The sequence below is a fragment of the Rhizobacter sp. P2_G4 genome, assembly GCF_056403575.1.
Window position 1 is genome coordinate 400,646 of the sequence record NZ_JBFUFG010000002.1, and the last position, 55,682, is coordinate 456,327.

Genomic DNA, 55,682 nt, shown 5'->3' on the forward strand with positions numbered 1-55,682 from the left:
ACGCACCGAATGGATCATGGTCTGCAGGCCGGCAACGAGGCTACCCGCCGGTGCCGCCGGAATGTTCACGGCCAGGTTGCCCTTGGACACTTCGGACATGATGTCCAGCGCTTCAGAGGGCTCGCCGCCGAGCTGCCTGATCACGCTGCGCGAGACCAGGAAACCCACCGCGCCGATGGCCATCAGCACGGCCAGGCACAGGCCCAGCTGCTTGAGCACGGCGCTGCGCACTTGCGCGTCCGCATCGTCCATGTACAAGCCCGAGCCCACGATCCAGTTCCAGCCCGGCACGGTGCGCATGTACTGCAACTTCGGGTAGAGCGTGGCCTTGGGGTCGGTGTCGCCGGCGCGAGCCACCATCGATTCCACATGGGTGATGCCGGTTTTGCTGGCGGCCATCGCGTCGATCAGGATCTTGACGGTGTCGACGCCCTGGGCGTTCTTCTTGCCTGCGAGCTGCGTGTGCTCGGCCCAGGTCTTGATGAACGGGTGCATCACGCCGACACCGTCGGTCGTCACGATGTAGAAGTAATTTGCCTTGCCTTCCGGGCCGCCGTAGCGCGCGTGCTTGACTGCCTCGGAGGCGGCCTTCTGCGCATCCTCGACGCTCATCGTGCCCGCGGCGGCTGCGGCTTGGTAGCCGGCCGCGACGTTGTAGGCCGAGTCCACCGCCGAGCGCAGCTCCACGCGGCGCCCTTCGAGGATGTCGTTGCGCGTCTGGTAGACCGACAGGCTGGTGACGATGGTCAGTCCGGCCACGGCGCTGACCACGAGCAGGCCGATCTTGCGTTTGAAGCTGAGTTGTTGGAGCACGATGTCGATCCCGATCAGGCTGCGTGAAGTTGAAAGGTGGAAACCATCTGAGTCAGCCGTGAGGCCTGCTCCTTGAGGCTTTCTGCGGCGGCGGCCGACTCTTCGACCAGCGCGGCGTTCTGCTGCGTCATCTGGTCGAGCTGGGTGACGGCGGTGTTGATCTGGCCGATGCCGTCGCTCTGTTCCGAGGCGGCGGCGCTGATCTCGCCAATGATGTCGGAGACGCGCTGCACCGAGCCGACGATCTCGGTCATCGTGGTGCCTGCATCGGCCACCAGGCGCGAGCCGGCTTCGACCCGGTCGACGCTCGCGGCGATCAGGCTCTTGATCTCTTTGGCGGCCTGGGCCGAGCGGCCGGCAAGGCTGCGTACCTCGCTGGCCACGACCGCGAAGCCGCGGCCCTGTTCGCCGGCGCGGGCTGCTTCGACCGCAGCATTCAGCGCGAGGATGTTGGTCTGGAACGCGATGCCATCGATCACGCCGATGATGTCGCTGATCTTCTTCGAGCTGGTGGTGATCTCGTTCATCGTGGTCACGACCTGCGAGACCACCTTGCCGCCACGTGTGGCGACTTCGGCGGCCGAGGCGGCGAGCTGGTTGGCCTGGCGGGCGGAGTCAGCGCTCTGCTTCACGGTGCCCGTGAGCTGTTCCATCGACGAGGCGGTCTGCTGCAGGTTGGAGGCAGTCTGCTCCGTGCGCTGGCTCAGGTCGAGGTTGCCGTGCGTGATCTCGGCCGAGGCCACGCCGATGCTGTCTGTTGCGAGGCGGATCTGGCCGACCATGCCGCTCAAGGCTTGGCGCGTCTGATCGATCGTGCGCTGCAAGGCGCCCACTTCGTCGTTGCGATCCACGGTGGCCGCGACAGACAGGTTGCCCTCGGCAATGCGTGCGGCGTCGGCCATGGCCTGGCGCATCGGCTGGGTGACGGAGCGGGTGAGTGCCCAGGCAATCGCCGAGCCCAGCAGCGTGGCCATCGCGCCCATTGCGAGCAGCAGCCAGCGGGTGAAGCGGATCTGCTCGGCAGCCGCAGCGGCATCGGCGTCGGCGGCACCGCTCACGGTGTCCAGCAGGGCAACGATCGCCTGGTCGTACGCCTTGGCCAGGGGGACCAGCTCGCTGTCGACCAGGGTGGCGCCGGAGGTGTCGCCACCTTCCATGCCAGAGAGAATTTCATCGCGCTTGGCAATGAAGGCCTTGGTCTTCTCGGTGACCTTCTCCATCGCGGCGGTTTCGGCGGGCAGCACGAAGCTGGCTGCGATTTCCTGCTGCAGCTTGGCGATGCGTTCGGTTGTCTCGCGGATCTGCGGGTTGAGGTAGCTTCTGAGTGCCTTCGGGCTGCCCGCTTTCGCGAGCGACAGCACACGTGTCACGTTCGACTGCGTGAGGCTGCGCCACTGCTCGACCAGTGCCGCGTGGCGGCTGCTGGACTGCTGCGCCTGGCGGAATCTGTCGAGTTCGCCCAGGCGCTGCTGCGCCAGCGCGACGATCACCAGCGTCAGCGCCAGCACCGCTGAAAAGCCCACACCAAGGCGGTATCCGATCGAGATGTTTTTCATGTTGTAGCCGGGTCGAGTTTGAAAGTGCTGACGAGATGGGCCAGCGTGCGCGCCTGTTCCTTGAGGCTTTCGGAGGCGGCGGCAGACTCTTCGACGAGCGCTGCGTTCTGCTGCGTCATCTGGTCGAGATTGGCCACGGCCGTGTTGACCTGCCCGATGCCATCGCTTTGCTCGGACGACGCGGCGGTGATCTCGCCGATCATGTCCGACACGCGCTGCACCGAATTCACGATCTCGGTCATGGTGGCGCCGGCATCGGCCACCAGACGAGAACCAGCCTGCACGCGCTCCACGCTGGCGCCGATCAGGCTCTTGATCTCTTTGGCCGCTTCGGCCGAACGGCCGGCCAGGCTGCGTACTTCGCTGGCGACGACCGCGAACCCACGGCCCTGTTCACCGGCGCGAGCTGCTTCCACCGCAGCATTCAGCGCGAGGATGTTGGTCTGGAACGCGATGCCATCGATCACGCCGATGATGTCGCTGATCTTCTTCGAGCTGGCGTTGATGTCGTCCATCGTGCTCACGACCTGGGCGACGACATTGCCGCCACGCGCAGCGACTTCAGCGGCGGAGGCGGCGAGCTGGTTGGCCTGGTGCGCCGAGTCGGCGCTCTGGCGCACGGTGGCCGTCAGCTCTTCCATCGACGAGGCGGTCTGCTGCAAATTGGAGGCGGTCTGCTCGGTGCGGGCGCTCAGGTCCTGGGAACCGGTTGCGATCTCGGCGGAGGCGGTGGTGATGCTGTCCGTGGAGTGGCGAACCTGCCCGACCATCTGCTGCAGCGAGCCTTGCATGTCAGACAGCGCGCGAAGCAAGTCACCCAGTTCGTCGCGGCGGGTTGAGTCGAGGCGTTGAGACAGGTCGTTGGATGCGATGACGCGTGCGGCTGCCACGGCTTCGCGAACCGGTGTGGTGACCGAGCGCATGATCACGAAGGCCATGCCCGCGCCGACGCACAGGCTCACGATCGTCAGCGCGATGAGCACGCCCTTGGCCATCGCCATGCTGCTGCGCAGCGCCGCTGTCTGGTTGTCCGCCTGCTTGCGCTCGTAGTTCTGCATGTCCCCCATGGCGCCCAGATAGGCGACCGAAGCGGGCAGCATCTTTTCGTTGAGCAGGGTTTCCGCAGCCGGGACGTCGCCGATCTTCAGGTGTTCATAGAGTTTGCCGCGCAAGCCGACGTAGACATCGCGCTTCTGGGCGATGGCGGCCATCAGCGCACGCCCGGTGTCGGTATCGGTGTGGGCTTCCATGGCCTTCTGCAGCTCGGAGATCTCTTTCGAGGTCTCCTTGATGAGCGGGCTGAAGTAGCCCTCCACATCGGGCTGGCCTGCGGCCTTGGCGATGGCGATGGCGCGGGTAAGGTTGAGCTGGGTCTTGCGCTGCCACTCGTCGACCGTGTTGGCTCGCTTCTCGCTGGCCGACAGCTCTTCCATGGCACGTTCGGTCTTCACCATGTGGACATAAGCCACGCCGACCATCGCGAGCAGCAGGGCCAGCACGGCCCCGAATCCGAGGCTGAGGCGTACCCCAATCTTCAAGTTGTTGAGGCCCATGGTGTGTACTGCTTTGCGTTGAGTGGTTCTGTTGGGTCGGTCAGAGCTTGAAGGCACCGACCACTTGAGCCAGGCGCCCCGCCTGGTCTTTCAGGCTTTCGGCCGCCGCGGCGGACTCTTCGACCAGCGCAGCGTTCTGCTGCGTCATCTGGTCGAGCTGCACCACGGCCGAGTTGACCTGGCCGATGCCGTCGCTCTGCTCCGACGATGCGGCAGTGATCTCGCCGATGATGTCTGACACACGCTGCACCGAGCCGACGATCTCCGTCATCGTCGAACCGGCATCCGCCACGAGGCGGGAACCGGCCTGCACACGCTCGACGCTTGCGCCGATCAGGCTCTTGATTTCTTTCGCCGCTTCGGCAGAGCGGCCGGCCAGGCTGCGCACTTCGCTGGCAACCACCGCGAAGCCGCGGCCCTGTTCGCCGGCACGAGCCGCTTCGACCGCTGCATTCAGCGCGAGGATGTTGGTCTGGAAGGCGATGCCATCGATCACGCCGATGATGTCGCTGATCTTCTTGGAGCTGGCGTTGATCTCGTCCATCGTGGTCACGACCTGCGAGACCACGTTGCCGCCACGGGTCGCCACTTCAGCCGCTGAGGCTGCGAGCTGGTTGGCTTGGCGGGCCGAGTCGGCACTCTGTTTCACGGTGCCGGTGAGCTGCTCCATCGACGAAGCGGCTTGCTGCAGGTTGCTGGCGGTCTGCTCGGTGCGCTGGCTCAGGTCTTGATTCCCCACGGCAATTTCATTCGACGCGGTGCTGATGCTGTCGGTCGAGTTGCGCACCTGGCCCACCATCTGGCTGAGCGACGTGCGCATCTGCGAGAGGGCGCGCAGCAGGCCGGCGGCTTCGTCCTTGCCGGCGGTGTCCACGTGGCGATCGGTCAGGTCACCCTTGGCGATGGCCTCGGCAAGCACCTGTGCGTCGCCCAGCGGCTTGCAGATCGAGTTCATGTTGACCAGCGTCAGCGGCGTGATGATCACCAGCAGCACCGCGATGGCGCCGAAGAGCAGCACCGTCACCATGCTGCCGGCTGCCTGCAGGCGCTTCTGGCCAGCTTGGGCCGAGGCGTCGATGTCGAGCGCCAGCGTGTCGATGGAGGTCAGCGCGCTGTTGTAGTCGTCTTGCACACGCGTGACGAGGATAACGGCGGCGCGCGCGGTGTCGAACGACTGCGCCTCCAGCTGCTTCATCACCGGGATGAAGCGTGTCTTGTACTTGGCCACCGAGGCCAGCACCTCGTTCGCCTTGGCGATCTGTGTCTGGTCGGTCAACGACTCGACGAGCGCCTTGCCCGAAGAGTCGATGTCGGTGAAGGTCTTCGTCCATGCGTCACGGGCCTTGCCGAACTTCTCCGGCGCCTCGTACTGGATCAGCATTTCGTTCTCACGCACCCGCAGCTGGTGCATCGCGGTGCGCAGCGTCGCAATGCGCTGGATGGCGGAGAACTCGGTACTGAAGAAAGACATGCTGACCGAGTTGCTGTAGCGCTGGCCGATCAGGCCCACCGCGCCGACGAGCAGCAGCGACAGGGCGACGACGGCGACTGCGCCGAGCATGCGCGTGCGGATGGTGAAGCTGCGGATCATGTTGTTCAAGCCCATACGACATCTCTCTTCTGGTTGGCTATACAGGTCGGCACACGGCCCGCGCTTGCGGCCGTGTGCCGCCTCGATTCGGTCAGTTCTTTGGTGGCTCAGTGGCGTGAGCGGCGGACCAGGCTGCCCACGTCGAGAATCAGCGCCACGCGGCCGTCACCCATGATGGTGGCGCCCGACACGTCGTTGACCTTGCGGTAGTTGGCTTCGAGGTTCTTCACCACGACTTGCTGCTGGCCGAGCAGCTCGTCCACGAGCAGTGCGATGCGGCCGCCTTCGGCCTCCACCACGACCATGATTCCGCTCACGTGCTCGAAGTCGAAGCGCGGCACGTTGAAGACGTGTTCCATCTCCAGCACCGGCATGTACTCGTCGCGCACCTCGACCACGCGGCCGGAGCCGCCGATGGTCTTGACCATGTCGGGCTGCACCTGGAACGACTCGACGACCGAGCTCAGCGGGAGGATGTAGACCTCTTCGCCCACGCCGATCGACATGCCGTCCATGATGGCCAGCGTCAACGGCAGGCGCACCGAGACGCGCATGCCATAGCCTTCGGCGGAGTCGATGTCGACCGTGCCGCCGAGGGCCGTGATGTTCTTCTTGACCACGTCCATGCCGACACCGCGGCCCGACACGTCGGTGACCACGTCGGCGGTGGAGAAGCCGGGTGCGAAGATCAGGCTCCACACGTCCTGGTCGCTCATCGAGTCAGGGGCGTGGATGCCGCGTTCGCGGGCTTTCTTCAAGAGCTTCTCGCGCGACAGGCCACGGCCGTCGTCGCGCACTTCGATGACGATCGAGCCACCCTGGTGCGAAGCGCTCAGCGTGATGGTGCCGGTCTCGGGCTTGCCCTTGGCCAGGCGGTCCGCCGGTGACTCGATGCCGTGGTCGCAGCTGTTGCGCACCAAGTGGGTCAGCGGGTCGGTGATCTTTTCCACCAGGCCCTTGTCGAGTTCGGTGGCTTCACCGAGCGTCACGAAGTCGACCTTCTTGCCGAGCTTGGCAGCCAGGTCGCGCAGCATGCGCGGGAAGCGGCTGAACACCATCGACATCGGGATCATGCGGATCGACATCACGGACTCTTGCAAGTCGCGGGTGTTGCGGTCCAGATCGGCGAGGCCGGCAGCGAGCTGCTGGTACAGCGCCGGGTCCATGCCCTGGCTGTTCTGCGCCAGCATGGCTTGCGTGATGACGAGTTCGCCGACCAGGTTGATGAGCTGGTCGACCTTCTCGACCGAGACGCGCAGCGTCGACGCTTCCAGCGCGGCGGCGGGCTTCTCGGCCTTGGGTGCTGAAGTCTTTGGAGCGGTCTTCGGTGCTTCGGACGCAGCTGCAACCTCGGTGCTGGAGGGCGTGCTGGCTTGTGCAGGCGAACCCGGCGCGTCCTCGAAAAAGCCGTAGCCGACATCGGCCGCTTCTGCTTCGGGTGCGCCGGGCGCGCCATGGTGGAAGCCGTAGCCGTCACCCAGCGGGAGCAGGGCCACCTGCTCGCGTGACACGTGGAAGGTCAGCAGGTCCAGCAGGTCGCTGTCGGTGCTGGTGGTACAGACCTTGAAGCGGCGCATGCCGTCGGCAGGCATGCCGTTGTCCAGCGGCTCGATGGTGCCGAGGTCGGTGATTTCCTTGAAGAGGTCGACGACGTTGTTGGCCTCTTCGGGCTTGTCCAGCGGGCCGATGCGCAGTTCGAGCACGCGGGCGCCGGGTTTCGCAGGCGCCGGCTCGGCCAGCACGGATGCGGCAGCGGGTGCCTTCGCAGCCGGTGCAGGCGCGGCAGCGGGCGCTGCGATCGCAGGCGCTTCGCCGGCCGACATGGCGCGGATGTTGAACAGCAGTTCGGTGGTGTCGAGTTCGGCGCCTTCGCCACCGTTCTGGTGGCGGGCCAGCTGGCCGCGCAGGGCATCGCCCGACTGCAGCAGCACATCGACCATGCTGCTGGTGGGTTCCAGCTCATGGCGGCGCAGCTTGTCGAGCAGCGTTTCCATCTGGTGCGTCAGTTCGGCGACGTCCTTGAAGCCGAAGGTGGCGGCACCACCCTTGATGGAGTGGGCGCAACGGAAGATGGCGTTCATCTCCTCGTCGTCGGCCGACTCGATGTCGAGGTCGAGCAGCAGCTTCTCCATGCGGTCGAGGTTCTCGCCCGCTTCTTCGAAGAAGACCTGATAGAACTGGCTCAGGTCGATGCCGGCGCTCAGTTGAGAGCCTTCTGAGGACATCTCGCCCATGGCGTGCTCCTGGTATATGTTGTGTGCGTGGAGAGAGGGCGGGACGCTTACTTGACGACCTTCTTGATCACTTCGATCAGCTTGGCCGGATCGAAGGGCTTGACCAGCCAGCCGGTGGCACCCGCGGAGCGGCCTGCCTGCTTCATCTGGTCGCTCGACTCGGTGGTCAGGATCAGGATCGGCGTGGTCTTGAACTTCGGGTTGTCGCGCAGCTTCTTGGTCAGGCTGATGCCATCCATGCGGGGCATGTTCTGGTCGGTCAGCACGAGGTCGAAGTCGCGGCCGTTGGATTTTTCGTAGGCGTCTTGGCCGTCCACGGCCTCGACGACGTTGTAGCCGGCACTCTTCAGTGTGAAGGCGACCATCTGGCGCATGGAGGCTGAGTCGTCGACCGCGAGGATTGATTGCATGGCTTTCTCCGGGATATCTCGAATGATTTCGGTTGAATGGATGTCGTCTTGAGGCGTGTCGTGTCTAGAACAGCTCGATGGATCCGACATCCATCTCGGCCTGCGTCACGGGGTTCGGGCGCAGCGGTACTTCTTCTGCTGCAGCCATGCCGTCTTCGTCGTCGGCAAAGGCTTCGCGTGCCAACCGGTCCACGCAGCTGCGAAGCCGCTTGTGGGTGTGGTTGATCAGCTGCGAGGCCATGTCCTGGAACTGGAGGGCGGTGACGGCACCACCCAGGTTCTGCATCACGTCGTTGAAGACGGCATCGCTGTCGTCCACCGTGTGCGGGTGGGAACGCAGCGTGTTGATGTGCTCCGAGGCGCCATGGAAGCGCTGCATCAGCGTGTCGCAGGCGTCGGACAACAGCGTCTGCAGCCGATCCAGGTCATTGCTGGCGGTCATCAGGTGGTCTTGCAAGTCAGCGGCGGCCATCAAGGGCATTGCGCCGGCGGCAGACGATTCTTGAGCGTCGTTCGCGTCTTCCATCAGCTTCAAGTCTCCACTCAGGTGAGAGGGGCAGGGTGCGAGCAGAGGCGCGCACTCAACGAGGTCATATGCAGTGGATTTTCGGCAGCCGTCGCCGATACATAAGCTCAATCACGGGCAATAAGTCGTGGCAATTCGGCAGACCACCGTGTTGATGGGCCTTGGGGCGAGGACTTGTTCACTGCTTTGCGGCTGCAAGGCATCCCTTGGCATACTGCAAGCCATGCCTTCTCACCTGCCAGAAAAGCGGTTGCGCATCCTGCATCTCGAGGATTCGGAGCTCGACCACCAACTGATGCTGGCCCATCTGCGGCGCGGCGGCTTGCAGGTGGACGTGGTTCGAATCGACTCCGAGGCCGAGTTCCTGCAGGCCATCGAGCCCGAGCAGAACTGGGACGCCGTGATTTCCGACTACAACCTGCCCGGCTTCTCGGGCCTGGTCGCGCTGGACCTGCTCAAGGCCAGCGCGCAGATGCTGCCCTTCATCCTGGTCTCGGGCGAGATCGGCGAAGACACCGCCGTCGAAGCGATGCGAAACGGCGCCAGCGACTACCTGCTCAAGAACAACCTCGTGCGGCTGGCCCCGGCCCTGCTGCACGCGGTCGAGACCCACGAGCTGCTGCTGGCCCGCCAGCGCGCCGACCGCGAGCTGGGCGAATCCAAGCAGCGCGTGCACGAGCTGGCTCAGCATTTGCAAACCAGCGTCGAAGCCGAACGTGCCGCCATCGCCCGGGAGATCCATGACGACGTTGGCGGCTCGCTCACCGCGCTCAAGTTCGACCTGGCCTGGATCGCCCGCCATTCCGATTCGCCCGAGGTGCTGGCCCGGGTCACCTCGGCGCTCGAGACCGTGTCGCACGCCATCGAGGCCAGCCAGCGGGTCATGCACAACCTGCGGCCCGCCATCCTGGAGCAGGGGCTGATCGCCGCCCTGCAGTGGATGGCCAGCCGGTTCGAGAAGCGCACCGGCATCACCTGCGAGTTCCGTTCGCGGCACGAGCACCTGACCCTCCCCGCCGGCGTGCCGCTGGTGGCCTACCGGGCCGCCCAGGAGGCGTTGACCAACGTCTCCAAGCACGCCCAGGCCACCCAGGTGCACATCGATCTGTCCCTCGCTGGGGGTGTGCTGTCCCTGGAGATCAGCGACAACGGGCGTGGCCTCAACCAGGAAGACCTTGCCAAGGTGCGGTCTTTCGGGATTCGCGGCCTGCATGAACGCGCCGGAACTGTCGGCGGCTGGGTTGATCTGAGCAGTGGCCCCGCGGGAACCACCCTGATCCTGTCGGTGCCGCTGGGCCCCGAGCCCGACACCGGCGTCGACCTGGAGCTGTCAGAGGCGTCGGACGACGAGCCCGCCGAAGGGGCCAAGCCCTATGACCCTACGGTATGGGGGGCCCTATGATGACTTTTCACCTCCTCACCACCTGCCATCAATGATCAAAGTCCTGCTCTGCGACGACCACGCGCTGATCCGGCGCGGCATACGAGACACCCTGTCTGATGCGCCGGACATCGAAGTCGTGGGCGAAGCCGGCGACTACGGTGAACTGCGCACCCTGATGCGCACCGTCGGCGATGCCGACGTGCTCGTGCTCGACATCAACCTGCCCGGCCGCAGCGGCCTGGACGTGCTCCACGTGCTGAAGGACGAAGGCACGACGATGCGCGTGCTTGTGGTGTCGATGTACCCCGAAGACCAGTACGCCATCCGCGCCCTGCGGGCGGGTGCCTACGGCTACGTCAACAAGGGCGGCGACCCACAGCTCATCGTGGCCGCGGTGCGCACGGTGGGGCAGGGCCGTAAGTACGTGACGCCCGAGATTGCGCAGATGCTGGTCGAGAGCTTGACCACGCCCGGTACCGAGGCGGCGCACGAGAAGCTGTCCGATCGGGAGCTGCAGACGCTGGTGATGATTGCCTCTGGGAAGAGGCTGTCGGACATTGCGGAGGAGCTGACGCTTTCTCCGAAGACAGTGAGTGTGTATCGGGCGCGGGTGCTGGAGAAGCTTGGGTTGTCGAACAACTCCGAGATGACGGTTTACGCCATTCGCAACGGGCTTGTTGGCAGCGAGTGATGGGCTTGCTCGCTGCTTGAGTTCTCGCTGAGCGCTTTGCCGGCTTCTGGCATCAACGGTTCGGCCTGAGGTATCGAAGGTTCGCTCCGCTATTCGCGTGAGGCTTCTGTTCACTGCGTGAGGCTGCTGCCGGGTATTCGGCCCGGCGGCCGAGTAACTTTCATTTGTCGCGCCAAATGAAAGTCACCAAAGCAAAGGCGCTGAACACCAGCCGACTTGTCACAGCTGCGTGGCTACAGGACGCGACTTGTCGCCAGCGGACAGACCCGGACCACGGCACACCTGTTCAACGTACCCCACCCCTCGGCTTGCTCCGCATCGCCTAGGACGATGCCGAGGCGAAGCGAGGCGTGGACAGGGAATGTTTGCGCAGCAAACGACCGTATTGCTCTTCGGGCCCCGTGGGGGGCGTCGAGGAGCGCAGGGGTTTGGGGCCGCGTGCGCAGCACGCTTCGTCAACTGACTTCGCGCGGCTGTCCGAGCGCAGTGAACGAAGTGAACGCAGCGAGTTCGGCGCGAGGCCCCATACACCGAGCACCGCAGAGCAGTCCGGCCCTAGCCGGACCGCCTCCGTCGGGGTCGCCTTTCTTTGCCTTCTTTCTTTGGCGAAGCAAAGAAAGAAGGTCGCCCGCCGGGGCGACATCCCGGCAACGGCCTCACGCAGTGAAAAGAAGCCTCACGCGAACAGCGGCACGGAGCTTCGATTCCCCCGCCCGAGCAGTGAAGGGCAACCAGGTAAGACAGGAAGCAAAAACGAAAACGGCGACCCGCGGGCCGCCGTCATCAAAGCAGAAAGATCAGAACCCGAGACTGGCCAACAGGTCGTCGACCTCGCCCTGGTTCGACACCACGTCAGTCCGACCCTCCGGATTCACCACCGGCCCATTCAGCACCGACGAGGCATGCTCCACCACCTTCTGTGCTTCCGGCGGAGCGGCCTGCACCAGCAGCTTCACCAGGCTGTCTTCCAGGTCGCTGGCCAGGGCCACCACCTTGGCGACGACCTGGCCGGTGAGGTCATGGAAGTCCTGAGCCATCATGATGTCGGTCAGGTGCCGGTCGATGCGCTCGGTGGCGCTTTCGACGTCGCCTACGAAGTTCATCACCATGCCTGTGGCCACGGCCTTCACCGGGTCGGCCACGATGGCGGCCGCGATGCGGCGTGTTTCCGAGGCGATGGTGTTGTGCTCGGCCTTGGCCTGGTCGACCGAGTTCAGCACCTTGTTGGCTGCAGCGCCGGTCTTCTCGGCGATGTAGTTCAGGCGGCTGCGCGCGTCGGGCAGGTTGTTGGCGGCGTCCTGCAGCTTGGGGATCACGCCCAGCTGGTGCAGGGTGTCGTGCAACTGGCGGGTGATGAGCCCGAGCTGCTGAAACACTTCGGGGGAGGCGGCAGCCTGCGCTTGAGCATGGGCTTGCGCTTGGGTCTGGGCCGCAGTCTGTGACGGGTCGGCCAGTACGGCCACGTTGTCCATCTTCATGTGGATTCTCCGTTCAGGCCGTGGCGGCCAGTTTTTGCATGATCTTCTGGACCTTTTCTTCCAAGGTGGCCTTGGTGAAAGGTTTGACGATGTAGCCGGCCGCGCCGTCTTGGGCTGCGCGCACGATGTCTTCCTTGCGGGCCTCGGCGGTGACCATCAGCACGGGGATGTGCTTGAGGCTGGCCTCGGCCTTGATGGCCGACAGCAGCTCGAAGCCGTTCATGTTGGGCATGTTGATGTCGCTCACGACGAAATCGAACTTGGCGCCCTTCAGCAGCGCCAGGGCGGCCACACCGTCTTCGGCCTCCTCGGCGTTGTTGTAGCCCAGCTCTTTGAGCAGGCCACGCACGATGCGGCGCATCGTGGAGAAGTCGTCGACGATCAGAAATTTCATGTCAGGGTTGCTCATGGCAGTCCTCGCTTCAATGCACTGGGGCTGTTATCGGGCGTTTGGGTTGGATATTGAGGGCACAGTTGACGTCTCCGCCTCCGGCGCGCTCGCGGGGGCTTCGGCGGCAGCCGCCGTTTCCTCTAAGGGAGTCTTTCCGAAGAAGCGGTCTTCGGCGTCGCGGTTCATCACGATGATGCTGATGCGCCGGTTGCTGGGGCTGAGCGGCTCTTCGGGCACGAAGGGCACGCTGGACGCCAGGCCCTGCACCCGAAGAATCGCCTCGGCGGGCAATCCGCCGGCAATGAGTTCGCGCCGCGAAGCGTTGGCCCGGTCGGACGACAGTTCCCAGTTGCCATAACCAAGCCCGTCGCGGTCGCCGGAGAAGGCCTGCGCGTCGGTGTGGCCCTCGAGGGTGAGGCGGTTGGGCAGTTCGGCGAGCACCGCGCCGATCTCGCGCAGCAGCTCGCGCATGTAGGGTTTGACGACCGGGCTGCCGCTGTCGAACATCGGGCGGTTCTGGTCGTCGACGATCTGGATGCGCAGGCCGTCGGGCGTCATGTCCATCTTGATCTGGTTCTTGATGGCGCCGAACTTCGGGCTGTCGGCCAGCTTCGCTTCCATCTGCTTCTTGATCTGCTCGAGCTTGGCTGCTTCGGCGGCACGCTGCTCGGCGCGCATCGCGGCGAGGTTGATCGTGCTCTTGGTGGTGGCGATGTCGCCCTTCTTCACTTGGCCGCCAGAACGGGTGATGTCGGTGCCGCCGCCCTTGATGACATGCGAAGAATCGCCGGAGCCGCTGCCGCCGCTCAACAGCGCCACCTTCAGCGGCGCCGAGAAGTAGTCGGCGATGCCCTTCTTGTCGCCCTCGGTGGTGGAACCGAGCAGCCACATGAGCAGGAAGAACGCCATCATGGCCGTCACGAAGTCGGCGTAAGCGATCTTCCAGGCACCGCCATGGGCAGCATGGCCGCCTTTCTTCACCCTTTTGATGATGATCGGCTGCAGCTTTTTCGAATCGCCGGCCATTACAAGGCCCCCCAGTCGCTACGCTCCTGCCCCCGAGGGGCGCCTCGCCGCAGGCCCGGCAAAGCCGGTTCCTGGGCGAGTTGCTTGAGGTGAGCTTCGCTCCGCTTGCTCATTTCTTGCCTTTGACGTGGGCTTCGAGTTCAGCGAAATTGGGGCGCTCGGTCGAATAAAGGACCTTGCGGCCGAACTCGACGGCGACTTGCGGGGCGTAGCCCTGCATGCTCGCGAGCAGCGTGGTCTTGATGCACTGCAGTTCCTTGCCGCTCTCGTCGTTCTTCTGTTCCAGCAGGCCGGCCAGCGGCTCGGCCACGGCGTAGGCCAGCAAGATGCCGAGGAAGGTGCCGACCAGGGCCGAGCCGATCATGCCGCCAAGGATCGCGGGCGGCTGGCCCACCGAGCCCATGGTGTTCACCACGCCCAGCACGGCGGCCACGATGCCGAAGGCGGGCAGGGCACCGGCGAGCCGGGCGATGGCCGCGGCGGGCGCGTGGGCCTCGTGGTGGTGGGTGTCGATCTCGCTGTCCATCAGGCTTTCGATCTCATGGGCGTTCAGGTTGCCCGAGACCATCATGCGCAGGTAGTCGGTGATGAACTCGACCACGTGGTGGTCGCTGCCGACCGCTGAATACTTCTTGAAGACGGGTGACTCGTGCGGTGCGTCGACGTCTTTCTCGATCGACATCAGGCCTTCCTTGCGCGCCTTCTGAAGAATGTCGTACAGCAGCGCCAGCAGTTCCATGTAGCGCGCCTTGGTGTACTTCGAGCCCTTGAGCAGCCCGGGCAGTGAGCCCAGCGTGGCCTTGAGCACCTTGGGCTGGTTGTTCACCACGAAGGCGCCCAGCGCGCCGCCCAGAATGGCCATCAACTCCGTCGGCAAGGCGTGGATGATCACGGACATGTTGCCGCCGTGAAGAACGTAGGCCCCGAAGATGCACCCCAGGGCGACGCCGTAGCCGATAAGTACAAACATGGTTGTTGTGTGGTTGCGTGAAGCTCGCTGCGCAGTGACTTACCCGGTGCCACGCATGCCTCAGCCCTATATCGGCCCGAACCCCGTGCGCTTGAGGAAGTGTGTGCGTCCTGCTGCCCAATCGATCCAAGCAACAGCAGGACATTCACGGCACAAAAAAAAGCGGACCTCGAGAGGTCCGCGATAAAGCACTTTTCCGAGTGCCAGGAGGAGACTAACCAGAAACTTGTGCCATGCCATTCATATCGGCAAGGCGAGGGGCTGACTTGAGCCCCGGAATTCAATGCATCTGAATGCCACCCGAGGCCTTGCCCTTGCCGGCACGTGCCGGGGGGTTGCACAGGCCGCAGATGTAGTGCTTCGAGATCTCGTGCGGGTGGCTGACGAAGTGGCCGCCGCACTTGGAGCACTTGGTCATGGTGAGCATGCCGTTGTCGACGAACTTCACCAGGCGCCAGGCGCGGGTCACGGAGAGCAGGGCTTCCAGGTTCTGGGCCTGGGTCTGCTCCAGGTACAGCTGGTAGGCCTTGATGACGGTGTCGATCTCGTCCATCTCGGCAACCTTGTTCAGGTACTCGTGGATGTTGAGGAACAGCGACGCATGGATATTGGGTTGCCAGGTCATGAACCAGTCGGTCGAGAAAGGCAGCTGGCCCTTGCTCGGCGACTTGCCCGACACCTCTTTGTAGAGACGCAGCAGTCTTTCGTAGCTCAGATCGGTTTCAGACTCCAGCACCTGGAGGCGGGCGCCCAGGTTGATCAGCGTCACGGCGCGATCGATTTGCTTGGCTTCGGTGAGGATGCTCTTGCTACGCATGGAATCTGCTCCTGATATCTGTTGTGTGTTCTAGGGTGCGACTGAATTCAAGCGGCTTCTTGATGGCGGCCGGCCATCAGGATGCTGGCGTGCAGGCGGCTGGTCGTGTCGTTCGACGCGGCCTTGCCGTGGTTGGTCAGCAGGCCCCAGACCATGTCGTCGTCCATGCGGAAGCGGCACAGCAGGGTGTTGCCCGAAGCCACCTTCATCATCTGGGCGGGGGTCAGCAGCGCGATCATCGCGGCGCTTTCTTCGCTGATGCCGAGGCGGAACAGGGCTTGTTCGCGGTCGCTGCGGATCAGGCTCTGGGCCAGCATCAGGTAGGACAGGTTGGCTTCGCGGATTTCGGTGAGGATCTGGTCGGCGTTCATGCTGTTATTCCTTGGTTGTCTGGGTTTGTCTGCTGCGTTGGTTTGCGTCTCAACGTGAAATGGATTGTGAAGATCAGAAATGTTCCGAAACATCAGGTCAGTTCTGTCGCTTGAGTCCAGCTTCTTCCATCACCCCTGTCAGGAAACTTCCTACAGAGAAATGCGCCGTTTTTGGCACCTATTTCTGCGCTTAGGGTGGCCCTGACGCCAAAGCGGGCTTTGTGCGCACATATGGCGCTGCTGCCCGGCGTTGCATGCTGTAGGCGGGCATGAAAAAGGGCCGCAAAAGCGGCCCTTGGAGGGATTGGGAGTCGGTTTTGTAGGCGTGCGCGCGGCAGATTTCAGGCGCCGACTTGGCCCACTTCAGGCGAATCGGCACCCGGCAGGTCGTCCGGCAGGGCGAAATCGGCCCGCATCACACGCGCCGTGGTGCGTTCGCGTGGGGTGGTCTCGATCTTGGCCAGCACTACGCGCATGAAGGCGGCCTTGTCGCGCTGGCACTCGCGCAGGGCGTCGTCCAGGTAGGTGAACTGCGCCACGTGGAAGCGGTGCTCGAACCAGCCCAGGTACCAGAACCAGTCGGTGTAGTAGAGCCACGACTTCTCGTTCAGCGCGCGCAGGTGGGTCGGGTCCTGCCAAGCGGTGGCGGCGTGCTCGTAGGGCACCTCGATCACGAAGTGCCCCCCGGTCTTCAACAGCTTCAGGCAGTTGCCCATCAGCTGCGGCAGGTCGGGCACGTGCTCGAGCACGTTGTTGGCGAAGATCATCTCGGCGCTGCCCTCGGTCAGCTGCAGCGGCCCGGCGTAGGGCGTGTGCGCGAGCACCGGGAAGCTGGTGGGCTGGCCCAGGTCGAGCACCAGGTCGGGCTGGGCGCGGTCGAGCACGTCGATGTTCAGCCAGCCGGGCTTGTAGTCCTTGCCCGAGCCGAGGTTGATGCGCGTGGGCTGCCAAGCCTCGCTCGGCCGGCGCCCCTGGTGCACACCCGCATAGCCGGCCGCGAAGGCCAGGATGTCGGCGTAGGGCTCGATCGGGTCGATCTCGGCAAAGCGCCGCATCTGCGCGCGTGCCTCGTCGTAGAACTCGGGTGTCTTGAAGTGCTTGGAGAAGAACCAGGCCAGGTTGTTGTCGTTGATCCAGAACACGTTGTCTTCGAAGGCAGCGTGCGGCTGCGTGAGTTCGGTGCGCTCGGACACGACCGGCGTACCCAGCGAGAGGCAGTGCGACACGCGGGCCTGCTCGAAGCGGCTGCTCGGATAGAAGTGGGCGTTGAACACCACCTTGGCCTGCAGGATGACGGCGTCGCGCTCGGGGCCGTACAGCGGGGCATCGAACAGGCTCACCTTGATGCCTTGCGCCTCGATGTGCTGCAGCATCTGGCGGCGGCGGTCGTTCATGCTGCCGATGAAGAGCACGTCCAGCGGGCGCTGCTCGAGCGGCAGGCTTTCCGCCGGCGTGAGATAGGGCGCGTGCAGCAGCGGGAACACCGGCACGTCTTCGGCGTGCGTCGTGTAGGCCGGGATGTTGTCGGCGTTGTAGTCCACCACCGCCGAGCTGGCGAGCAGTGCCAGGTAGTCCTTCGACACCGCAGCGCCGCCTTCGCCCAGCTGCTCCAGGTTGACGAACACGCAGGTGTAGCGCTCGCGCAGCGCCGCCTCGAAGCCGAGGTGCGCACCGAAGATGAAGTTCACGGCGTCGTGACGCAGGCGGTTCTTGGCCAGGCTCACGTTGGCGCCCATGCGGCGGAACTGGTGGCGGAAGTAACGGGCCTGGTCAAGAAAGCCCAGCGAGTGCACGTAGCCCGCAGGCTGAACGACACACAGGTGGATTTCGGGCAGCGTGATGCTCATGCGGTTTCTCCGTGGGCGCTTTCGGTGACGCTTGCGCCAACGACGTGGTCGACCGGCAGGCCGCGCGACCAGCGGTCCGCCAGGGTCCATAACAGGTTCTCGAAGTCGCGCGTGTAGCCCACGCTGTCGAACAGCGGGGCGGTGTCGCGGGCCTGCACCAGGTGCTCGTGCACCTTGCGGCGCGCCACGGTATCGGTGGCCAGGTGCATCACGCGGGCTTCATAGTCAGGCAAGGTGTCGCCGGCGAACTCGGGCGTGCCCACGCCGTGCAGCAGGCTGGCGGCCACGCGCGAGGCGAAGGTCTCACCGGCATAGGTGACCACCGGCACGCCGGCCCACAGCGCGTCGCTCACCGTGGTGTGGCCGTTGCAGGGCCAGGTGTCGATGAACACGTCGGACAGCGCCAGGCGGCTCATGTGCTCGCGTGCGCCGACCTTGGGTGCGAACACCAGGCGGTCGGCTGCAATGCCGCGGGCTTCGGCTTCGCGCTTCAGCTGCGCTGGCGCATGCTCGTTCCACTGCAGCAGCCACAGCACCGAGTTCGGCAACTGGTTCAGCAGCCGGCACCACACGTCGAACACCTCAGGCGAGAGCTTGAACGGCTGGTTGAAGCCGCACAGCACCAGCGCGTCTTCCGGCAGGCCGGCCATCGCGCGGGTGTAGGGGCCGGGCCGGGCGCGTTGGCGGTCGTTGGGCTGGTAGCAGCGCGGCATCAGTGCGAGCTTCTCGCTGTAGTGCGCCGCATGCGACAGCGGCGAGACGATCTCGTCGCCGATGAAGTAGTCGATGTGTTCGGCACCCGTGGTGCCCGGGAAGCCGAGGAAGCTCACCTGCACCGGCGCGGGCCGGTAGGCGAAGAGCGCGAGGCGCGTGTCACGCGTGTGGCCCTTCAGGTCGACCAGCAGATCGATCTCATCGCGGCGCACCTGCTGAGCCACCTCGAGGTCGCTGGCTTTGGACACTTCGACGAAATGGTCGGTACCGTCCTTCAGGCGCTGGCGCATCGGGCTGTTGTCTTCCGGGCCATGTGAATAGAGCGTGATCTCAAAGCGCGAACGGTCCATCTTCTCGAACACCTCGGCCATCAGGATGGCGGTGGCGTGCTGATGGAAGTCGGCCGAGACGAAGCCCACGCGCAGGCGCGCAGGCAAGGGGCGCGGCGCGATCGGCGTGAATGGCTTGATGCCGCGCGCCTGGAAGCGTGCGCACGAGGCCGCGGCCTTGCGCTGCTCATCAGCGTTGTTGGTGAGGGTGACTTGCGCGAACACCGAGGCCCACGAGGCCGCGTCAGCAGGCAGCTCGGCGGCCATGCGGCGCAATGCGGCCACGTCTTCAAGCGCGTGGTCCCAGCGGCATAGCTCGCTCTCGACGAAAGCCAGCAGGCCTTGCGCTGCCAGGTTGCCCGAGCCCAGCCCGAGGATGAGCGAGGTGCGGAAGCATTCGGTGGCCTCCTGCTTCATGCCAAGTGAGTTGAACGACAGGCCCAGCCGGTAGTGCGAGAGCGCGTGGTCGATGTTGAGTGCCAGCGCCTGGAAGAGTGCGGAGATGGCTTCCTGGTGCTTGTCGGCATTGAAGAGCGCTTCACCCAGGTTCTGGTAGTACTCGGCGCTGCGCGGGCCCTGCTCGGGCTGACGCTGCAGGTAGCTGGCGGCCTCGGCATAGCGGTGCTGCTGGTTCAGGCAATCGGCAGCGATGGTCCAGGCGATCGATTCACCCGGAGAAAGCTCGAGCACCTTCTGCGCTGAAGCCAGTGCGCCGTCGAGGTCGCCGTTCTTGCGCTGCGCGCGAGCCAGGTTCAACAGGTAGACGGTGTCGCGTGGGTTGGCTTCGCTGGCGCGGCGAAAGGCCTTTTCGGCGCGAGCCCAGTCGCCGGCGTTGGCGAGGGCCACGCCTTGTTGCCAGCTGTTCTTCCCTTCGCGCGCGAAGCGTGCCTGCGCGGCAGACGAGGAAGAAGCGGCCTTGCGTTGCTTGAGCTGCATGTGAACGGCACCCACGCAGGTGCCCGCTATTGGACGTGAGCCAAATTCTAGGAACGCACCTGTGCAGGCAAGCGCGGAAGAGGCGCTGACTACGCCGTCTGTTCAACGCATCACGCTTGGGCGCGTCACAACTTCACGCCCGGAGAGTCACAACTCGACACCGCCCCCTCGTTCACGGGCCTCAAGTTTTTGGCGGAGAGGCAGATAAAAGAACCTTCTATACCACCCTGTTCAAGTGACTCAGCAAGATTTTTTATGCGAAGTCCTCAAGTCCGAACAGGGCCGGTCCGATAACAAAAACATCGGGGATGAGCAATCAGAACCGGGGTCCGGAGTCAGCGACAAAGGTTCCGCAAGAGGTGAGGCAACGAGTCCTCGAGCGGTGTCGGAAAGCGTGAATCACGCCGGGCGCAGCAGGCCAACACACTTGTGTGAAGGCTGTTTAGGCAGATGAGTTTTGTATAGGCAGTGAGAACTGATCTGCCGAGGCAATGCCGGCGCTCGTGCCGGGTGTCATTCAACCGTTTTGGAGATTTTTAAATGAGCATGTCAGTCAATACCAACGTCACGTCTCTCAACGCACAACGCAACCTGTCGATGACCCAGTCGCAACTGTCGACATCGATGCAGCGTCTGTCTTCCGGCCTTCGCGTCAACAGCGCCAAGGACGACGCCGCCGGCCTCGCGATCTCTGAGCGCATGAACGCTCAAGTCCGCGGCATGAACGTCGCCATCCGCAACGCGAACGACGGCATCTCGCTGGCGCAAACCGCTGAAGGCGCGCTCGGCAAGGTCGGTGATTCGCTGCAGCGTATGCGTGAACTCGCTGTGCAAGCACGTAACAGCACGAACAGCGGCTCCGACAAGGACTCGCTGGACAAGGAATACCAGCAACTGGCTTCGGAAATCACCCGCGTTCTGGGCGGCACGACCTTCAACGGCGCAGCCATCCTCGGCGGCAGCGCTGGTGCCAAGGACTTCCAGATCGGTGCTAACACGACCACGAACGACGTGATCACCGTGACCACGACCGACATGACCGGTGATGCCAGCATCACCGCCGTGACGACCGGTGCCGTGATCGACAGCACGACCAACACGACCTCGCTGGCCACTGTCATCGACAACATCGACGGCGCGATCAACAAGGTCAACAGCGAGCGCGCTCTGTACGGTGCCACGCAAAACCGTTTCGACTCGGTGATCTCGAACCTGCAGACCTCGGTCGAGAACCAGTCCGCTGCCAAGAGCCGCATCACCGATGCAGACTTCGCTTCGGAAACGTCGAACCTGTCGCGTGCCCAGATCCTGCAGCAAGCAGGTACGGCGATGGTGGCTCAAGCCAACCAGCTGCCGCAGCAAGTCCTGTCGCTGCTGAAGTAAGCCGCCGGAAACCTCTTGGCCGCCCTCGGGCGACCAAACGGTCTTCGACAGCTCACGACAGAAGGCCTCACCCGGTTCGCCGGGTGAGGCCTTTTCTTTTGGGCTTTCGAACTGAGCGGGTTTTTGCCTTCATTTCCCGCATTTGCCGTTCCTCACTTTTGAAAACAATGACTCCAACAAGTCCTCGAAGGGATTTGTGGTCCGGATGCACTGACGCGAGCCGTGCCCCGCTGTCCCCCACAGGTCAGCGAGCTGCAGCCAACGACGGTGATGCGTACCGGGGTTATGGAACACCAGCCCCCGGACAGGCGACTTGCCTTCTGACCTGGTGTTTCGCAATGCCGGCGCGTTTGCCGGGAGTCACTGATTCTTGAGGAGTGTCAACATGCCACAGACGATCAACACGAACATCGTTTCGCTGAATGCGCAGCGAAACCTGAACATGTCGCAGACTTCTCTTGCGACGTCGATGCAACGCCTCTCATCGGGCCTGCGCGTCAACTCCGCGAAAGACGATGCCGCTGGCCTCGCGATCGCCGAACGCATGAACGCGCAAGTGCGCGGCATGAATGTCGCGATCCGCAATGCCAACGACGGCATCTCGCTGGCGCAGACCGCTGAAGGCGCACTGTCCAAAGTGGGCGACGCGCTGCAACGGATGCGTGAACTGACGGTTCAGGCCCGCAACTCGACCAACAGCGGCAGCGACAAGGATTCCTTGAACAAGGAATTCCAGCAGCTGTCGGCTGAAATCAACCGCGTGCTGGCCGGCACCACGTTCAACGGCCAGACGATTCTGGCTTCGACGGGCACCCAGACCTTCCAGGTCGGCGCCAACACGACCGCCAACGACACCATCGCCATCAACACGGTCGACATGACCACCGATGCCTCGGTGACCGCCGTGACCGCCGCCACGACCGTGATCGACAGCACGACCGACGCCACCATCCTGGCGACCGTGATCGACAGCATCGACGGCGCGCTGAACCTGATCAATGACACGCGCGCCACCTACGGTGCGAGCCAGTCGCGCTTCGACTCGGTCATCTCCAACCTGCAGCAAGCAGTGGAAAACCAGTCGGCCGCACGCAGCCGCATCATGGACGCCGACTTCGCCGCAGAAACCGCCGCGCTCAGCCGCTCGCAGATCCTGCAGCAGGCCGGCAACGCGATGGTGGCCCAGGCCAACCAGCTGCCCCAGCAAGTGCTGCAGCTCCTGAAGTGATCAGCCAGAGGTAACCAGGTGTTACCGGATTGAAGTCCGTCCTCAAGTTCAAAAAGGAACGTCCGATACAGAGATCACTCGGGGTTTTAGCCGAGGTCTCTGTGCAATGAAAGGACGATGGCGGCAGGCAGCAAGGCACTGACGCCCTCCCCAAGGGAAAGGACACGCATATGGCTTCGATCAGTTCRGCGGGCATTGGCAGCGGCCTCGACGTCGAGTCCATCATCACGAAGTTGATGTCGATTGAGAAGGCGCCGGTTGTCCAGCTCCAGACTCAGGCATCCGCCATCCAGACGAAGATTTCGGCCTTCGGGTCGTTGCAGTCTGCCGTGTCCACGTTTCGCGATGCCGCCCAGGCGCTCACCAAGAGCGACACCTGGGGCGCCACCACAGCCACCTCGGCCGATGCCGCTTCGGTCAGCGCGGTCGGCAGCAGCAGTGCGCTGGCCGGCAGCTACGCCGTAAAGGTTCAAAGCCTCGCGGCCGCCCAATCGGTTGCCAGCACCGCCTATGCCTCCAGCAGCGCCGTCGTCGGCGCCGGCGACATGACCATCGAAGTCGGCGCGTGGGATCTCACGGAGCCTGGCTTCGCCGCGCGCGCCACCATCAATGCCTTGAGCATTCCGATCAGCTCGACCGACACGCTCGCCGATGTGCGCGACAAGATCAACGCCGCCGGCGGCGCTGTGCGCGCGTCCATCGTGACCGACTCGTCCGGTGCCCGCCTGGTGCTCAGCTCGTCAACCACCGGCGCCAGCAATGGCTTCCGCGTCACCGGCACCGGCGGCGCTGCCGCCTTCACCTACGACGCGACCGACGGTTCCTCGCCGATGATTCGCACGCAGACGGCCTCCGACGCGAAGGCCTTCGTGAATGGCCTGGAGATCAACTCCGCCACGAACAACCTGAGCGATGTGATCCAGGGCCTGACGCTGAACCTGAACAAGGTCACCGCCGACACGGTGCAGATCAACGTCGCGCAAGACAACACGGCGATGAAGACGTCGGTCCAGAACTTCGTCAACGCGTACAACAGCCTCGCCTCCACGCTGGCCACCCAGACCAAGTACGACGACGCGACCAAGACCGCCGGCACGCTGCAGGGCGACAGCACGGCCGTGGCCTTGCAGCGGCAGCTGCGCAGCCTGGTCGCTGCACCGTCAGGCGCCTCGTCGGTGTTCTCGTCCCTCTCGCAAGTGGGCGTCGAGCTGCAGGCCGATGGCACGCTGAAGGTCAGCGACACCAAGCTGGTCAGCGCGTTGAGCAGCAACCTGGCCGAGGTCAAGAAGCTCTTTGCCAACACCAGCCTGACCGACGACACCTCGACCAACGGCGTGGCCCAGCGCCTGCGCAGCTTCGGCGACACGGTGCTCGGCACTGACGGCATGCTGACCACGCGCAAGGCTGGCCTGAGCTCCAACCTCACGCGCAACAAGGACCAGCAGGACGCCTACACCACGCGCCTCGAGAGCACCGAAAAGCGCATCCGCGCCCAGTACACCGCGCTCGACACCAAGGTGGCGAGCCTGACCGCGCTGAACACCTACATCACGCAGCAGATCACCAACTGGAACAAGAGCAAGGACTGATGGTTGGTTCTGTTTCGCCTGAATCCCGTACGCCGCTCCTGAAGCGGCGTATTGCGTTTTCGCGCTTGCCTTGGTCGAACGCTTGATGGTCGCCCTACAGATGGCCGAGTTGAGCCGGAATAGCGGGTCTTTCACGGCCGTCGTCGCCGCAATCGGGCCACATGAGGTGCTGGCGTGACGCTAAAGCCGACTGGGATGGTGGCCGATAACCTAAACATCAAGACCATGCAGAAAGCCTGATCTCATGTTTGCCTCCGCCGCCTTCGCCACACCGTCCAGCCGCCAGCGCCACGCCTACCAGGACGTGCAGGTCACCACGGCCGTGGACGGCGCCTCGCCCCACCAGCTCGTGACCATGCTGTTCGACGGCCTGATGGATTCCATCGCCCAGGCTCGCGGCGGCATTCGTGCCAAGAACGTCGAAGCCAAGGGCCGTGCCATCCAGCGCGCGGTTCGCATCATCGACGAAGGCCTGAAGGCCGGCTTGAACCTCACTGAAGGCGGCAACCTGGCTGCCGACCTGAACGATCTCTATGCCTACATCGCCGTGCGGCTGACCTACGCCAACCTGCACAGCGACGAAGCAGCCCTGGACGAATGCGTGCGTCTGGTCGAACCCTTGCGCAGCGCGTGGGGTGCGATGAGCCCGGCGATCAAGACGGGAGCGTCGGTTTGAAGACTACCCACACCACGCCACACCGCGCCTCGGGAGACCCCATGAACACCGCCTTGCTGCATTACTACGAAGCCATCGAACGGGCCAGCGCCGACATGCTGACGGCTGCCCGCTCGGGCGACTGGGACCAGGTCGTCAAGCTCGAAGGCGCCTGTGCGCTGCTCATCTCGCAGCTCAAGCATGCCGCCAACGCGCAGCACCTCGACACCGAAGAAGCGCAGCTCAAGTCGCGCATCATGCAGCGCATCCTGATCAACGACGCCGAGATCCGCCAGCTCGCCGAGCCGTGGCTGGAAGACCTCGACGGCATCCTTGCCGGCAAGCCCAAGTCCGTTCACTGAACGAGCTGGTGCCGCACCCACGGAGTCCTCACATGTCCCTGGACACCATGCCCATGCAGCTGGATGCGGTGGCTGCCGCCCATGGCGGGCTGGAAGAGTTTCGTATCACCTCGCAGGCCGAGCTGCTGAGCACGCTCAAGTCGCTGGTCGACGGCAACGTGCCGATCAACCTCAACGGCAGTGATGGTGCCGCGTACACCACGACGCTGTGGTCGATCGACTCCGCACGCGGCGTCATCAGCTTCAGTGCCGACGCCGACAGCAACCACGTGCAAACCCTGGTCGAGGCCGAAGAAGCCGTGGCCGTGGCCTACCTCGACAGCATCAAGCTGCAGTTCGACGTGAGCGGCCTCGTGCTCGTGCACGGCGGCAAGACCAATGCGATGAACTGCGAGTTCCCTCGCGTGGTCTACCGCTTCCAGCGGCGCAGCGGCTTCCGCGTGCGGCCCTTGCTGCGCAACACGCCGGTGGCACGCATGCGCCACCCGATGATTCCCGACATGAACCTGAGCCTGCGCGTGCTCGACCTGAGCATCGGCGGCTGCGCGCTCTTCCTGCCTGAAGACGTGCCACCGCTGCAACCCGGCGTGGTGCTCAACGGCGTGCAGATCGAGCTCGACATGGACACGCGCGTGAACGTCTCGCTGCGCCTGCAGCACGTCACCTCGCTCAACCAGGACGCGCACGGCGTGCGCCTGGGCTGTGAGATCGTCAACCCCATGGCCGACGTGCTGCGCGCCATGCAGCGCTACATCGACCAGACGCAGAAGCGGCATCGCGCACTGTCACGCTAAGCCTTCGGCAGCCCGTCGTCGGGCAGGGGCCGCGCTCGCAGCCCCTTTGCAGCAGATCAGGCAGACTGGATCCTCGACGATTCAGTGGACACCTGTGATGACTCATTCCTCTCTTCGATCGGCCTCACGCTTGGTCCTGACCTTGACCCTGGCGTGCTGGCTGGCCGCTTGCAGCAACGCACCGCCCGCGCCACCGATGGCGGCGCAGGCCGCGCCTGTTGCTAGTACCTGCCCTGCGGGCTTGCCCGCCGACACACGTTGCCTGGCCGGCACCGACACCGAAGGCGCGCACTACCTCATCGCCGTGCCGCCTGCATGGAGCGGCGTGCTGGTGCTGCATGCCCATGGTGGCCCCGAACTCGGCGCACCCAAGGCCGAGCGCACCGCTGAAGACCTGCAGCGCTGGGCGGTAATGGTGAAGGCCGGTTATGCATGGGCGGGGTCCACCTACCACCAAGGCGGTGTCGCCGTGCGCTCTGCCGCCGAAGACACCGAGCGGCTGCGGCGCATCTTCGTGCAGTACGTGGCCAAGCCGCAGCTCACCATCCTGCACGGCCAGTCGTGGGGGGCGAGCGTGGCTGCCAGGGCCGCAGAGATGTATGCCGGCACCGGCCAGCCGCGGCCGGCCTACGACGCGGTGCTGCTCACCAGCGGCGTGCTGGGCGGCGGCACGCGCTCATATGACTTCCGGCTCGACCTGCGCGTGCTGTACCAGAGCCTGTGCGCCAACCACCCTGCGCCGAGCGAGGCGCAGTACCCGTTGTGGATGGGCCTGCCGCCGGGTGCCACGCTGACGCGCCCCGAACTCGCCAAACGCGTCGACGAGTGCCTGGGCCTCAAGCTGCCTGCGGCGCAACGCAGCCCCGAGCAGCAAGCCCGAGTGCAGACGATCGTGAAGGTGATTCGCATCCCGGAGCGCTCGATCCTGAGCCACCTCAACTGGGGCACCTGGCACTTCCAGGACATCGTTCAGCGGCGCACGGGTGGCGCCAATCCCTTCGGCAACATCGGCGCGCAGTATGTGGGTTCGGCCGATGACGCGGCGCTGAACGAGCGTGTGCTGCGCTATCGCGCCGACCCTGAGGCGGTGCGGCGGTTTGGTGACGACACTGACCTGACCGGGCGCATTGGCGTGCCGGTGCTCACGGTGCATGGGGTCAATGACCCGACGGCGTTTGTCGAACTTGACTCGGCGTTTCTTGAGACGATGAAGGCCGCCGGTACGTCAGAGCGGCTGGTGCAGACCTTCACTGATGACAATGAGCACAGCTACCTTAGCCACCCGGTTTATCCGACATTGGTCGAAGCTTTGTTGAAGTGGGTGACGGATGGGGTCAAGCCGACGGCTGAAGGGATTGCGGGGCGTTGCCCGCAGCTTGAGGCGAGGTTTGGGGCGGGGTGTCGGTTTCTCCCTGGTTATCGGCCGGCGCCTCTTGCGGATCGCGTTACGGCGCGTGAGCGGCCCTAGTGATGCCACTCCTGTCGGAATGAAGTGTTGAAGCGTGGGCGCTATTCGCGTTCGGGTCTTGTTCACTGCGTGAGGCCGAGTCGGGATGTCGTCCCGACAGCCGACCTACTTTTCTTTGCTTCGCCAAAGAAAAGTAGGCAAAAGAAAGGCGACCCGACGGTGGCGGTCGGCCGGTGGCCGACTGCTCTGCGGTGCTCGTGCTTTGGGGCCTCGCGCCGAACTCGCTTCGCGGCCTGCGGCCGCTGCGCTCAGACAGCCGCGCGAAGTCAGTTGACGAAGCGTGCTGCGCACGCGGCCCCAAAGCCCTGCGCTCCTCGACGCCACCCACGGGGCCCAAGAGCAATACGGTCGTTGCTTCGCAACTTCACCGTCCACGCCTCGCTTCGCCTCGGCGCGAGCGAAGCGACGCGTCATCGTGCGATGCGAAGCGAGCCGAATCTGGTGTTCATCTCCCCCTTCGGACGAGCTGAGCAGCACAGGGCTTTGCGGGGCGCGCGTTAGCGCGCATCAATAACTGACTTCGGGCGGCTGTCTGAACGCAGTGAGCGCAGCGAACGAAGTGAGTTCGGCCCGACCCGCAATGACCGAGCAGCGCAAGGCAGCCCTTGCGCAGCAAGGGCCGAGTCGGTAGGGGTCGCTTCTTTGCGTCCTTTCTTGTCGATACAAGAAAGGAGGTCGGCCGCCGGGCCGAACCCCCGGCGCGGCCTCACGCAGTGAACAAGACCCACATGCGCATGCAGGCACAAGAGCCGAGACGCTTCGACACCTCAGCCAAGAGGCGCGACCACGCGGGCATACAACCAGTAGTCCCGCGGCACGCCCCGCACCATCCGGTAGCTACGCAGCTTGCCCTCGAGCTCGAAGCCACACTTCGAGAGCACACGCGCCGACGCCACGTTGCTGTCAAGCACCGTCCCCTGAATGCGCACGTAACCCGCCTGCAAGAACCCCCAGCCCACCACCGCCGAGCAGCAGGCCGATGCCAGCCCGCGGCCCCAGCACTCGGGGCGGATCTCATAGGTGATCTCCGCCGTGCGGTTCAAGGCCGAGATGGTGTGAAAGCCGATGGCACCCAAGAACCGCTGGTCAGCGGTCGAACAGATGGCAAAGAGCACCGGCGAGTTCGGGTCGCTGCTGTGGCTGCGCTCGATCATCGCGTGCAGGTCGTCGATCGCCGTCACGTGGGAGCTGGTATGCAGCTTCACCTCGGGCCGCGCCGCGTACTCGAACCAGGCGCTGGCGTCGAACTGCTCCAACGCACGCAGGTGAAAGGCCGGGTCGCCGACCACAGGGTTGGACGCAGGCCGCATGGACGCTGTCTCCTGGCCTGTTGGCCTCAGGTCGTGCCCAGCGCTACGAACTCGCCGTCGAGGCGCCCCACCTCCTGGCCTGCGTACTCGAGCACCGCCGACACCGTGATCCGCGCACGGCCCTTGCGGCTGAGCATGCGGACGAAGGCTGGCCAGTCGGCTGCGTCGTTGAAGAACGAGCGCGCGATGAAGTCGCCGTCGATCGGCAGCTCGTAGTGCATGGTGTTGCGCTGGATCACCAGCCGGCTGCTCAGGCCGGCCGCCGACAAGCGCGTGTGCAGCAGCGACCACGCGGCCAGGATCGCGACCGCTGACGCACTACCGCCGAACACGGTGTCGCGGTGGTTGATGTTCGGGGCCAGGGGCGCAGCCAGCACCACGCTGTCTTCGTTCAGGCTCTGCACGCTCACCTGCATCGCCTTCGACAGCGGGATGTGGTCGTGCAGGTACTGCTTGAGCGTGTTGGCGTCCATCCTGCGGCTTCCCGCTGGTTCTCGCTATTGCGCCTTGGGCGCGGAGGCGGCCGCGGACGCCGGTCGGGCGGGGCCGCCGTTGCGCTTGACTTCAGCCCACGTGGCGTCGCACTGCCGCTTCAGCTTGGTTTCAACTTCCGGCCCAGTCGCCTTGTCCATCGACTTGAAGGCGAGCTGCCGCTCCTTCTTGTACTTGTCGCCCTTGCGGACCTTGTCGAGCTCGCCGGTGGTCTTCGCGTCGGCCTTGATGCGCCACAGCGACAGATAGGCTTCATCGCGGTGGCCGCGCATCTCGGGGAAGCGGTTCTCGCATTGCACGTAGCCGAGGTCGAACTTCGCCAGGGCTTTCGGGTCTGCCGGGGCGGCGTCTGCCGTGGCCGCGAACAGGCCGAGCAGGGCGAGGGCGATCGTGGTTTTCATGGGGCTGCCTTGGGTAGCGTGGAGGTCGGGTGCATGCGAAGCGCATTGTGCGCATGAATCCGGTGCCAGGCTGCAACCGAGTGTCGCGCCGCGGCGCAGGAACGAATCAGCCCATGAACCCCAGGTCGCGAATGCTGAAGTTGCGCAGGTGCGGAAAGATCGCCAGCGCATCGCTGTCGCTGACGCCGAACCAGCGCGCGAAGGTCGCGCCGTATTGGTCGACCGAGGTGCTGGGGATCAGCGCGCCGTTGCCGACCTGGTCGGGGCTGGCGTCGAAGAAACCCGTCGCGCTGCGTGCTGCGAGCACCGGGAAGTTGCCGTACAGGTCGCCGCCCTTCACCGCTCCGCCCATCACGAAATGATGCGCGCCCCAGCCGTGGTCGGTGCCGTCTCCGTTGCTCGTGAAGCTGCGGCCGAAGTCGGACGCGGTGAAGCTCGTCACCTGGTTCTGCGTGCCCATGGCCGCCAGGGTGTCGGCGAAGTAGCGCAGGCCTTGCGCGAGGCGCGCATAGAGGTCGGCATGCGCGCGGTTCTGCGAATCGTGCGTGTCGAACCCGCCCAGGCTCACGAAGAACACCTGGCGCTTGGCGCCGATCTCGCTGGAGCCACTGGCCTCGATCATTCGGGCCACGGTCTGCAGTTGCAGGGCCAGCCCGTTCACAGACTTGGCACCGGTGAGCGGGCTCTCGTAAAGCAGCTTGGGGTCGGGCGAGACGCCGGCTGTGCCGAACAAGGGGTGCGTCGGGTCCTTCAGCACCGTGCGCAGCGTTTCCTCTGCGTCGATGGCGCGCGCGTTGATGTCGGCCACGGCCTGCTCGAACGGGTGGCTGCCGCGCACGCTGCGGGTGATGTGGCGCATCGCGGCACCGACGGCGGCGTTGTTGTAAACCGTGTTGTTGGTGCCGGCCGTGCCCATGCGCACCGCACCGTTCGCGCCCACCTGGTACTGGCGCACCGTGTCGCCCGAGAGCCAGACGTTGTTGCCCGAGGTCGAGATGGAGCTGAACACCGCGCGCCCGTTCTGCGCGGCGAAGAGGTCGGCCATCATGCCGCCCCAGCCGCGCCGTGCGCCTTCGGGCTGGAAGGCCTGCCAGAAGTTGGACTGGTCGTTGTGCGAGAACAGGTGCGCAGGCCGTGGGTGCGTGGCAAGCCCGTATTGCGACTTGCTGGTGGGCACGATCAGCGGCCCCACGTTCGGCACGATGGCCAGCCGCTTCTCGTCGTTGAACATCGTCTGCAGGGCACCCAGCATCGGGTGCAGCGCGTAGCTGTGGCCCTGCGGGCGCGCGGGCGCGATGGGCAGCACGCCGCCCAGGCGCGCCGGCGTGCCGGCGGCGGCCGATGCCAGCGCGGGTGTACCCGGCGCCATCAGCGCGATCGAGTCGGGTGCCTGGTTGCGCACCGAGGTGTAGTTGGCCCAGGCTGCGGTGTCGGTCGGCAGCACCATGTTCATCGAGTCGTTGCCGCCATACAGGAAGACGCACACCAGCGCCTTGTAGTCGGTGGCCGACTGTGCAGCCGCGGAGCCCATGGCCGATAGGTTCAGCGCGAGCGGCGCGGCCATGCCCATGCCCGAGAGCGCTGCCGTGTGGCGCAGGAAGAGACGGCGGGATGCGTTGTGGACAGTCATGGCGTTCTACTTCTGCACCAGGAACTCGGGCGACACCATCGTCAGGAAGACCGCCGCGTTCACGCGCACGCGCTTGCCGTTTTCGACGCGGACGGGGTTGGAATCGGTGATCGAGATCGTCGCGATGGCGTTCGCGATCTCGGTCTTGAGTGCGGCGGGCATCGTGCCGTACATCAGCTTGGCGTCGATCTGCTCCATCAGCAGGGCGGGCTTGTCGGCCAGGGCCATCTCGGCGCGGTAGTCGGGCTGGATGTCCAGGCGGTTCAGCGGTGCACCGCCGTTCGGGCCGAAGCCGAACGAGATGCCCTGGCGAACGTAGTTGACGTAGCCTGCGGCCGTGGCCTCGTGCGTCATCTGCAACTCGGGCGAAACCATCTGCACGCCGTCGAGCAGCACACCGGGCGGCGCGTAGCCGGGGCGGAAGAAGTTGAACACCGATGGTGCGCGCATCGGCGTCTGGCCCAGCTTCGCCGTCGGGTCGTCGGTGTTGCCGATCTTGTACTGGCCGCTGTCGGACGTGGCATGGAAGGCACGCAGGAAGGCCGACAGCCGCAGCAGCGGCTCGCGCACCTTGCCCGCACCCGCCGCAGCGCTGCGGGCCTCAGGGTGCAGCAGGATGGCCTTCACCATCGCTTTCATGTCGCCACCCGAGGCGTTGAAGGCCTGTGCGACATCGCGGATGTAGGTAGGGCTCGGGTTGCTCGTCACCAGCCGCTGGATCAATTGGCGGCCGATGAAGGGCCCCACGTTGGGGTGGCCGGCCAGCGTGTCGAGCGCGATGCGAAGGCTCGCCGGTCCGTCGGTGTTGGCCGGGATCACTGCGCTGAGAAAGCGCTTCTCTTCAGGCGCGTGCATGCCGGGGTAGTTGATCATCGGCTTCACGCCGCGGTCGGCATCGCTGCTGCTGGCGGTGCCGACCTTCGTGGTGCCGTTCGAGAAGCATGTGGCGTTGGCCGGGGTGGGTGCCACGGGGCAGGCCCAGCTCCAGCCGGTGAACACGCGGGCCAGGCCGGCGATGTCGGCAGGGCCGTAGGTATCGACGGGTGCGCCACCGTCCAGCTTCGGCGAGCCGTCGAGGTTGAGCTGGTACAGCCCGATGCTGAACAACTGCATCACCTCGCGCGCGAAGTTCTCGTCGGGCACGCGGCCGGTGCGTGTGTCCGCCTTGCGGTTGCCGAGCATGCTGAGGTAGCGGCCCATCGACGGGTGCGTCGCCACGCCTTGCAGCAGGTCGCGGTAGCGCCCGAGGCCGTGGGTGGCCAGCAGGTCGAGATAGCTCGCAACGGAGCGCGGGTCGTTGCCGACGACCGTGTCCTGCATCGACACGACGAAGATCTCTGACAGCGCGAGTGCCACGCGCTGGCGCAACTGGTCGTCTGCGGTGACGGCGGCACGCCAGAAGGAATTGGTGACGCCATCCTGCCCTGGCCAGGCGCTCGGGTTCTCGGCCTTGAGGGCAGCGTCGAGCGCGTCCCAGGTGGCCAGGTGAGAGGTTGCGGGCGAGCGCAGCTGCTCGTCGATCCAGCCTTCGTAGCCGAGCGCGATCACGCGGTCGACCGACGCTTCGTCGGGACCGAAGCTCGCCTGCGTGAGGAAGCGGGCCGCCGCGTCGCGTTGCGGCGTGGCGACCGGCGTCGTCACCGGTGCACCGCCATTGCCAGAGCCGGCATCACCGGAACTATCGCTGGAATTGCCGCCGGTATTGCCACCGGAACTGCCACCGGAACTGCCACCGGTTTGTGTGCCACTGTCCGGCGTGCCGCTGGATGACGAGGCACCACCGCCACCGCCGCCACAGGCGGTCAACGCCATCGCCAGCATCGCCACACCCACACCACGTGAGCACTGCTCGGCCCATGAAGGCCGCCCCCGCGTATTCATCGCCACTGACTGCTCCGACATCGAGTCACACAACTGCATTCGTGCGAGCACGGTGCATCTGTGCAGGCCACGACGCGTCGATTGTTCTGGTGCTACGCGGGCGGCGCGAGGAACTTGTTGGCGTTGACGCGAGCCTTTACGACTTGCTACAGCGGTGTGGCCACGAGGGGCTTTTTGCGCCGCAAAAATGGCGCAGATTCACCCGCCAGTTCGTGCGTTCACTGATGCGACGGTGCTTCTTCAGTTGTCGTCGAAGGCATCGAGCACGTTGGCGGCGTTGATGCCGAGCTCGGCCGCCGCATAGCCGCCCTCGAGGATGAAGACGGTGGGCAGGCCGAGGCGCTTCAGCCGTGCGCCGAGCACATGAAAGTCTTCGCTCTGCAAGGCGAACTTCGAGATCGGGTCGCCGGCGAAGGTGTCGAGCCCCAGCGAGACGACGAGGGCATCTGCCTTGTGGCGCTCGACACGCGCGCAGGCAACGTCGAGTGCCGAGAACCATGTCTGCGGCGGCGTCCCCGCGGGCAGAGGCAGGTTCAGGTTGAAGCCCAGTCCGGCGCCTTCACCAACTTCATCGGCGTGGCCGAGGTAGAACGGATATTCGGTGCGCGGGTCGCCATGGATGTTGACCACCAACACGTCGGCGCGGTCGTAGAAGATGCTCTGCGTGCCGTTGCCGTGGTGGTAGTCGACATCGAGGATCGCAACGCGCGCGCAGCCGTTGGCGCGCAGCGCCTGCGCCGCGATGGCAGCGTTGTTGAGGAAGCAATAGCCACCCATGAAATCGGCACCGGCGTGGTGGCCTGGCGGGCGGGTTGCACAGAACACGCTGCGTTCGCCGGAGCCAAGCAGCGCCGCGACGCTGGCCGCCGCATCGGCGCCTGCCTTGGCCGCGGCCCAGGTGCCCGCGACGATGGGGCTACCGTTGTCCATCGAATACAGGCCGAGCCGCGCGGTGAAGTTGGCGGGTTCCACATCGCTGCGCAGCGTGCGCACGGGCCACACCGAAGGGAAGGGCTGCATGCCAACGTTGGCAGGGTCGAGTGCCAGCCAATGTGCCCACGCGGTTTCGAGGAATGACAGATACCGTGGCGTGTGAACTTGCGCGAGCAACGGCCGGCTGTCGACCGTCGGCTCGCGAACGCTGTGGCCTCGCGCCGTCACTTCTTTCAACACGAAGTCTGCGCGTTGCGGTGTCTCGAAACACGGCACCGGCTGGCCGCGGAAGAACTCGTGTGCGGGCGCGTGCAGTTCATGCAGCGGAGAGAAGATCGTGATCATCTAGACGCGTCGTTGAAGTCAGGCACGAAGCCGGTGGCGTGCAAGGTGGCCAGCGGTTGGAACAGCGGTGTCGGCAACTCTGACCAGAAAAACCACCGCCACTCGGAGCACTTGTCGGGCTCGCACAAGGCAGGTTCGCCGACGGCGCTGTGTGCCTCCACGAAGAGCGTGACGTAGTGCTTGCCTTCGGCCTCGAACACATCGTTCGTGTACGGGGCGGGCGTGACGGCATGGATGCGCAGCCCCGTCTCTTCGAGCACCTCTCGAACGGCGCATTGCGCAACGCTCTCGCCGAACTCCAGGTGGCCGCCAGGGAGTGCCCAGGTGCCGGCACCGTGCGAGCCCTTGCGTTGCCCGAGCAAGACCCGGCCCTCGCGCAACACGAGCACGCCGACGCCCACGAGGGGAGAGCGCCTGTCTGCCGAAGCGCTGGGCTGCGCCTCAGTCGTCAAGAAAGTCCCCTTTGTAGAAGCTCCAGGCGTTGCCGTCGTGCAGATAGAAATAGCCGTCGGCGCAGAAGTCCTTGCCAGGGAAGAACTCCCGGTAGGCACGCGGCACCAGGCGGGCGAGCTGGGCATCCGAAAGCTCTTCGAACTCTTCGGGCGTGATGGGTTGGCCGACGCGCAGTTTTCGTTGTTCCATGGATCGACTCGGTGCAAGGTGGCTGAGGGGTCAAGCCGCTGCGGCGTGGCACACCGCTTCGACGTTGTGCCCGTCGGGGCCGATGATGAAGGCCCCGTAGTAATTGGCGTGATAGTGCGGCCGCAGCCCGGGCGCGCCGTTGTCCTTGCCGCCTGCTGCCAGCGCCGCGGCATGGAACTGCCGCACTTGCTCGCGTGTCTTGGCGGCAAACGCAATGTGGATCGGCCCAGGGCTGCCGCCGAAAGAACCGAACCAGAGCTGGCCTTCGCCTTTGCGGCCGATCATGGCCCAGCCCTCGGCTTCAGCGGTGATGGCCATGTCGAGAGGCTTGAGGGCCTGGACGAGAAATTCCTTGGCTTTGGGAAAGTCGGTGACGTTGAAGCCGATGTGATCGAACACCATGTGGGACCTCCAGTCGATGAGCGTTTCCTGAGAGGGTGCAGCCTATCAAATCAGGTGCTGGCGTGCGCCTGCTGCCACCGTTCGAGGTTCACGCCCTTGACGATCAGCCACAGGCAAAGAGACAACTCGCCGATGAAGGCCGGCATCAAGATGGCGGGGAAGATCGACGCGGCGAACGACGGTGCGAGAAGCAAGGCGAAGCTGTTGATCAGATAGCTCAGTCCCGCCAGCACGATGAGCACACCAATCGCCTTGGGCAGGTACCCGGACCTGAAGATCAGGTAGCCGCGAACCAGGCACGCGAAGCCAAAGAAGATGAGCCCGATGCCGAACCCGAACCCGTGCGCCTTGATGGCTAGGTAAGAGAGCGCGTCGAGCTGCGCCGATGAAAACTCCTTCAGATAGCCCGAGTTCTCCAGCAGGAAGAGAGGCACGAGAAGGTTGAGCTTGTTGGCGACCAGCACCGCGGTCTGAACCAGGTTGATGAGCGTCGCCAGCAGCGCGAGGCTCTTGCTCACCGGCTTGAGCAGCAGGTAAAGCACCACGATCACCGGCACGTCGAACACATGCATCAGCAGGTCGCCGACGATGCCCGTGCGCCAGAGCAACTGAGACGCCTCGATGTTGTCGGCCGTGGCCGCGGCATCGCCGGATACGACGAGCGAGCCTCGAACGAACATCTCGCCGAACATGCCGAGGACGATGATGGCCAGGTAGAGCACACCGCCGAGGCGGGCATAAAGCTGAGGCGAGCGCGTGGTGGGAGAGTTCATTGTTGTTCTTCAGCGCTCCGGCCGGTGGCGTCGCAAGACGCCGAGGTGATCAGGGGTCAGGCGGCATTCTGCACGCCCAGTTCCATCGTGCGTGCGCTCACTGATTTGCCGGCGATCGTGAGTTCACCGATCGAGATGGGCAAGCGGAAGCGGCGCGGCCCGGCACTGCCGGGATTGATGAAGAGAACTCCCGCTCGTTCTTCGATCAGCGGCTTGTGCGTGTGGCCCGAGACCACCACCCGCGCGCCCGCCGCATTTGGATCGATGTCTAGCTGCGCGAGGTCGTGGATGACGTAGACGAACACATCGTCGAACCGGATGAGCTCTGTTTCGTCCAAGGCCTCCGCCCACGCGCCTCTGTCGTTGTTGCCTCGGACGGCAGTGACCGGCGCAATGCCAGACAGCGCGTCGAGCGTCTCTGCATCGCAGATGTCGCCGGCATGCACGATGTGATGACAGCCTTGCAGGAAGGCCTTCGCCTCCGGCCGAAGAAGGCTGTGCGTGTCCGAGATGACGCCAATGCGCAGCATGGTGGTGACTTTAATGACACTTGAGAGGTCGGCGCGAGGGCATCCCGTTCAGCCCTTTCTCGACAGCAGGCATTCACGCCTCACGCGGGAACGTGAACGGTCGCCTTGACGTGCTTCAGGTTCGTCACGATCGCCATCGGCTCGATGAGCTCGTCAAGAATTTCCTCGCCGACAGTGCAATCGGAACGCCGAACAGAAACATGTGGGACAACAGATCCAACACCGTGGCCAACGGCTTGAAGCTGACCGGATGAGGGAATGCTGACAGCGGCAACACGACGAGCCGCATGAACAGAAAGACGCCCACGCCGAACAGTGCACCGCAAATCGCCGGTCTGCGCAGCAGCACGCCAATGCGCTTGCTGGCCAGAACGAAAGCTGCAGCGAACCCAAACGACATCAAGAAGTGAAGTGCGAGACCCAGCGCTGCCGCAGGCAGGCCGCCGGTGTACGCCGCTTTGCCGAGCAGGCCCGAGGCCACTGACTGGAGCAACCGCTCCGGTGGCAAGCCGTTGAAGGCCGCGAACGTGATGGCAAAGGTGATGTCCAGTGCCGCAGCGATGCTTCCACCGACTGCCACGACCCACAGTTCAGTCCCGCGCTTCATGACTCCTCCGACCGATGACGTGATGCGTGCGCGGATTCAGTGAACCGAACGTCCGCAGGCAACGAATCTAGCTCGTTCTTGACCGCCGGGGAATCGTGTTGGCCCGGCTCGCATGAGGCCGGCTGACTGAATGAAAGGCGGTCGACTCCGCGGTGGGTCGACAAGGACAAGGTGAAATTCGACGCGTCCAGCTTCACAGCCAGCCGCTCACCGTCTCATCACACCTGCATGTTCATGATTTCGGAGTACGCCTGAACCAGCTTGTTGCGCACTTGCAGCGTGGCCTGGAAACCGATCTGGGCTTTCTGCATTGCAACCATGGTGTCTTCCAGGCTGACCGTCGGGTTGCCCAGGGAGACCTGCTTCTGCATCTCGTCGGCCTGGTTCTGGCTGTCGCTCACTGAGCGCAGCGCCTGGGTCAGTTGCTGCTGGAAACCTGCCCCGGCCACCTGCTTGCCGGCGTTGACCAGCGGCATGCCATTCGTCCCGAGTCCGGCGCGGGCGGCGGCTTGGGCGAAGTTGAAGGGTTTGAGGGTGACGTCCATGAGCCGAACTTTAGGGAATTTTGTAAGCAGAGATGTTTGGAACTGGGCGACCTTTCAAAGCCTGTTCCGCCCATCCCACCCCCTCAAGTTTCCAAATAATCGTTCCATTCGGGCGGTCTGCCTGCTCGGTACGGACGATCTAGAACACCATGGACAACGCGATCGCAATTGCCAACCCCAACCAACTTGCCAACCCGGGCGCCGGCTTCGGTGCGCGCTTGATGGCCTTGCCGGCCAAGAGCCGCATCAGCCTGGGGCTGGGCATCGCAGCACTGATCGCCGTGCTGGTGGCCCTCACCATGTGGAGCAGCCAGGGTGACTACAAGGTGCTCTACGCCAACCTGTCCGACAAGGACGGCGGCGCCATCATTGCCCAGCTCTCGCAGATGAACGTGCCGTACCGCTACACCGAAGGTGGTGGCGCCATCCTGGTGCCGGCGGCACAAGTTCACGATCTGCGGCTGAAGCTCGCTTCGGCGGGCCTGCCCAAGGGCTCGGTCGTCGGCTACGAGCTGATGGATGGCGCGCGCTTCGGCCAGACCCAGTTCCAGGAGCGCCTCACGTTCCAGCGCGGCCTCGAAGGCGAACTCACCCGTTCGATCACGTCGATGCCTTCCGTGCAAAACGCACGCGTGCACCTGGCGCTGCCCAATCAGAATGGGTTCTTCCGTGAACAGCAAAAGCCCAGTGCCTCCGTGATGCTCACGCTCTACCCCGGCCGCACGCTCGACCGCGCTCAGGTGGCCGGCATCGTGCATCTCATCTCGAGCAGCGTGCCCGAGATGAACCCCAAGGCCGTGAGCGTGCTCGACCAGACCGGTTCGCTGCTCTCGGGTGCCAGCGACACCACCTCGGGTGCCGGGCTCGACGCCCAACAGCTCCAGTACGTGAACCAGATCGAGGCGAGCTACAACAAGCGCATCCTCGACATCCTGGAGCCGGTGATCGGCCGCGACAACCTGCGCGCCCAAGTCACCGCCGACATCGACTTCTCGCAGGTCGAGTCGACCTCCGAAGAGTTCAAGCCGAACCAGGGTGCCAATGCCGAAGCCAGCGTGCGTAGCACGCAGAGCAGCGAACAGTCGGGCAGCAATGGTTCGGGCGCTACCGGCATTCCGGGTGCGACCTCGAACCAGCCGCCGGTGGCTGCCACGGCGCCGCTGACCGGTGCCTCGCAAGCGCTGCAGACCGCCGGGGGCGGCGGTGGCGGCCAGAGCAGCAGCCGCAATGCGGTCACCAACTACGAAGTCGACAAGACGGTTCGGGTCACGCGCAACGCGACCGGTTCGGTCAAGCGCCTGAACGCCGCCGTGGTCGTCAACCACCGCAGCATGACCGACGCCAAGGGCAAGACCAGCAGCGTGCCGCTCACGTCCGAAGAACTCGAGAAACTCAACACCCTGGTGCGCGAGAGCATCGGCTTCAAACAGGAGCGTGGTGATTCGGTCAAGGTCATCAATGCGCCGTTCAAGGTCGACGCCGTGGCCAAGGACGACACGCCGATCTGGAAGCAGCCGCAGACCGTCGACCTGCTGCGCGCCGCCGCCGTGCCGACAGCCCTTGCGCTCGTCGCCCTGGTGATCGTGTTTGCGCTGATCCGCCCGGCCCTGAAGTCTGCCTTGCAGCCGCCTGCGCCGGTCGATGCACGCGGCAGCACGCTGGACGCCGTGGTGGGCGACGACGCCGACATGCTGCCTCCGGCCGAGCAGATCCTGCGCATCGAGTCCCCCAAGGTCAGCGCCCACCTCAGCAGTGCGCGCACCTTTGCGAAAGAGAACCCCACCGCGGTCGCGAACATCGTTCGTGGCTGGGTGAACGGCGACACGCTCAAGGCTTGACCGAAGAGACAACAAGAAAATGGACGCACAAGGACTCGAAGACGCAGCGATTCTGCTGATGTCTCTCGGCGAAGAGGAGGCCTCCGAGGTCTTCAAGCACCTCACGCCCAAGGAAGTGCAGGGTCTCGGCGAAACCATCGCCCGGATGAAGAGCATTCCGCGCGAGAAGGTGGAGTCGGTGCTCGAGAAGTTTGCGGTCGTCGCCTCCGAGCAGAGCATGCTGGTGACCGACACCGACGAATACGTGAAGGCCGTCCTGCGCAAGGCGCTGGGCGACGACAAGGCCAACCTGCTGATCGACCGCATCCTGCAAGGCGGCGACGTGAGCGGCATCGAGAGCCTGAAGTGGATGGACGCGAGCTCGGTGGCCGAGCTGCTGCGCAACGAACACCCGCAGATCGTGGCCGCCATCCTCGTGCACCTCGACTACGACCAGGCTTCCGGCGTGCTGAAGTGCTTCACCGAACGCCAGCGCAACGAAGTGCTGGTGCGCGTGGCCACGCTCGACGGCATCCAGCCCTCGGCGCTGAAAGACCTGAACGAAGTGATGAGCAAGGTGCTGGCCGGCGGCGACAAGCTGCGCAAGGCCTCGCTGGGCGGCGTGAAGACGGCTGCCGAAATGATCAACCTGATGGGTGGCAGCGTCGAGACCGCGGTGCTCGACTACATCCGCGAAGCCGACAACGAGCTCGCGCAGAAGATCATGGACAACATGTTCACCTTCGACGATCTGGAGAAGATCGACGACAAGGGCATCCAGCTGCTGATGAAGGAAGTGCAGTCCGAATCGCTGGTCATCGCGCTCAAGGGTGCCACGCCCGAGATGCGCGAGAAGGTGTTCAAGAACATGTCGACCCGCGCTGCCGAGACGCTGCGCGAAGACCTGGAATCTCGCGGCCCGGTGCGCGTGAGCGAGGTCGAGGCCGAGCAGAAGGAACTGTTGAAGATCGTCAGACGTCTGGCCGACGAAGGTCAGATCGTGCTCGGAGGCGGCGGCGACGATGAGTTCCTCTGACCCCTTGCGCCCCGCACCACCGCCAGGCGGTGCAGCAAAGTCCGCAGCGCCATCCGACGGTGGTGCGGCGAAACCAAGCTCGCACTACAGCCGCTTCATTCCGCGCGAAGAACTGAACGGCTTTGCCGCCTGGAAGCCGGGCGCCCTGTCGGGTGGCGAAGGCGCACCTGCCTCTGCAGTGAAACGCGCCGAGCCACCGCCACCTCCTGCGCCGCCCAAGCCGTCGCCCGCCGAAGAGCTGGCCACGCATGTGCGAGCCGCACGCAGCGCCGGCTACCAGGACGGCTACCGCGACGGCCTGGTGGCGCTCGAAGGATTCAAGCAGAGCTTCGCCTCCCAGATCACCGCGCAGATCGGCACGCTGATGCAGTCCTACACGCAGCAGCTCGACGACCTGCAGCAAGACATGGCACGCGCGCTCGCCGTCTCGGCCACCCACCTCGCACGCCAGATGGTGCGCAGCGAGCTGGTGCAGCGCCCCGAACTCGTGGCCGCCGTGGCGCAAGAGGCGGTGGACACGCTGCTGCTGAGCGCCCACCACATCACCCTGCGCGTGCACCCCGACGACCACGCCCTCGTCTCGCAAGGTGCGGCCGACGTGCTGGCCGCACGCGGTGCCCGCCTGCTGGCTGATGCCGGCATCACGCGCGGCGGCTGCATCGTCGAGTCCGACATCGGCGTCATCGATGCCAGCCTCGAAGCGCGCTGGCGTCGTGCCGCCGCTTCGCTGGGCATTGCCGAAGGCTGGAGTGGCGCGCCCGACAGCGACGAGGTGGCCGAATGATCACCTCACCGCACGAAAAGCACGCGCTGGCGAGTGCCGAGAAATGGCACCGCTATCTGGCCGACATGCAGACCTTCTCGGCTGAGCCGGTGGCGCTGGAAACGCAAGGCACCCTCGTGCGCGTGGCCGGCCTCGTGCTCGAGGCCGCCGGCATCCGCGTGCCTGTGGGCTCGGTCTGCCAGATCCACATGGACGATCACCGTGTCGACGGCCAACCGCCGGTGCTGGCCGAAGTGGTCGGCTTCTCGGGCGACCGCGCCTACCTCATGCCCACCGGCGACGTGCAGGGCCTGGCCAGCGGCGCCCGCGTGGTGCCGCGTCCGTCGCCTGTCGTGCCGATGCAACTCGGTGCTGCGCACCACCCCTGGCGGCGCGGTGAAGACCGCACCCAGCACTTGCCGGTCGGCGATGGTTTGCTCGGCCGCGTGATCGACTCGCACGGCCACCCGATCGACCGCAAGGGCCCGTTGCAACACGTGCACAAGGAACCGCTGATCCGCCGCGCCATCAACGCGATGGACCGCGACCCGATCCGCCAGCCGCTGGACACCGGCGTGCGTGCCATCAACGCCATGCTCACCGTGGGCCGTGGCCAGCGCATCGGCCTCTTCGCCGGCACCGGCGTCGGCAAGTCGGTGCTGCTGGGCATGATGGCCCGCTACACCGCAGCCGACGTGATCGTGGTCGGGCTCATCGGCGAGCGCGGCCGTGAAGTGAAAGAGTTCATCGAAGACATCCTCGGCGAAGACGGCCTGCGCCGCTCGGTGGTGGTGGCGGCTCCTGCCGACTCGCCGCCGCTCACCCGCATGCAAGGCGCGAACTACGCCACCGCCATTGCCGAGCACTTTCGCGACCGCGGCCAGCATGTGCTGCTGCTGATGGATTCGCTGACCCGCTACGCGATGGCGCAGCGCGAGATCGCACTTGCCATCGGCGAGCCGCCTGCCACCAAGGGCTACCCGCCGAGCTGCTTTGCCAAGCTGCCGCAGCTGGTGGAGCGCAGTGGCAACGGCATCCACGGCATGGGCTCGATCACCGCGTTCTACACGGTGCTGAGCGAAGGCGACGACCAGCAGGACCCGATCGCCGATGCGGCCCGAGGCATTCTCGACGGCCACATCGTGCTCTCGCGCGAGCTGGCCGAGGCCGGCCACTACCCGGCCATCGACATCGAGCGTTCGATCTCGCGGGTGATGAACAACGTGAGCCCGCCGGAGCACATCGACGCAGCCCGGCGCTTCCGCCAGCTGCACGCCAAGCACAACAAGGCGCGCGACCTGATCCAGCTCGGCGCCTACACGCCCGGCCACGACGGCGAGCTCGACACCGCCGTGCGCCTGCACCCGCAGATGACCCAGTTGTTGCAGCAAGACATGCACCGCCCCGCTTCCTTGCCCCAGAGCCTGCGCGAGTTGCGCGGCTTGGTCGGCACTTGATCCTTTGACAGGAACTGAATCATGAACAACCCGTCTCTCGACCCCCTGATGGCTCTGCTCGGCCAGGCTGAGCGTGAACGCGATGCGTCGCTGGCCGCCATGCAGCGCGCTGTCGAAGCACACCAAGCTGCCCAGTCGCAGGCCGAGCAGCTCGTAGCCTACCGCGGCGAGTACGAAGCACGCTTCAAGGACCAGTTCAGCCGCAAGAGTTCGATCGACATCCTGCAGTGCTACCAGGGCTTCAGCGCCCGCCTCGGGCAAGCCATCGACCAGCAGCAGAACATCGCCGGCCACGCCGCGCTGAAGCTCGAGCAAGCCCGCGAATCCCTGCGCGACCAGGAGATGCGCGTCGTCTCGGTGCGCAAGCTGATCGAACGCCGCGTGACCGAACTGCGCCAGATGGCCGACCGCCGCGACCAGAAGCAGACCGACGAATTCGCGGCCCGTGCCGCCTGGAACAACCTGCAGAAACGGCCGCTGTCGTCCGCAGCCTGAACTCCTTTCCCCGAATCCCTTTCCGACGGTGCCCATGACTCCTGCCATCTCATCGTTCATCGCGCCCGTCGCGCCGCCTTCGGCCCAAGCCCAGCCGAACGCCGCGACGAGCCAGTCCGACACGTCCAACGACTTTGCCAAGCTGCTCAGCCAGCGCCAGGCGATGGCGCACGAGCCCGTGCACGCGAACAAGACCCAGTCTGCCGAGAAGCCCGCGGAGAAGACAGCCGATCTGCAGGAGACGGCTGCGCCCAAGAGCACCGCCCCAAACGCGAACAAGCCGGTTGCGCGCGAGCGCGCGCCTGCGAAGGCTGACAAGGCCAAGCCTGCGCAGACCGATGCGGCTGACAAGGGCAACGAGACCAAGGCTACAGACACGTCCACCGACAAAACGGAAGAGAGCGCACCGACCGATCCGGCCCTGGCCGAATGGATGTCTGCGCTGAACCTGCCGCCGGCTGCCGATGCACCCGCCGCCGTTGGCAAGGGTGCTGCGGTGGAGGGTTCGCCGCTCGACACCTCGGCTACCAACGCCGCCGCAGACAAGGCCGGCCGCGCTTCGAACAAGGGCTTGGCCGTTGGCACAGTCGACACAGCCAGCGGCAGCCCGGCCATCGCTCAACGAGGCGAGGCCGCCAACGACCCGGCCGAGCGCATCCGCGCTGCACGCGACGGCCATGGCAAGCCCGAGGCGGCATCTGCCGATGTGCAAGCCAACGCCGCCTGGCAGGCGGCCGTCGAGCAGGTCGCCGCACCGGAAGAAGCCAAATCACGCAATGAAGTGGGAGCGGCCGGCGCCGTGGGCGCTGCAGCGTCGATGACGCCGTCGGCCAAGGCTGCTGAAGCCACCGCGGCCACTGTCGTCAACGTCCCCACGCCGGCCACGGCGCCCGAGTTCCCCAAGGAGCTCGGCGTGCAGATCAGCGTGCTCGCCAAGGATGGCGTGCAGCAGGCCGAGTTGCACCTCAACCCGGCCGACATGGGTCCGATCTCGGTGCAGATCGCGCTCGACGGCACGCAGGCACAAGTCAACTTCGGTGCCGATTCGGCTGCCACGCGGCAGATCATCGAAGGCGGGTTGCCCGAGCTGGCTGCCGCACTGCGCGACGCCGGCTTCACGCTGTCGGGCGGTGGTGTGCACCAGCAGGCCCAGGGTCGCCGCGAAGGCGGCGATTCGTCGGGCAGCGGTGGTTCCGGCCGCGGTGGCGCGTCGGGTGACATCGACACGCCGCCACAGCGCATCAATGCGCGCGTCGCGGCGGGCGGGGTCGACCTGTACGCCTGATCCCGATCGAGGGTTGCGGCGTCACCCGAGCCAGGCACGCCCTGGCCATTCGTGCGTTTGTTGGCATCTGGCGTCGGCGCTAGCTCGCAGACTCCCATGCTCCACGGCGGGAAGCCGGGCTTTCCTCCCGCTTATCAGGCCATCGGAAAAGCCCCCTGTTTCCATAATTTCCTTCATTGCGAGCCCATTGCGGGCGCGCCATTGAAGGAGCGTTCATGTCCACTGCTGCCGCCGCTGTCGATGCTGGCGATGTTGTCCCGAAGAAGGGCAAGAAGAAGCTGATCATCATCGTTGCGGCCGCGTTGCTGGTCGCGATGCTGGGTGGCGGTGCAGCGGTGTACATGAAGAAGAAGGCTGCCGCAGCCGCTGCTGCCGCCGAAGAGGGCGACGAGGAATCGTCCGCTGCTCCGGCAGAGAAAGCTCACAACGACCACAAGAGCGCGCCGACCTTCGTGCCGCTCGAGCCCTTCGTGGTCAACCTCGCCGACAAGGAAACCGACCGCTTCGCGCAAGTCGGCGTGACGCTCGAAGTCGACGACGCCAAGTTCGCCGAAGAGATGAAGGCCTACATGCCCGCCATTCGCAGCGGCATCCTGATGGTGCTTGCCCACAAGACCTCGGCGCAGCTGCTGTCGCCCGAAGGCAAGCTGGCGCTGGCCCGCGAAATCATGCGCGAGTCGGTGCTGCCGATGGGCATCGAAGCCAGTGACGAGGAAGAGGCGGCTCCCGCTCGCAAGTCCAAGGCCGATGCAGAGGCCGACGATGAAGACGCGCCCAAGGCCAAGAAGAAAAAGAAGCGCGCTTCAGTTCACAACCCCGTGAAGCGCGTGCACTTCTCCAACTTCATCGTGCAGTAACGGGTCATGAACCAACAGATCCTCTCGCAAGACGAAGTCGATGCCCTGCTGCAGGGCATCACCGGCGAAAGCCAGAAGCTCGACCAGGAAGAGGTCCAGACAGGCGGCATACGCGACTACGACATCGCGAGCCAGGAGCGGATCGTTCGCGGGCGCATGCCCACGATGGAGATCATCAACGAGCGCTTCGCCCGCAACATCCGCATCGGCCTGTTCAACTTCATCCGCCGCAGCCCCGAGATTTCGATCGGCGGCATCAAGGTGCAGAAGTACAGCGCCTTCCTGCGCGAGATCGTGGTGCCGACCAACTTCAACATCGTGTCGGTGCGCCCGCTGCGCGGCAGCGGCCTGATCGTCTGCGACCCGACGCTGGTGTTCGCGGTGATCGACGCGCTGTTCGGCGGCGCCGGCAAGTTCCACACACGCATCGAAGGGCGCGATTTCTCGCCGACCGAGCAGCGCATCATCACGCGCCTGGTCGAAGTGATCACTGCCGAATACAAGAAGGCCTGGCACGGCATCTACCCGCTGGAACTCGAGTACCAGCGTTCGGAGATGCAGCCCCAGTTCGCCAACATCGCCACGCCGAGCGAGATCGTGGTCGCCACGAGCTTCACGCTCGAAGTGGGCGACACCACCGGCACCATCCATTTCTGCATTCCGTACGCCACGCTCGAGCCGATTCGCGACGTGCTGTATTCGACCATCCAGGGCGACAGCAACGAACCCGATCGCCGCTGGGTCAACCTGATGAAGCAGCAGATCCAGTCGGCCGAGGTCGAGATCGTGGCCGAGCTGGCCACGGCACCCGCCACGGTCGAGCAGTTGCTTGCGTTCAAGCCCGGTGACTTCATCGAGCTCGACCTCGACCCCGGCATCCAGGGCAAGGTGGTGGGTGTGCCCATCTTCGACTGCCACTACGGCACCTCGAACGGCAAGTACGCGCTGAAGATCGATCAAATGTTGTCCACCTCGACCATGGGGTGGTTGGGGTCTGCTGACGTATGAACCACCCCTGCGTGACGCCCCTGAGCGGGCTCAATCTAGGCGCAAAGCGGAACCGGGGTTGGGCCCCGGTGAGCATTTGCAACGACGAGTGCGCCCGCTCAGGGGCGTCACCCGAAGGGCCGGGGCTGCAAGGGGCGCATCGCGTCGTTGCAGGCCTTGGTCGGGGGGGCACCCCGACCGGCGGCCTGCGCCTAGCGCTGCACCCCTTGCAGCCCCGGCGCAGGGGCGGTTCATACGTCAACAGACCCCTAGGAGAAAACAATGTCAGCTGAAGAAGCAGGCGCGTCGTCCGCAGAAGACGCAATGGCCGCCGAATGGGCTGCCGCCCTGGCCGAGTCCAAGCCCGAAGTGGCTTCCGAGGTGCAGACTGCCACCGAGCAAGCGTCCCCCGTCGCGTTCACGAACTTCAGTTCGACGGCGGCTTCGGGTGCCGGCAACGACATCAACATGATCCTCGACATCCCGGTGCAGCTCACCGTGGAGTTGGGTCGCACGCGCATCCCGATCAAGCACATCCTGCAGCTGGCGCAAGGCTCCGTCGTCGAACTCGACGCACTGGCCGGCGAACCGATGGACGTGCTCGTCAACGGCTACCTGATCGCGCAAGGCGAGGTGGTGGTCGTGAACGACAAGTTCGGTATCCGCCTCACCGACATCGTGACGCCGAGCGAGCGCATGCGCCGCTTGAGCAAAGGCTGATCTCTCCGATGGTCTCCACTGGATTCACGTCATTGCTGTGGTTCATCGCGATCATCGTGATGATCCCGGTGGCCCTGTGGCTGCTCAAGCGCACGCCCATGGGTGGCGGTGCAGCGCAAGGTGTCATGCGCAGCGTGGCCATGCTGCCGCTGTCGCCGAACCAGCGCATCGTCACCATCGAAGTGGGGCAGGGCGAACAGCGCCAGTGGCTGGTGCTGGGCGTCACCGCCAGCAGCATCACCACGCTGCACACCATGGCACCGCAGGCCGACGTGCCGCCCGCGGCCATGCCGATCCCTCCGTTTGCGCAGCTGCTCGGCAAGCTGCGCCGCGACCAGAACACGACACAAGGGCGTCCGGGTGAAAACTGAATCGAGTTTTTTTTCGCCGCGCTTCAAACGCATCGGCTTCATCGCCGGCTTGTCGTTGTTGTCGGCCGTTCCGGGCACAGCTTTAGCGCAAGCCGCGGCTGGCCCGGGGTTGCCGCTGGTGATCGGGCAGGGCGCAGGCGGCACCAGCTACTCGGTGCCGATCCAGACGCTGCTGTTCTTCACTGCACTGAGCTTCCTGCCGGCCGTGCTGCTGCTGATGACGGGCTTCACCCGCATCGTCATCGTGCTGAGCCTGCTGCGCCAGGCGCTGGGCACGCAGTCGGCACCGCCGAACCAGGTGATCGTGGGCCTGAGCCTCTTCCTCACCTTCTTCGTGATGAGCCCGACGCTCGACAAGGTCTACGCCCAGGCCTACCAACCGTACTCTGAAAACAAGATCGCCTTCGACGAAGCGCTCAAGCGCGGCGAGATCCCGATGCGCGAGTTCATGCTCAAGCAGACCCGCCAGGCCGACGTGATGCTGTTCGCCAAGCTGGCCAAGATCGACCCCTCGGTCAAGAACGCCGACGTGCCCTTCAAGGTACTGGTGCCGGCCTTCGTGACGAGCGAGCTCAAGAGCGCTTTCCAGATCGGCTTCCTGATCTTCATCCCCTTCCTGGTGATCGACATGATCGTCGCCAGCGTGCTGATGAGCCTGGGCATGATGATGTTGAGCCCGGTGCTCGTGGCCCTGCCTTTCAAGCTGATGCTGTTCGTGCTGGCCGATGGCTGGAACCTGCTACTCGGTTCGCTGGCCGCCAGCTTTGCGCAATAACGCGCAGCCGACCGACCCTTCGAAGCTGAATCATGGATTCCCAACAAGTCTTCACCTACGGCCAACAAGGCCTGTACCTGCTGCTGATGGTGGCTGCCCCCGTGCTGCTGACCATCCTCGGCGTCGGCCTGCTGGTCAGCATCTTCCAGGCGGCCACGCAGATCCACGAGTCGACGCTGTCGTTCGTGCCGAAGCTGATCGCGGCAGTGGCTGTGCTGGCCGTTGCCGGCCCGTGGATGTTGACCACCTTGGTTGAGTACATCCAGCGCACGCTGACCGCGATCCCGAGCGCGGTGGGCTGAAGCCCTGTGCTGACCTTCAGCGAAGCCCAGCTGATGGCGTGGATCACGCCGCTGCTGTGGCCTTTCATCCGCGTGCTGGCGCTGTTCACCACCGCCCCGGTGCTGTCGCAGCGCAATGTGCCGCTGCGGGTGCGCGTGGGCCTTGCATTCCTGATCACCGTCTGCGCCCAGGCCTCGCTGCCCGAGATGCCGGCCATCGCGCTCGATTCGTCGCAGGCCTTCCTGGTGGTGTTGCAGCAGGTGCTGATCGGCGTGACGCTGGGCTTTGCGGCGCGCATCGTGTTTGCCGCCATCGAGTTCGCGGGTGAACTCGTCGGCCTGCAGATGGGCCTCAACTACGCCGGGTTCTTCGACCCGACGAGCGGCAGCCAGGGCAATGCGGTGGGCAGCTTCTTCGGCATCACGGTGTCGTGGCTGTTCATCATCATCAACGGTCACCTGCTGTTGATCATGGCGTTGGTGCAGAGCTTCAACGCCTTCCCGGTCGGCCCTGAACCCTTCGCCTTCCTGCGTGCATTGCAGCCTCAGGTGTGGGGCGCCGAGGTGTTCAAGCTGGGCCTGTGGATCGCGCTGCCGATGATCACGATGCTGCTGTTCGTGAACCTCGTACTCGGTGTGATCTCACGCGTGTCTCAGCAGATGAACATCTTCGCCATCGGCTTCCCAGTCACGCTGGGCGTGGGCCTGCTGGGCGTGTTGCTCACGCTGCCGATGATGCAGGCGCCGTTCACGATGGCGCTGGAACAGATGCTGGCCTACTTCCAGTAGCCGGCCGCCGCATCGCCGAGCTGGCGGCCAAGCCACCTGCGGCGAGCAGCGCAGGGAAGAAGATGAACGAGTTCATCAGCGCGTCGAACACCGTGAGGCCGAGGATCATCGCCAGCACGAAGGGCAGCGTCTCCATGCGCCATGGGCTGCCGCGCGGTGAGCGCCACGCCGCCGCGACGGCCGGCCACAGCAGGATTGCGAGGCACGCGGCCAGGCCGATCAAGCCGAACTGACCGATGACTAGCACCGTGAGACCCCAGGGGCGCATCTCCTTGTCGCGCCACCACGCCCAGTTGGCCGACCCGGTGATCGGCTTCTTCATCGCCTCGCCCATCATTCTCTGGTCCAGCGCGATGCGCCAAGTGAACGAGCTGCGGCCGATCGACTTGAAGACGCCGACCGCGCGCTGACCCATGGCGGTGTCTTTTGCAAGGCGGGTGATCGGCACCACGCCCGACACGTAGACCGCGCCGCTCAGGATAAGCACCGCCGAGGCGCCCGCCAGCATGAGGCGCGGCCTCACCCAGCGGCTGGCCCACAGCAGCGCCACGCCGAGCGCGAGGATCAGGATGCCGCCCACCGATTGCGCCGCCAAGGCCATCGCGACGACCAGCACCGCCAGCACCCGATAGAGCTGCGAGTGGCGCCCAGGAGGCGTCGCCCACGCCAGCCACACGGCGGCCAGCGCACACAGCGAGACCCACAGCCCGAACTGGTTGCCGTGCTCGAAGAAGCCGATCGGCCGGTAGCCGATGTAGCGCGCCGCGCCGTCCAGGCGGAAGGGGTGCAGCTCGTAGAGCCAAGCGTAGGTCACGGGGCCGAACACGCCCTCGACCAGGCTGAAGGGCAGGCAGGCCGCGCCGGCGAACACCAGGCCCTTGATCAGGAGCAGCTGGCCGTCGGGCGAGGCGAAGTACAGGCGCCCGAGCAGCCAGGGCAGGCCCCAGCTGCCCACGAGGTAGAGGCTCGCCACCCAGCCGGCGGGTTGCGGCTGCGCTGCGCCGGCCGATTGCAGCAGCGGCCACAGGCACCACAGCGCGAGCGGCAGGTCGGCCCACACCGGGCGCAGCCGCATCAGCGCTGCGCGGTCGAACACCAGCACGCCCAGCAAGGCGGCAGCCGGCGCGGCCCAGGCCTTGGTGAGCAGCATGTCGGACGGCACGGCCAGCCCGGTGATCCAGTACGGAAAGTCGACCGCAGACGAGCCGGGCGGAAACACGCCCACCGGCAGCACGATCCAACCCCCTAGAAAAACCACCAGCACGGCCACCGCGGCGGGCAAGAATCGGAAGGCAACCAGGGCGCCCAGTGCGAAGGCCGCGTAAACGAATTCAATGTTCATTGCCTGATCATGATCGAAGTCGGTGACATCAATGCCACCCAGCTCGCGGGGCTGCTGGCCTTCGGCGTGGCCGCACTGGCCTGTGCGGGTGCCGCCCGGGCGCTGCAGCAGCGCCTGTGGTGGAAGCTCGCCGGGGCCTCAGCCGGTTTTGCGCTCGAAGCCGTGCTCGGCCTTCGCCACCGCTTGCGCGCCGCGATCGACATCTGGCTGCAGGGCGAAGGGTTGTACGACTCACGCACACCGGTGCAAGTCGGCCTGCTGGTGCTGTGCGCCTTGCTGCTGGCCTGGGCGCTGTGGGGCCTGGCCGGTTTGCGGCACGCCGGCGTGCATGCCCGGGTGGCTGCCACGGCCTGTGCGGTGGCGCTGTGCCTGTTCGTCATCGAGGCGATCTCGTTGCATGGGGTCGATTCGCTGATGTACGCAAACATCGGGCCCGTGCGGGTGGTGGGCTGCGCCTGGGTGGTGCTGGCCGGCGCCACGGCCTGGGCGGCCTGGCGTGCACCGGCTGGGTCTGGCGCGGGCAGGGAGCCGAGGCGGCGCGGCGTGGCGGCGCCAAGGCAGCGGCAAGAAGGGGGCTGAACGCCCCTCTTATCCCGCTCAAGTTCCGGTCACGACTGGAAACAATGGAGGAGCCTAGAAAAGCCTTGCCATGGCCGCCTCCAACCAAGACCGCAACCTACCCGCCTCACAGCGAAAACTCGACAAAGCCCGCAAGGACGGGCAGGTCGTGCGCTCGCGCGACCTGGGTCACTTCGCGGCGATTGCGGTCGGTGGCGCGACGTTGGTGGCGCTGGCGCCCCAGGTGTCGCACTGGTCGTCCAAGCTGCTGATGAATGGGCTGCGCTTTGATGCGAAGTCGGTCCAGAGCACTGATTTCATGGCCGAACGCTTGGCAGAACTCACCTGGCAGATGATGTGGATCATCGTGCCGCTGGGCCTGATGATGATGCTGGTCGCCGTGGCGATCAGCGTGGCCGCCGGCGGCTGGGTCTGGACGCTCAAGCCGGTGATGCCGAACTTCGGCAAGCTGAACCCGCTGTCGGGCATCACCCGGCTGTTCTCGAAAGACCAGCTGGTCGACACGCTCAAGGCCTCGGTGCTGGCGCTGATCCTCGGCACCATCGGCGCGATGTACCTGCGCGCCAACATCGATTCCTTTGGCGGCGTGCTGGCGATGGCGCTGCCTGCGGCGCTCTCGCATGCCGGCAGCGTGATCGTCGGCGGCATGCTCTTGCTGCTGCTCGCGCTCGCGGCCTTTGCGATGGTCGACCTGCCGCTGCAGAAGCACATGCACGCGTCGCGGCTCAAGATGAGCCACGAAGAACTGAAGCAGGAACACAAGGAAGTCGAAGGCAATGCCGAGGTCAAGGCCAAGGCCCGCGCCCGCATGCGCGAGATGAACAACCGCCGCATGCTGGCCGCCATCCCGAATGCCGACCTGGTGGTGATGAACCCGACCCACTATGCCGTCGCGCTCAAGTACGACGACCAGAAGATGGGCGCTCCGCGTGTGGTGGCCAAGGGCGCCGGCCTCATCGCGATGACGATCCGCGACATCGCCAAGAGCTCGCAAGTGCCAGTGTTGCAAGCCCCGGTGCTGGCGCGTGCGCTGTACGCGCATGCCGAAGTCGACCGCGAGATTCCGGCGGCGCTGTTCTCTGCCGTGGCGCAGGTGCTGGCCTACGTGTACCAGCTGCGTGCAGCCCTCACCGGCCGCGTGCCGATGCCGGGTGCGCTGCCCGAACTCAACGTGCCGGCCGAGCTCGACCCACACAACAAGCCGGGGTTCGTACCCGACGAGGTGATTGAATGAACAAGCTCTGCCGGCACGGCATGGATTCCCGCCTGCGCGGGAATGACGGTATGTCTGGAGGGACTCGATGAATGCCTTGATGAAACAGCTGCAAGCGCTGCTCGGGCCGCATGCCACCGCCATCAAGGCGCTGATGGCGCCGGTGTTCATCATCATGGTCCTGTCGATGATGGTGCTGCCGCTGCCGGCGTTTGCACTCGACCTGTTGTTCACCTTCAACATCGCGATGGCGCTGATGGTCATGATGGTGGCGGCCTACATGGTGCGGCCGCTTGATTTCTCGGCCTTCCCGACCGTCATCCTGCTGACGACGCTGCTGCGCCTGTCGCTCAACATCGCCTCCACCCGCGTGGTGCTGCTGCAAGGCCATACCGGCCCGGGTGCGGCGGGGCAGGTGATCGAATCGTTCGGCCACTTCCTGATCGGCGGCAACTTCGCCGTCGGTCTGATCGTGTTCGCGATCCTCGTGGTCATCAACTTCGTGGTGGTGACCAAGGGTGCCGAGCGCATCGCCGAAGTCGGCGCGCGTTTCACCTTGGACGCGATGCCCGGCAAGCAGATGGCGATCGATGCCGACCTGAACGCCGGCCTCATCGACGAGAAGGAAGCCAAGCGCCGCCGCCAGGAAGTGGGCAATGAGGCCGAGTTCTTCGGCTCCATGGACGGTGCCAGCAAGTTCGTGCGTGGCGACGCCATGGCCGGCCTGCTGATTCTCTTCATCAACATCATCGGCGGCTTCATCATCGGTGTGGCGCAGCACGACCTGTCGGCCTCGCAGGCCGCCAACAGCTACATCCTGCTGGCCATCGGCGACGCGCTTGTGGCCCAGGTGCCCGCGCTGCTGATCTCGGTGGCCGCAGCCATGGTGGTCTCGCGCGTCGGCAAGGAACAAGACGTCGGCACGCAGATCTCGGCACAGGTGTTCAGCTCGCCGCGCGTGCTGGCCATCACGGCCGGCGTGATCGGCTTGCTGGGGCTGATCCCCGGCATGCCTCACTTCGTGTTCTTGCTCATCGCTGGCGGCCTGGGTTACGCGTCGTACTGGATGAACGAGCGCAACAAGCGCGTGCGCAACGCTCCACCGCCGCCCGTGCCGGTCGCTGAGCCGAACGCCGAAGCGACCTGGGACGACCTGCAACCCGTCGACACGCTCGGCCTGGAAGTGGGCTACAGACTGATTGCGCTGGTGGACAAGGCACGCCAGGGCGACCTGCTCCAGCGCATCAAGGGCGTGCGCCGAAAATTCGCGCAAGACGTGGGCTTTTTGCCGCCGCCTGTGCACATCCGCGACAACCTGGAACTCAAGCCCAGCATGTACCGCCTCACGCTGCGTGGCGCGGTGGTGGGCGAGGGCGAAGCCTTCCCCGGCATGCTGCTGGCCATCAACCCGGGCGGTGCCACGACCAAGCTGATCGGCACACAAACCACCGACCCCGCTTTCGGCCTGCCGGCGGTGTGGATCGAAGAGCGCCAGCGCGAAGCTGCGCAGATGAACGGCTTCACCGTGGTCGACTGCTCCACCGTGATCGCCACGCACCTGTCGCACCTGATGCAGATGCACGCCGCCAAGCTGCTCGGCCGCGTGGAAGTGCAGCAACTGGTCGAGCACGTGACCAAGCTTGCACCCAAGATGATCGAAGACGTGGTGCCTAAGATGGTGAGCATCCCGGCGCTGCAGAAGGTGTTGCAGCTGCTGCTCGAAGAAGGCGTGCACATCCGCGACATGCGCTCGATCGTCGAGTGTTTGGCCGAACATTCATCCACGGTGAGTGACCCGATGGAGCTCTCACGCCGCATCCGCATCCACATCGCCCCGGCGATCGTGCAGCAGATCTATGGGCCGGTGCAGGAACTCGAAGTCATCGCCCTCGAACCCGAACTCGAGCGGCTCGTCACGCAGGCGTTGAATTCACCGCACGGCGCCGCGCTCGATCCGGGTGTCGCCGAGACGCTGACACGCAGTGCTGCGCAGTCGGCCAAGCGGCAAGAAGACCTGGGGCACCCGGCCTGCTTGCTGGTGCCCGACATGATTCGCGCGCCGATGGCACGCTTGCTGAAACGTGCTGCGCCGCGCTTGCGCGTGCTCGGCCACAGTGAAATCCCCGAGACGCATTCGATCCGCATTGGATCGATCATCGGCGGGCAGGCCTGATGAAAACGGGGGCGGCGAGCCCTTGCGCTTTTCAGTAGCTCGCGCCGGACCCGCCGCCGCCCGAGCTTCCGCCGCCGAAAGAGCTGCTGCTCGAACTGCTGGACGAACCCGAACTCCCCGAGTCGCTGGACGACGAGGTGGAGATGGCGGCGATCGTTTCTTCAACCGTGCGCTGATGCTGGCAGTGTGCGCAGGCGTAGGTCACTTCCCGCAAGCCTTGCGACGAGGTGGTCGCCGATTGCAAGGTGCGCCGCTTGATGGGCCGATCGGTCCGGTAGCCGCATTTCTCACAGCGCTCGCCGGGCTTGTCGCCTGCATAGGCTTCGATTTGCGTCTTGCCGCAACCGCACAGCCACACGTCGTAGTCCACAGACTTGATCAGTTCCTCGGCCGACTGCCCGGGCTCAAGGTGCGAGTTGTCCGCTTTCTCGCTGAGCTGGCGCATCGTCTGCCCGCAGACACACACCCGCGGCTCCTTGCGCAGCTTCACCAAGCGGTAGTTGCGTATCACCGCCACGCTGAAGGCAGAGACGCCCAGCACCGGCCACGGTGAAAAGAAGGTGCCGGTGCGTGCGCATTCAAGGACGAAGGCCGCGCCACCCGCCGGCAGCACCGAGGCGTATTGCAGGTACCTGAACTTGCCGAGATAGACCTGTCGGCGTTGTGATGGCAGCATCCGGCGGGTGCGCCATGTGTAGACGGCTTGGAGCAAGTACCACGACAGCGCAGCCAGCATCAACAGTGCGAGCGGCGTCCACAGGCTGCGCCACGCACGTTCGATGAACGAGGTGTGGCGCAGCGCGATCTCGTCGTACGTCGGGATTTCTGGCAATGCGTCCTGGTTGGCGCCGGGCGTGCTGCCGAGCGATGAGACGAGTTCGTCATGCCCGATGTTGGGTTGCCGGATGGCACGCGCCAGGGCACGCACCACTTCCAGGTGTCCATCGGCGAAGCTGCCCTCCTTGAAGAAGGGAACGGCGATGTCGTTGGCGATCCAGTAGGTCTTGAGGTCCGGCAGCAGGCCTTCCATGCCGTAGCCGGTCTCGATCTCCAACCGCCGCTGGTCGAGCACATGCAGCACCAGCAGGCCGTTGTCGCGTCCGGCCTTGCCGATGCCCCATTTCTGGAACAGCTC

55 protein-coding genes (2 of these 55 running past the window's edge) are annotated in these 55,682 nt (G+C 65.1%); 25 read left to right on the forward strand and 30 right to left on the reverse strand.

The genetic code is table 11. From position 1 onward, the window contains the following. The 7 genes from AC1DYS_RS08335 to AC1DYS_RS08365 all read right to left on the reverse strand — a co-directional run. A protein-coding gene (locus AC1DYS_RS08335; protein ID WP_477897940.1) for a methyl-accepting chemotaxis protein crosses the window boundary here: on the reverse strand, positions 1–813 show its 5' end (the start). The gene continues 1,017 nt to the left of window position 1, outside the view; 813 of the gene's 1,830 nt are visible here — the first part of the coding sequence; its start codon is at positions 811–813; its stop codon lies beyond the left edge, outside the window. Positions 814–827: 14 nt separating this feature from the next. Beyond that, entirely contained in the window at positions 828–2,369 is a 1,542-nt protein-coding gene (locus tag AC1DYS_RS08340) for a methyl-accepting chemotaxis protein (protein WP_477897942.1), read from the reverse strand. After that, positions 2,366–3,922 (reverse strand): methyl-accepting chemotaxis protein, encoded by a 1,557-nt coding sequence (locus AC1DYS_RS08345; protein ID WP_477897944.1) that lies wholly within the window; start codon positions 3,920–3,922, stop codon positions 2,366–2,368. The genes AC1DYS_RS08340 and AC1DYS_RS08345 overlap by 4 nt, the downstream gene beginning before the upstream one ends. A 40-nt stretch (positions 3,923–3,962) precedes the next feature. Continuing rightward, positions 3,963–5,513: a methyl-accepting chemotaxis protein gene (locus tag AC1DYS_RS08350; RefSeq protein ID WP_477897945.1), complete on the reverse strand. Its 1,551-nt coding sequence runs from the start codon at positions 5,511–5,513 to the stop codon at positions 3,963–3,965. A gap of 107 nt (positions 5,514–5,620) precedes the next feature. Further along, on the reverse strand, positions 5,621–7,747 hold the full coding sequence (locus AC1DYS_RS08355; RefSeq protein ID WP_477897947.1) for a chemotaxis protein CheA: 2,127 nt from the start codon (positions 7,745–7,747) through the stop codon (positions 5,621–5,623). Between the two features lie 47 nt (positions 7,748–7,794). After that, on the reverse strand, positions 7,795–8,157 hold the full coding sequence (locus AC1DYS_RS08360; protein WP_047484904.1) for a response regulator: 363 nt from the start codon (positions 8,155–8,157) through the stop codon (positions 7,795–7,797). Positions 8,158–8,221: 64 nt separating this feature from the next. Beyond that, a complete protein-coding gene (locus AC1DYS_RS08365) occupies positions 8,222–8,683 on the reverse strand; it encodes a hypothetical protein (RefSeq protein WP_047484906.1) in 462 nt (153 codons plus the stop codon). Positions 8,684–8,906: 223 nt separating this feature from the next. Here AC1DYS_RS08365 and AC1DYS_RS08370 point away from each other — a divergent pair, with 223 nt between their 5' ends. Together AC1DYS_RS08370 and AC1DYS_RS08375 are read left to right on the forward strand one after the other, a co-directional pair. Then, entirely contained in the window at positions 8,907–10,085 is a 1,179-nt protein-coding gene (locus AC1DYS_RS08370) for a hybrid sensor histidine kinase/response regulator (RefSeq protein WP_477897950.1), read from the forward strand. Between the two features lie 31 nt (positions 10,086–10,116). Then, the gene (locus AC1DYS_RS08375) at positions 10,117–10,758 is read left to right on the forward strand and encodes a response regulator (protein WP_047484908.1); all 642 of its coding nucleotides are present in this window, start codon (positions 10,117–10,119) and stop codon (positions 10,756–10,758) included. Between the two features lie 797 nt (positions 10,759–11,555). On the opposite strand, the gene AC1DYS_RS08380 is transcribed toward AC1DYS_RS08375, so the two are convergent. The 8 genes from AC1DYS_RS08380 to AC1DYS_RS08415 form a co-directional block, all read right to left on the reverse strand. Next, complete coding sequence (locus AC1DYS_RS08380; RefSeq protein ID WP_477897952.1) at positions 11,556–12,236, reverse strand: protein phosphatase CheZ; 681 nt, start codon at positions 12,234–12,236, stop codon at positions 11,556–11,558. A gap of 13 nt (positions 12,237–12,249) precedes the next feature. After that, the gene (gene cheY / locus AC1DYS_RS08385) at positions 12,250–12,645 is read right to left on the reverse strand and encodes a chemotaxis response regulator CheY (protein ID WP_047484910.1); all 396 of its coding nucleotides are present in this window, start codon (positions 12,643–12,645) and stop codon (positions 12,250–12,252) included. Positions 12,646–12,675: 30 nt separating this feature from the next. Beyond that, on the reverse strand, positions 12,676–13,653 hold the full coding sequence (gene motB, locus AC1DYS_RS08390) for a flagellar motor protein MotB (RefSeq protein WP_477897954.1): 978 nt from the start codon (positions 13,651–13,653) through the stop codon (positions 12,676–12,678). 109 nt (positions 13,654–13,762) lie between these two features. Continuing rightward, on the reverse strand, positions 13,763–14,623 hold the full coding sequence (gene motA, locus AC1DYS_RS08395; RefSeq protein WP_047484912.1) for a flagellar motor stator protein MotA: 861 nt from the start codon (positions 14,621–14,623) through the stop codon (positions 13,763–13,765). Positions 14,624–14,903: 280 nt separating this feature from the next. After that, entirely contained in the window at positions 14,904–15,440 is a 537-nt protein-coding gene (gene flhC, locus AC1DYS_RS08400; RefSeq protein WP_047484913.1) for a flagellar transcriptional regulator FlhC, read from the reverse strand. A 47-nt stretch (positions 15,441–15,487) separates the two neighbouring features. Continuing rightward, the gene (gene flhD, locus AC1DYS_RS08405) at positions 15,488–15,811 is read right to left on the reverse strand and encodes a flagellar transcriptional regulator FlhD (protein ID WP_047484915.1); all 324 of its coding nucleotides are present in this window, start codon (positions 15,809–15,811) and stop codon (positions 15,488–15,490) included. A 341-nt stretch (positions 15,812–16,152) separates the two neighbouring features. Next, on the reverse strand, positions 16,153–17,658 hold the full coding sequence (locus tag AC1DYS_RS08410) for a class I SAM-dependent methyltransferase (protein WP_477897957.1): 1,506 nt from the start codon (positions 17,656–17,658) through the stop codon (positions 16,153–16,155). Beyond that, positions 17,655–19,637 carry an O-linked N-acetylglucosamine transferase, SPINDLY family protein gene (locus AC1DYS_RS08415; protein WP_477897959.1) on the reverse strand — a complete coding sequence of 661 codons (1,983 nt, stop codon included), beginning with the start codon at positions 19,635–19,637 and terminating at the stop codon, positions 17,655–17,657. Before AC1DYS_RS08415 ends, AC1DYS_RS08410 begins: the two co-directional genes overlap by 4 nt. A gap of 540 nt (positions 19,638–20,177) precedes the next feature. On the opposite strand from AC1DYS_RS08415, the gene AC1DYS_RS08420 reads away from it, so the two are divergent. The 7 genes from AC1DYS_RS08420 to AC1DYS_RS08450 all read left to right on the forward strand — a co-directional run bounded on the left by AC1DYS_RS08420 (position 20,178) and on the right by AC1DYS_RS08450 (position 27,116). Then, a complete protein-coding gene (locus tag AC1DYS_RS08420) occupies positions 20,178–21,020 on the forward strand; it encodes a flagellin domain-containing protein (RefSeq protein ID WP_047484921.1) in 843 nt (280 codons plus the stop codon). Positions 21,021–21,405: 385 nt separating this feature from the next. Then, entirely contained in the window at positions 21,406–22,248 is an 843-nt protein-coding gene (locus AC1DYS_RS08425) for a flagellin N-terminal helical domain-containing protein (protein WP_047484922.1), read from the forward strand. Positions 22,249–22,418: 170 nt separating this feature from the next. Beyond that, positions 22,419–23,837, forward strand: coding sequence for a flagellar filament capping protein FliD (gene fliD / locus AC1DYS_RS08430; protein ID WP_477897962.1), 1,419 nt, complete (start codon positions 22,419–22,421; stop codon positions 23,835–23,837). 244 nt (positions 23,838–24,081) lie between these two features. Continuing rightward, the gene (gene fliS, locus AC1DYS_RS08435; RefSeq protein ID WP_477897964.1) at positions 24,082–24,513 is read left to right on the forward strand and encodes a flagellar export chaperone FliS; all 432 of its coding nucleotides are present in this window, start codon (positions 24,082–24,084) and stop codon (positions 24,511–24,513) included. Positions 24,514–24,554: 41 nt separating this feature from the next. Then, positions 24,555–24,854, forward strand: a complete 300-nt coding sequence (locus AC1DYS_RS08440) for a flagellar protein FliT (protein ID WP_047484928.1) — start codon at positions 24,555–24,557, stop codon at positions 24,852–24,854. A gap of 32 nt (positions 24,855–24,886) precedes the next feature. Next, the gene (locus AC1DYS_RS08445; protein WP_477897966.1) at positions 24,887–25,648 is read left to right on the forward strand and encodes a flagellar brake protein; all 762 of its coding nucleotides are present in this window, start codon (positions 24,887–24,889) and stop codon (positions 25,646–25,648) included. 97 nt (positions 25,649–25,745) lie between these two features. Beyond that, complete coding sequence (locus tag AC1DYS_RS08450) at positions 25,746–27,116, forward strand: hypothetical protein (protein ID WP_477897968.1); 1,371 nt, start codon at positions 25,746–25,748, stop codon at positions 27,114–27,116. A gap of 767 nt (positions 27,117–27,883) precedes the next feature. On the opposite strand, the gene AC1DYS_RS08455 is transcribed toward AC1DYS_RS08450, so the two are convergent. From AC1DYS_RS08455 to fliE, 13 genes are all read right to left on the reverse strand, one after another. Continuing rightward, entirely contained in the window at positions 27,884–28,426 is a 543-nt protein-coding gene (locus tag AC1DYS_RS08455; protein ID WP_477897970.1) for a GNAT family N-acetyltransferase, read from the reverse strand. 26 nt (positions 28,427–28,452) lie between these two features. Beyond that, a complete protein-coding gene (locus tag AC1DYS_RS08460; RefSeq protein WP_477897972.1) occupies positions 28,453–28,899 on the reverse strand; it encodes a YiiD C-terminal domain-containing protein in 447 nt (148 codons plus the stop codon). Between the two features lie 24 nt (positions 28,900–28,923). Next, positions 28,924–29,319, reverse strand: a complete 396-nt coding sequence (locus tag AC1DYS_RS08465) for a hypothetical protein (protein ID WP_477897974.1) — start codon at positions 29,317–29,319, stop codon at positions 28,924–28,926. Between the two features lie 106 nt (positions 29,320–29,425). Further along, positions 29,426–30,949 carry a DUF1501 domain-containing protein gene (locus tag AC1DYS_RS08470; protein ID WP_477897976.1) on the reverse strand — a complete coding sequence of 508 codons (1,524 nt, stop codon included), beginning with the start codon at positions 30,947–30,949 and terminating at the stop codon, positions 29,426–29,428. 6 nt (positions 30,950–30,955) lie between these two features. Continuing rightward, entirely contained in the window at positions 30,956–32,869 is a 1,914-nt protein-coding gene (locus AC1DYS_RS08475) for a DUF1800 domain-containing protein (RefSeq protein ID WP_477897978.1), read from the reverse strand. A gap of 201 nt (positions 32,870–33,070) precedes the next feature. Further along, positions 33,071–34,108 carry a histone deacetylase family protein gene (locus AC1DYS_RS08480; RefSeq protein WP_477897980.1) on the reverse strand — a complete coding sequence of 346 codons (1,038 nt, stop codon included), beginning with the start codon at positions 34,106–34,108 and terminating at the stop codon, positions 33,071–33,073. After that, the gene (locus AC1DYS_RS08485) at positions 34,105–34,560 is read right to left on the reverse strand and encodes a nucleotide triphosphate diphosphatase NUDT15 (protein ID WP_477897982.1); all 456 of its coding nucleotides are present in this window, start codon (positions 34,558–34,560) and stop codon (positions 34,105–34,107) included. Before AC1DYS_RS08485 ends, AC1DYS_RS08480 begins: the two co-directional genes overlap by 4 nt. Continuing rightward, on the reverse strand, positions 34,550–34,750 hold the full coding sequence (locus AC1DYS_RS08490) for a hypothetical protein (protein ID WP_477897984.1): 201 nt from the start codon (positions 34,748–34,750) through the stop codon (positions 34,550–34,552). Before AC1DYS_RS08490 ends, AC1DYS_RS08485 begins: the two co-directional genes overlap by 11 nt. A 30-nt stretch (positions 34,751–34,780) precedes the next feature. Beyond that, a complete protein-coding gene (locus tag AC1DYS_RS08495; RefSeq protein ID WP_477897986.1) occupies positions 34,781–35,152 on the reverse strand; it encodes a VOC family protein in 372 nt (123 codons plus the stop codon). Between the two features lie 50 nt (positions 35,153–35,202). Next, positions 35,203–35,925, reverse strand: a complete 723-nt coding sequence (locus AC1DYS_RS08500; RefSeq protein WP_477897988.1) for a DUF4386 domain-containing protein — start codon at positions 35,923–35,925, stop codon at positions 35,203–35,205. Between the two features lie 56 nt (positions 35,926–35,981). Beyond that, a complete protein-coding gene (locus AC1DYS_RS08505) occupies positions 35,982–36,455 on the reverse strand; it encodes a metallophosphoesterase family protein (RefSeq protein ID WP_477897990.1) in 474 nt (157 codons plus the stop codon). A 124-nt stretch (positions 36,456–36,579) separates the two neighbouring features. Next, entirely contained in the window at positions 36,580–37,062 is a 483-nt protein-coding gene (locus tag AC1DYS_RS08510) for a hypothetical protein (RefSeq protein ID WP_477897992.1), read from the reverse strand. Between the two features lie 218 nt (positions 37,063–37,280). Next, positions 37,281–37,607, reverse strand: a complete 327-nt coding sequence (gene fliE / locus AC1DYS_RS08515; RefSeq protein WP_047484956.1) for a flagellar hook-basal body complex protein FliE — start codon at positions 37,605–37,607, stop codon at positions 37,281–37,283. 149 nt (positions 37,608–37,756) lie between these two features. Between fliE and fliF the strand changes: the two genes are divergently transcribed. From fliF to fliR, 13 genes are all read left to right on the forward strand, one after another. Continuing rightward, positions 37,757–39,445 carry a flagellar basal-body MS-ring/collar protein FliF gene (gene fliF, locus AC1DYS_RS08520; protein ID WP_477897994.1) on the forward strand — a complete coding sequence of 563 codons (1,689 nt, stop codon included), beginning with the start codon at positions 37,757–37,759 and terminating at the stop codon, positions 39,443–39,445. Between the two features lie 19 nt (positions 39,446–39,464). Beyond that, the gene (gene fliG, locus AC1DYS_RS08525; protein WP_047484960.1) at positions 39,465–40,460 is read left to right on the forward strand and encodes a flagellar motor switch protein FliG; all 996 of its coding nucleotides are present in this window, start codon (positions 39,465–39,467) and stop codon (positions 40,458–40,460) included. Beyond that, positions 40,447–41,244, forward strand: a complete 798-nt coding sequence (locus AC1DYS_RS08530; RefSeq protein WP_477897997.1) for a FliH/SctL family protein — start codon at positions 40,447–40,449, stop codon at positions 41,242–41,244. Before fliG ends, AC1DYS_RS08530 begins: the two co-directional genes overlap by 14 nt. Further along, positions 41,241–42,680 (forward strand): flagellar protein export ATPase FliI, encoded by a 1,440-nt coding sequence (gene fliI, locus AC1DYS_RS08535; RefSeq protein WP_477897999.1) that lies wholly within the window; start codon positions 41,241–41,243, stop codon positions 42,678–42,680. Before AC1DYS_RS08530 ends, fliI begins: the two co-directional genes overlap by 4 nt. Positions 42,681–42,701: 21 nt before the next feature. Next, on the forward strand, positions 42,702–43,175 hold the full coding sequence (fliJ, locus tag AC1DYS_RS08540; RefSeq protein ID WP_477898001.1) for a flagellar export protein FliJ: 474 nt from the start codon (positions 42,702–42,704) through the stop codon (positions 43,173–43,175). Between the two features lie 34 nt (positions 43,176–43,209). Beyond that, the gene (locus AC1DYS_RS08545) at positions 43,210–44,460 is read left to right on the forward strand and encodes a flagellar hook-length control protein FliK (RefSeq protein ID WP_477898003.1); all 1,251 of its coding nucleotides are present in this window, start codon (positions 43,210–43,212) and stop codon (positions 44,458–44,460) included. Between the two features lie 215 nt (positions 44,461–44,675). Next, positions 44,676–45,317, forward strand: a complete 642-nt coding sequence (locus AC1DYS_RS08550; RefSeq protein ID WP_477898005.1) for a flagellar basal body-associated FliL family protein — start codon at positions 44,676–44,678, stop codon at positions 45,315–45,317. Positions 45,318–45,323: 6 nt separating this feature from the next. Continuing rightward, positions 45,324–46,325 carry a flagellar motor switch protein FliM gene (fliM, locus tag AC1DYS_RS08555; RefSeq protein ID WP_477898007.1) on the forward strand — a complete coding sequence of 334 codons (1,002 nt, stop codon included), beginning with the start codon at positions 45,324–45,326 and terminating at the stop codon, positions 46,323–46,325. 261 nt (positions 46,326–46,586) lie between these two features. Further along, positions 46,587–47,024 carry a flagellar motor switch protein FliN gene (fliN, locus tag AC1DYS_RS08560; protein WP_477898009.1) on the forward strand — a complete coding sequence of 146 codons (438 nt, stop codon included), beginning with the start codon at positions 46,587–46,589 and terminating at the stop codon, positions 47,022–47,024. 8 nt (positions 47,025–47,032) lie between these two features. After that, complete coding sequence (locus tag AC1DYS_RS08565) at positions 47,033–47,395, forward strand: FliO/MopB family protein (protein ID WP_477898011.1); 363 nt, start codon at positions 47,033–47,035, stop codon at positions 47,393–47,395. 31 nt (positions 47,396–47,426) lie between these two features. Further along, positions 47,427–48,170, forward strand: coding sequence for a flagellar type III secretion system pore protein FliP (fliP, locus tag AC1DYS_RS08570; RefSeq protein WP_477899591.1), 744 nt, complete (start codon positions 47,427–47,429; stop codon positions 48,168–48,170). A gap of 32 nt (positions 48,171–48,202) precedes the next feature. Next, complete coding sequence (gene fliQ, locus AC1DYS_RS08575; RefSeq protein ID WP_047484972.1) at positions 48,203–48,472, forward strand: flagellar biosynthesis protein FliQ; 270 nt, start codon at positions 48,203–48,205, stop codon at positions 48,470–48,472. Between the two features lie 6 nt (positions 48,473–48,478). Continuing rightward, a complete protein-coding gene (gene fliR / locus AC1DYS_RS08580; RefSeq protein WP_477898013.1) occupies positions 48,479–49,240 on the forward strand; it encodes a flagellar biosynthetic protein FliR in 762 nt (253 codons plus the stop codon). On the opposite strand, the gene AC1DYS_RS08585 is transcribed toward fliR, so the two are convergent. Next, positions 49,200–50,582, reverse strand: a complete 1,383-nt coding sequence (locus tag AC1DYS_RS08585; protein WP_477898015.1) for a hypothetical protein — start codon at positions 50,580–50,582, stop codon at positions 49,200–49,202. The two genes, fliR and AC1DYS_RS08585, sit on opposite strands and share 41 nt — an antisense overlap. 9 nt (positions 50,583–50,591) lie before the next feature. Here AC1DYS_RS08585 and AC1DYS_RS08590 point away from each other — a divergent pair, with 9 nt between their 5' ends. The 3 genes from AC1DYS_RS08590 (at position 50,592) to flhA (ending at position 54,547) form a co-directional block, all read left to right on the forward strand. Beyond that, a complete protein-coding gene (locus AC1DYS_RS08590; protein WP_477898017.1) occupies positions 50,592–51,161 on the forward strand; it encodes a hypothetical protein in 570 nt (189 codons plus the stop codon). 70 nt (positions 51,162–51,231) lie between these two features. After that, a complete protein-coding gene (locus AC1DYS_RS08595) occupies positions 51,232–52,395 on the forward strand; it encodes an EscU/YscU/HrcU family type III secretion system export apparatus switch protein (protein ID WP_477898019.1) in 1,164 nt (387 codons plus the stop codon). 67 nt (positions 52,396–52,462) lie between these two features. Further along, positions 52,463–54,547: a flagellar biosynthesis protein FlhA gene (gene flhA, locus AC1DYS_RS08600; RefSeq protein WP_477898021.1), complete on the forward strand. Its 2,085-nt coding sequence runs from the start codon at positions 52,463–52,465 to the stop codon at positions 54,545–54,547. Positions 54,548–54,578: 31 nt separating this feature from the next. Here the strand turns inward: flhA and AC1DYS_RS08605 are convergent, their stop codons facing one another. Then, positions 54,579–55,682 carry the 3' portion of a TPM domain-containing protein gene (locus tag AC1DYS_RS08605; protein WP_477898023.1) on the reverse strand. 267 nt of this gene lie beyond the right edge of the window, so the window shows 1,104 of its 1,371 coding nt (coding positions 268–1,371); its start codon lies off the right edge, out of view — the gene reads right to left on this strand; it ends in the stop codon at positions 54,579–54,581.

What these genes read in the sequence shown, in the direction of transcription:
- AC1DYS_RS08340 (WP_477897942.1), bottom strand. Translation starts at nt 2,369, where the DNA reads ATGAAAAACATCTCGATCGGATACCGCCTTGGTGTGGGCTTTTCAGCG.
- AC1DYS_RS08345 (WP_477897944.1), bottom strand. Translation starts at nt 3,922, where the DNA reads ATGGGCCTCAACAACTTGAAGATTGGGGTACGCCTCAGCCTCGGATTC.
- AC1DYS_RS08350 (WP_477897945.1), bottom strand. Translation starts at nt 5,513, where the DNA reads ATGATCCGCAGCTTCACCATCCGCACGCGCATGCTCGGCGCAGTCGCC.
- AC1DYS_RS08355 (WP_477897947.1), bottom strand. Translation starts at nt 7,747, where the DNA reads ATGGGCGAGATGTCCTCAGAAGGCTCTCAACTGAGCGCCGGCATCGAC.
- AC1DYS_RS08360 (WP_047484904.1), bottom strand. Translation starts at nt 8,157, where the DNA reads ATGCAATCAATCCTCGCGGTCGACGACTCAGCCTCCATGCGCCAGATG.
- AC1DYS_RS08365 (WP_047484906.1), bottom strand. Translation starts at nt 8,683, where the DNA reads ATGGAAGACGCGAACGACGCTCAAGAATCGTCTGCCGCCGGCGCAATG.
- AC1DYS_RS08370 (WP_477897950.1), top strand. Translation starts at nt 8,907, where the DNA reads ATGCCTTCTCACCTGCCAGAAAAGCGGTTGCGCATCCTGCATCTCGAG.
- AC1DYS_RS08375 (WP_047484908.1), top strand. Translation starts at nt 10,117, where the DNA reads ATGATCAAAGTCCTGCTCTGCGACGACCACGCGCTGATCCGGCGCGGC.
- AC1DYS_RS08380 (WP_477897952.1), bottom strand. Translation starts at nt 12,236, where the DNA reads ATGAAGATGGACAACGTGGCCGTACTGGCCGACCCGTCACAGACTGCG.
- cheY (WP_047484910.1), bottom strand. Translation starts at nt 12,645, where the DNA reads ATGAGCAACCCTGACATGAAATTTCTGATCGTCGACGACTTCTCCACG.
- motB (WP_477897954.1), bottom strand. Translation starts at nt 13,653, where the DNA reads ATGGCCGGCGATTCGAAAAAGCTGCAGCCGATCATCATCAAAAGGGTG.
- motA (WP_047484912.1), bottom strand. Translation starts at nt 14,623, where the DNA reads ATGTTTGTACTTATCGGCTACGGCGTCGCCCTGGGGTGCATCTTCGGG.
- flhC (WP_047484913.1), bottom strand. Translation starts at nt 15,440, where the DNA reads ATGCGTAGCAAGAGCATCCTCACCGAAGCCAAGCAAATCGATCGCGCC.
- flhD (WP_047484915.1), bottom strand. Translation starts at nt 15,811, where the DNA reads ATGAACGCCGACCAGATCCTCACCGAAATCCGCGAAGCCAACCTGTCC.
- AC1DYS_RS08410 (WP_477897957.1), bottom strand. Translation starts at nt 17,658, where the DNA reads ATGAGCATCACGCTGCCCGAAATCCACCTGTGTGTCGTTCAGCCTGCG.
- AC1DYS_RS08415 (WP_477897959.1), bottom strand. Translation starts at nt 19,637, where the DNA reads ATGCAGCTCAAGCAACGCAAGGCCGCTTCTTCCTCGTCTGCCGCGCAG.
- AC1DYS_RS08420 (WP_047484921.1), top strand. Translation starts at nt 20,178, where the DNA reads ATGAGCATGTCAGTCAATACCAACGTCACGTCTCTCAACGCACAACGC.
- AC1DYS_RS08425 (WP_047484922.1), top strand. Translation starts at nt 21,406, where the DNA reads ATGCCACAGACGATCAACACGAACATCGTTTCGCTGAATGCGCAGCGA.
- fliS (WP_477897964.1), top strand. Translation starts at nt 24,082, where the DNA reads ATGTTTGCCTCCGCCGCCTTCGCCACACCGTCCAGCCGCCAGCGCCAC.
- AC1DYS_RS08440 (WP_047484928.1), top strand. Translation starts at nt 24,555, where the DNA reads ATGAACACCGCCTTGCTGCATTACTACGAAGCCATCGAACGGGCCAGC.
- AC1DYS_RS08445 (WP_477897966.1), top strand. Translation starts at nt 24,887, where the DNA reads ATGTCCCTGGACACCATGCCCATGCAGCTGGATGCGGTGGCTGCCGCC.
- AC1DYS_RS08450 (WP_477897968.1), top strand. Translation starts at nt 25,746, where the DNA reads ATGACTCATTCCTCTCTTCGATCGGCCTCACGCTTGGTCCTGACCTTG.
- AC1DYS_RS08455 (WP_477897970.1), bottom strand. Translation starts at nt 28,426, where the DNA reads ATGCGGCCTGCGTCCAACCCTGTGGTCGGCGACCCGGCCTTTCACCTG.
- AC1DYS_RS08460 (WP_477897972.1), bottom strand. Translation starts at nt 28,899, where the DNA reads ATGGACGCCAACACGCTCAAGCAGTACCTGCACGACCACATCCCGCTG.
- AC1DYS_RS08465 (WP_477897974.1), bottom strand. Translation starts at nt 29,319, where the DNA reads ATGAAAACCACGATCGCCCTCGCCCTGCTCGGCCTGTTCGCGGCCACG.
- AC1DYS_RS08470 (WP_477897976.1), bottom strand. Translation starts at nt 30,949, where the DNA reads ATGACTGTCCACAACGCATCCCGCCGTCTCTTCCTGCGCCACACGGCA.
- AC1DYS_RS08475 (WP_477897978.1), bottom strand. Translation starts at nt 32,869, where the DNA reads ATGCAGTTGTGTGACTCGATGTCGGAGCAGTCAGTGGCGATGAATACG.
- AC1DYS_RS08480 (WP_477897980.1), bottom strand. Translation starts at nt 34,108, where the DNA reads ATGATCACGATCTTCTCTCCGCTGCATGAACTGCACGCGCCCGCACAC.
- AC1DYS_RS08490 (WP_477897984.1), bottom strand. Translation starts at nt 34,750, where the DNA reads ATGGAACAACGAAAACTGCGCGTCGGCCAACCCATCACGCCCGAAGAG.
- AC1DYS_RS08495 (WP_477897986.1), bottom strand. Translation starts at nt 35,152, where the DNA reads ATGGTGTTCGATCACATCGGCTTCAACGTCACCGACTTTCCCAAAGCC.
- AC1DYS_RS08500 (WP_477897988.1), bottom strand. Translation starts at nt 35,925, where the DNA reads ATGAACTCTCCCACCACGCGCTCGCCTCAGCTTTATGCCCGCCTCGGC.
- AC1DYS_RS08505 (WP_477897990.1), bottom strand. Translation starts at nt 36,455, where the DNA reads ATGCTGCGCATTGGCGTCATCTCGGACACGCACAGCCTTCTTCGGCCG.
- AC1DYS_RS08510 (WP_477897992.1), bottom strand. Translation starts at nt 37,062, where the DNA reads ATGAAGCGCGGGACTGAACTGTGGGTCGTGGCAGTCGGTGGAAGCATC.
- fliE (WP_047484956.1), bottom strand. Translation starts at nt 37,607, where the DNA reads ATGGACGTCACCCTCAAACCCTTCAACTTCGCCCAAGCCGCCGCCCGC.
- fliF (WP_477897994.1), top strand. Translation starts at nt 37,757, where the DNA reads ATGGACAACGCGATCGCAATTGCCAACCCCAACCAACTTGCCAACCCG.
- fliG (WP_047484960.1), top strand. Translation starts at nt 39,465, where the DNA reads ATGGACGCACAAGGACTCGAAGACGCAGCGATTCTGCTGATGTCTCTC.
- AC1DYS_RS08530 (WP_477897997.1), top strand. Translation starts at nt 40,447, where the DNA reads ATGAGTTCCTCTGACCCCTTGCGCCCCGCACCACCGCCAGGCGGTGCA.
- fliI (WP_477897999.1), top strand. Translation starts at nt 41,241, where the DNA reads ATGATCACCTCACCGCACGAAAAGCACGCGCTGGCGAGTGCCGAGAAA.
- fliJ (WP_477898001.1), top strand. Translation starts at nt 42,702, where the DNA reads ATGAACAACCCGTCTCTCGACCCCCTGATGGCTCTGCTCGGCCAGGCT.
- AC1DYS_RS08545 (WP_477898003.1), top strand. Translation starts at nt 43,210, where the DNA reads ATGACTCCTGCCATCTCATCGTTCATCGCGCCCGTCGCGCCGCCTTCG.
- AC1DYS_RS08550 (WP_477898005.1), top strand. Translation starts at nt 44,676, where the DNA reads ATGTCCACTGCTGCCGCCGCTGTCGATGCTGGCGATGTTGTCCCGAAG.
- fliM (WP_477898007.1), top strand. Translation starts at nt 45,324, where the DNA reads ATGAACCAACAGATCCTCTCGCAAGACGAAGTCGATGCCCTGCTGCAG.
- fliN (WP_477898009.1), top strand. Translation starts at nt 46,587, where the DNA reads ATGTCAGCTGAAGAAGCAGGCGCGTCGTCCGCAGAAGACGCAATGGCC.
- AC1DYS_RS08565 (WP_477898011.1), top strand. Translation starts at nt 47,033, where the DNA reads ATGGTCTCCACTGGATTCACGTCATTGCTGTGGTTCATCGCGATCATC.
- fliQ (WP_047484972.1), top strand. Translation starts at nt 48,203, where the DNA reads ATGGATTCCCAACAAGTCTTCACCTACGGCCAACAAGGCCTGTACCTG.
- AC1DYS_RS08585 (WP_477898015.1), bottom strand. Translation starts at nt 50,582, where the DNA reads ATGAACATTGAATTCGTTTACGCGGCCTTCGCACTGGGCGCCCTGGTT.
- AC1DYS_RS08590 (WP_477898017.1), top strand. Translation starts at nt 50,592, where the DNA reads ATGATCGAAGTCGGTGACATCAATGCCACCCAGCTCGCGGGGCTGCTG.
- AC1DYS_RS08595 (WP_477898019.1), top strand. Translation starts at nt 51,232, where the DNA reads ATGGCCGCCTCCAACCAAGACCGCAACCTACCCGCCTCACAGCGAAAA.
- flhA (WP_477898021.1), top strand. Translation starts at nt 52,463, where the DNA reads ATGAATGCCTTGATGAAACAGCTGCAAGCGCTGCTCGGGCCGCATGCC.